This window comes from Nitrosospira briensis (assembly GCF_900115125.1).
GTDB lineage: Bacteria > Pseudomonadota > Gammaproteobacteria > Burkholderiales > Nitrosomonadaceae > Nitrosospira > Nitrosospira briensis_A.
This window is the reverse complement of record NZ_FOVJ01000010.1, coordinates 1-57,671: the sequence shown is the minus strand read 5'-3', so window position 1 is coordinate 57,671 and position 57,671 is coordinate 1. Positions and strand designations below refer to the sequence as shown.

44 protein-coding genes and 3 tRNA genes (1 of these 47 running past the window's edge) are annotated in these 57,671 nt (G+C 54.5%); 12 read left to right on the top strand and 35 right to left on the bottom strand.

The window, feature by feature from the left end:
* Positions 1 to 115, top strand: the 3' end of a protein-coding gene (locus BMZ14_RS13840) for a fructosamine kinase family protein (protein ID WP_074798600.1). The gene continues 770 nt to the left of window position 1, outside the view; the window shows 115 of its 885 coding nt (coding positions 771-885); its start codon lies beyond the left edge, outside the window; it ends in the stop codon at positions 113 to 115.
* A gap of 127 nt (positions 116 to 242) precedes the next feature.
* Here BMZ14_RS13840 and BMZ14_RS13835 read toward each other — a convergent pair whose 3' ends face one another.
* Genes BMZ14_RS13835 through BMZ14_RS13815 form a run of 5 tightly spaced genes read right to left on the bottom strand, consistent with a single transcriptional unit; the run spans position 243 to position 8,677 of the window.
* Positions 243 to 1,850, bottom strand: coding sequence for a peptide chain release factor 3 (locus tag BMZ14_RS13835; protein ID WP_074798598.1), 1,608 nt, complete (start codon positions 1,848 to 1,850; stop codon positions 243 to 245).
* 12 nt (positions 1,851 to 1,862) lie between these two features.
* Positions 1,863 to 3,998 carry an ABC transporter ATP-binding protein gene (locus BMZ14_RS13830; RefSeq protein WP_074798597.1) on the bottom strand — a complete coding sequence of 712 codons (2,136 nt, stop codon included), beginning with the start codon at positions 3,996 to 3,998 and terminating at the stop codon, positions 1,863 to 1,865.
* On the bottom strand, positions 3,995 to 5,503 hold the full coding sequence (locus BMZ14_RS13825; RefSeq protein ID WP_074798596.1) for an ABC transporter permease: 1,509 nt from the start codon (positions 5,501 to 5,503) through the stop codon (positions 3,995 to 3,997). Before BMZ14_RS13825 ends, BMZ14_RS13830 begins: the two co-directional genes overlap by 4 nt.
* A gap of 22 nt (positions 5,504 to 5,525) precedes the next feature.
* Positions 5,526 to 6,503 (bottom strand): ABC transporter permease, encoded by a 978-nt coding sequence (locus tag BMZ14_RS13820; RefSeq protein ID WP_074798594.1) that lies wholly within the window; start codon positions 6,501 to 6,503, stop codon positions 5,526 to 5,528.
* On the bottom strand, positions 6,503 to 8,677 hold the full coding sequence (locus BMZ14_RS13815; protein WP_074798612.1) for an ABC transporter substrate-binding protein: 2,175 nt from the start codon (positions 8,675 to 8,677) through the stop codon (positions 6,503 to 6,505). The genes BMZ14_RS13820 and BMZ14_RS13815 overlap by 1 nt, the downstream gene beginning before the upstream one ends.
* 447 nt (positions 8,678 to 9,124) lie before the next feature.
* On the opposite strand from BMZ14_RS13815, the gene BMZ14_RS13810 reads away from it, so the two are divergent.
* Positions 9,125 to 9,907 (top strand): enoyl-ACP reductase FabI, encoded by a 783-nt coding sequence (locus tag BMZ14_RS13810; RefSeq protein WP_074798593.1) that lies wholly within the window; start codon positions 9,125 to 9,127, stop codon positions 9,905 to 9,907.
* A 29-nt stretch (positions 9,908 to 9,936) separates the two neighbouring features.
* Here the strand turns inward: BMZ14_RS13810 and BMZ14_RS13805 are convergent, their stop codons facing one another.
* From BMZ14_RS13805 to groES, 13 genes are all read right to left on the bottom strand, one after another.
* Positions 9,937 to 11,823, bottom strand: a complete 1,887-nt coding sequence (locus BMZ14_RS13805) for a SurA N-terminal domain-containing protein (RefSeq protein ID WP_074798591.1) — start codon at positions 11,821 to 11,823, stop codon at positions 9,937 to 9,939.
* A 60-nt stretch (positions 11,824 to 11,883) separates the two neighbouring features.
* Positions 11,884 to 11,960 (bottom strand) — tRNA-Asp (locus BMZ14_RS13800).
* A 16-nt stretch (positions 11,961 to 11,976) separates the two neighbouring features.
* A tRNA-Val gene (locus tag BMZ14_RS13795) sits at positions 11,977 to 12,052 on the bottom strand.
* A gap of 12 nt (positions 12,053 to 12,064) precedes the next feature.
* Positions 12,065 to 12,337 carry an HU family DNA-binding protein gene (locus tag BMZ14_RS13790; RefSeq protein WP_074798589.1) on the bottom strand — a complete coding sequence of 91 codons (273 nt, stop codon included), beginning with the start codon at positions 12,335 to 12,337 and terminating at the stop codon, positions 12,065 to 12,067.
* A gap of 206 nt (positions 12,338 to 12,543) precedes the next feature.
* On the bottom strand, positions 12,544 to 14,955 hold the full coding sequence (gene lon / locus BMZ14_RS13785) for an endopeptidase La (RefSeq protein ID WP_074798587.1): 2,412 nt from the start codon (positions 14,953 to 14,955) through the stop codon (positions 12,544 to 12,546).
* A gap of 91 nt (positions 14,956 to 15,046) precedes the next feature.
* On the bottom strand, positions 15,047 to 16,324 hold the full coding sequence (gene clpX / locus BMZ14_RS13780; RefSeq protein WP_074798585.1) for an ATP-dependent Clp protease ATP-binding subunit ClpX: 1,278 nt from the start codon (positions 16,322 to 16,324) through the stop codon (positions 15,047 to 15,049).
* Positions 16,325 to 16,395: 71 nt separating this feature from the next.
* A complete protein-coding gene (gene clpP, locus BMZ14_RS13775) occupies positions 16,396 to 17,040 on the bottom strand; it encodes an ATP-dependent Clp endopeptidase proteolytic subunit ClpP (RefSeq protein ID WP_074798583.1) in 645 nt (214 codons plus the stop codon).
* Between the two features lies 1 nt (position 17,041).
* Positions 17,042 to 18,346 (bottom strand): trigger factor, encoded by a 1,305-nt coding sequence (tig, locus tag BMZ14_RS13770; protein ID WP_074798581.1) that lies wholly within the window; start codon positions 18,344 to 18,346, stop codon positions 17,042 to 17,044.
* 98 nt (positions 18,347 to 18,444) lie between these two features.
* Positions 18,445 to 18,529, bottom strand: a tRNA-Leu gene (locus BMZ14_RS13765).
* A 127-nt stretch (positions 18,530 to 18,656) separates the two neighbouring features.
* Positions 18,657 to 19,403 (bottom strand): YciK family oxidoreductase, encoded by a 747-nt coding sequence (locus tag BMZ14_RS13760; protein ID WP_074798579.1) that lies wholly within the window; start codon positions 19,401 to 19,403, stop codon positions 18,657 to 18,659.
* Between the two features lie 90 nt (positions 19,404 to 19,493).
* Positions 19,494 to 20,339 carry a presqualene diphosphate synthase HpnD gene (gene hpnD / locus BMZ14_RS13755; RefSeq protein ID WP_074798577.1) on the bottom strand — a complete coding sequence of 282 codons (846 nt, stop codon included), beginning with the start codon at positions 20,337 to 20,339 and terminating at the stop codon, positions 19,494 to 19,496.
* Between the two features lie 220 nt (positions 20,340 to 20,559).
* Positions 20,560 to 22,218 carry a chaperonin GroEL gene (gene groL, locus BMZ14_RS13750; RefSeq protein WP_074798576.1) on the bottom strand — a complete coding sequence of 553 codons (1,659 nt, stop codon included), beginning with the start codon at positions 22,216 to 22,218 and terminating at the stop codon, positions 20,560 to 20,562.
* 51 nt (positions 22,219 to 22,269) lie between these two features.
* Positions 22,270 to 22,560: a co-chaperone GroES gene (gene groES, locus BMZ14_RS13745; protein ID WP_074798574.1), complete on the bottom strand. Its 291-nt coding sequence runs from the start codon at positions 22,558 to 22,560 to the stop codon at positions 22,270 to 22,272.
* Between the two features lie 146 nt (positions 22,561 to 22,706).
* Here groES and bioA point away from each other — a divergent pair, with 146 nt between their 5' ends.
* Both bioA and dacB read left to right on the top strand, forming a co-directional pair.
* A complete protein-coding gene (bioA, locus tag BMZ14_RS13740) occupies positions 22,707 to 24,017 on the top strand; it encodes an adenosylmethionine--8-amino-7-oxononanoate transaminase (RefSeq protein WP_074798572.1) in 1,311 nt (436 codons plus the stop codon).
* A gap of 55 nt (positions 24,018 to 24,072) precedes the next feature.
* Positions 24,073 to 25,698 (top strand): D-alanyl-D-alanine carboxypeptidase/D-alanyl-D-alanine endopeptidase, encoded by a 1,626-nt coding sequence (dacB, locus tag BMZ14_RS13735; protein ID WP_256208659.1) that lies wholly within the window; start codon positions 24,073 to 24,075, stop codon positions 25,696 to 25,698.
* A gap of 123 nt (positions 25,699 to 25,821) precedes the next feature.
* On the opposite strand, the gene trpE is transcribed toward dacB, so the two are convergent.
* The 3 genes from trpE to rpe all read right to left on the bottom strand — a co-directional run bounded on the left by trpE (position 25,822) and on the right by rpe (position 28,918).
* Complete coding sequence (gene trpE / locus BMZ14_RS13730) at positions 25,822 to 27,306, bottom strand: anthranilate synthase component I (protein WP_074798571.1); 1,485 nt, start codon at positions 27,304 to 27,306, stop codon at positions 25,822 to 25,824.
* A gap of 150 nt (positions 27,307 to 27,456) precedes the next feature.
* Positions 27,457 to 28,185 carry a phosphoglycolate phosphatase gene (locus BMZ14_RS13725; protein WP_074798568.1) on the bottom strand — a complete coding sequence of 243 codons (729 nt, stop codon included), beginning with the start codon at positions 28,183 to 28,185 and terminating at the stop codon, positions 27,457 to 27,459.
* 49 nt (positions 28,186 to 28,234) lie between these two features.
* Positions 28,235 to 28,918 (bottom strand): ribulose-phosphate 3-epimerase, encoded by a 684-nt coding sequence (gene rpe / locus BMZ14_RS13720; RefSeq protein ID WP_074798566.1) that lies wholly within the window; start codon positions 28,916 to 28,918, stop codon positions 28,235 to 28,237.
* Positions 28,919 to 29,081: 163 nt separating this feature from the next.
* Here rpe and apaG point away from each other — a divergent pair, with 163 nt between their 5' ends.
* The 6 genes from apaG to BMZ14_RS13690 all read left to right on the top strand — a co-directional run bounded on the left by apaG (position 29,082) and on the right by BMZ14_RS13690 (position 36,502).
* On the top strand, positions 29,082 to 29,465 hold the full coding sequence (apaG, locus tag BMZ14_RS13715) for a Co2+/Mg2+ efflux protein ApaG (RefSeq protein ID WP_074798608.1): 384 nt from the start codon (positions 29,082 to 29,084) through the stop codon (positions 29,463 to 29,465).
* A gap of 498 nt (positions 29,466 to 29,963) precedes the next feature.
* Positions 29,964 to 30,206, top strand: coding sequence for a hypothetical protein (locus BMZ14_RS13710; RefSeq protein ID WP_074798563.1), 243 nt, complete (start codon positions 29,964 to 29,966; stop codon positions 30,204 to 30,206).
* Between the two features lie 34 nt (positions 30,207 to 30,240).
* Positions 30,241 to 31,317 (top strand): sulfate ABC transporter substrate-binding protein, encoded by a 1,077-nt coding sequence (locus BMZ14_RS13705; RefSeq protein WP_074798561.1) that lies wholly within the window; start codon positions 30,241 to 30,243, stop codon positions 31,315 to 31,317.
* 428 nt (positions 31,318 to 31,745) lie between these two features.
* A complete protein-coding gene (locus BMZ14_RS13700; protein WP_256208658.1) occupies positions 31,746 to 32,993 on the top strand; it encodes an MFS transporter in 1,248 nt (415 codons plus the stop codon).
* Between the two features lie 332 nt (positions 32,994 to 33,325).
* A complete protein-coding gene (locus tag BMZ14_RS13695; RefSeq protein ID WP_074798557.1) occupies positions 33,326 to 34,330 on the top strand; it encodes a PstS family phosphate ABC transporter substrate-binding protein in 1,005 nt (334 codons plus the stop codon).
* Positions 34,331 to 34,999: 669 nt separating this feature from the next.
* Positions 35,000 to 36,502, top strand: coding sequence for an OprO/OprP family phosphate-selective porin (locus tag BMZ14_RS13690; RefSeq protein WP_074798555.1), 1,503 nt, complete (start codon positions 35,000 to 35,002; stop codon positions 36,500 to 36,502).
* Between the two features lie 360 nt (positions 36,503 to 36,862).
* On the opposite strand, the gene BMZ14_RS13685 is transcribed toward BMZ14_RS13690, so the two are convergent.
* A complete protein-coding gene (locus BMZ14_RS13685; protein ID WP_074798553.1) occupies positions 36,863 to 37,090 on the bottom strand; it encodes a hypothetical protein in 228 nt (75 codons plus the stop codon).
* A gap of 480 nt (positions 37,091 to 37,570) precedes the next feature.
* Between BMZ14_RS13685 and BMZ14_RS13680 the strand changes: the two genes are divergently transcribed.
* A complete protein-coding gene (locus BMZ14_RS13680; RefSeq protein ID WP_256208656.1) occupies positions 37,571 to 38,839 on the top strand; it encodes an alkaline phosphatase PhoX in 1,269 nt (422 codons plus the stop codon).
* A 154-nt stretch (positions 38,840 to 38,993) separates the two neighbouring features.
* Here the strand turns inward: BMZ14_RS13680 and der are convergent, their stop codons facing one another.
* The 12 genes from der to BMZ14_RS13620 form a co-directional block, all read right to left on the bottom strand.
* Entirely contained in the window at positions 38,994 to 40,394 is a 1,401-nt protein-coding gene (gene der / locus BMZ14_RS13675; protein WP_074798552.1) for a ribosome biogenesis GTPase Der, read from the bottom strand.
* Between the two features lie 126 nt (positions 40,395 to 40,520).
* Positions 40,521 to 41,726 carry an outer membrane protein assembly factor BamB gene (gene bamB / locus BMZ14_RS13670; protein WP_074798550.1) on the bottom strand — a complete coding sequence of 402 codons (1,206 nt, stop codon included), beginning with the start codon at positions 41,724 to 41,726 and terminating at the stop codon, positions 40,521 to 40,523.
* Between the two features lie 343 nt (positions 41,727 to 42,069).
* Positions 42,070 to 42,696, bottom strand: coding sequence for a tetratricopeptide repeat protein (locus tag BMZ14_RS13665; RefSeq protein WP_074798549.1), 627 nt, complete (start codon positions 42,694 to 42,696; stop codon positions 42,070 to 42,072).
* Positions 42,697 to 42,709: 13 nt separating this feature from the next.
* Entirely contained in the window at positions 42,710 to 44,002 is a 1,293-nt protein-coding gene (hisS, locus tag BMZ14_RS13660; RefSeq protein ID WP_074798547.1) for a histidine--tRNA ligase, read from the bottom strand.
* The gene (ispG, locus tag BMZ14_RS13655; protein WP_074798546.1) at positions 43,992 to 45,245 is read right to left on the bottom strand and encodes a flavodoxin-dependent (E)-4-hydroxy-3-methylbut-2-enyl-diphosphate synthase; all 1,254 of its coding nucleotides are present in this window, start codon (positions 45,243 to 45,245) and stop codon (positions 43,992 to 43,994) included. Before ispG ends, hisS begins: the two co-directional genes overlap by 11 nt.
* Positions 45,246 to 45,285: 40 nt before the next feature.
* A complete protein-coding gene (locus tag BMZ14_RS13650) occupies positions 45,286 to 46,290 on the bottom strand; it encodes a helix-turn-helix domain-containing protein (RefSeq protein WP_074798544.1) in 1,005 nt (334 codons plus the stop codon).
* Positions 46,291 to 46,398: 108 nt separating this feature from the next.
* Positions 46,399 to 47,496, bottom strand: coding sequence for a dual-specificity RNA methyltransferase RlmN (rlmN, locus tag BMZ14_RS13645; RefSeq protein WP_074798542.1), 1,098 nt, complete (start codon positions 47,494 to 47,496; stop codon positions 46,399 to 46,401).
* A gap of 21 nt (positions 47,497 to 47,517) precedes the next feature.
* A complete protein-coding gene (ndk, locus tag BMZ14_RS13640; protein ID WP_074798540.1) occupies positions 47,518 to 47,943 on the bottom strand; it encodes a nucleoside-diphosphate kinase in 426 nt (141 codons plus the stop codon).
* Between the two features lie 217 nt (positions 47,944 to 48,160).
* Positions 48,161 to 50,248: a M1 family metallopeptidase gene (locus BMZ14_RS13635; protein WP_074798538.1), complete on the bottom strand. Its 2,088-nt coding sequence runs from the start codon at positions 50,246 to 50,248 to the stop codon at positions 48,161 to 48,163.
* Positions 50,249 to 50,265: 17 nt separating this feature from the next.
* Positions 50,266 to 51,510, bottom strand: coding sequence for a ChaN family lipoprotein (locus BMZ14_RS13630; RefSeq protein ID WP_074798537.1), 1,245 nt, complete (start codon positions 51,508 to 51,510; stop codon positions 50,266 to 50,268).
* A 159-nt stretch (positions 51,511 to 51,669) separates the two neighbouring features.
* Positions 51,670 to 55,698, bottom strand: a complete 4,029-nt coding sequence (gene purL, locus BMZ14_RS13625) for a phosphoribosylformylglycinamidine synthase (RefSeq protein ID WP_074798535.1) — start codon at positions 55,696 to 55,698, stop codon at positions 51,670 to 51,672.
* A 169-nt stretch (positions 55,699 to 55,867) separates the two neighbouring features.
* Entirely contained in the window at positions 55,868 to 56,842 is a 975-nt protein-coding gene (locus tag BMZ14_RS13620) for a GlxA family transcriptional regulator (RefSeq protein WP_074798533.1), read from the bottom strand.
* A gap of 100 nt (positions 56,843 to 56,942) precedes the next feature.
* On the opposite strand from BMZ14_RS13620, the gene BMZ14_RS13615 reads away from it, so the two are divergent.
* Positions 56,943 to 57,245 (top strand): putative quinol monooxygenase, encoded by a 303-nt coding sequence (locus BMZ14_RS13615; RefSeq protein ID WP_074798531.1) that lies wholly within the window; start codon positions 56,943 to 56,945, stop codon positions 57,243 to 57,245.
* A gap of 255 nt (positions 57,246 to 57,500) precedes the next feature.
* Here BMZ14_RS13615 and BMZ14_RS13610 read toward each other — a convergent pair.
* Positions 57,501 to 57,671 (bottom strand): methane monooxygenase/ammonia monooxygenase subunit C (locus BMZ14_RS13610; protein WP_218145043.1); only part of this gene is annotated, 171 nt, incomplete at its 5' end.

Genomic DNA, 57,671 nt, shown 5'->3' with positions numbered 1-57,671 from the left:
CCGCAAAACGCTTTACAACCTCTATCACATACTGAACCATCTAAACCTGTTTGGCCGAGGCTATCAGAATCAGGCGGAACAAATGATCGGAAAACTGCTTTCGGAAGTCAAGTAAATGAAGCTGAACCGAGTTCTTGTTTATAAATCCTGATCAGCAGGCTGGGCTTAAGAAGCGCGGCGCATGGGGCGCCTGCGTCTGCTGCCAAGTCGGAATAATGACCACGCATGACGGGAAATCCGCTTCATCCGTCGAGATGGGCCTCGAACACCAGTCCGGCATGTTCCCGCATTCTGTGGAAGCGGATGTTTTTCCAGCTTTCCTCCGCTACGCTCAGTTCCGCTCCATAAGAAGCAAGAAAGGTCGGGGCATCGACCACGTCGTAGGCAATCCGATGCGCGTTAGTGTCTATGAATCGTTTAAGTTCGCGCGGATCGTCGGCAGTTATCCAGCGCGCTAACTGGTACTTGGCAGGTGCAAGCCGGGCCTCGACCCCATATTCATGCTTCAGCCGGTGGGCTACTACCTCAAACTGCAAGGCACCCACGGCGCCCAGGAGCAAGGTGCCGCCCCAGTGCGGCCGGAAAACCTGGATCGCACCCTCTTCGCCCAGCTGAGCGAGCCCCAATTTGAGTTGCTTGCTGCGCATCGGGTCGGCAATCTCGACCGTCTGGAAGATTTCCGGCGCGAAAAACGGCAAACCGGTAAATTGAAGCTGCTCGCCTTCCGTGAGCGTATCTCCCAACTGGAGCGTCCCGTGGTTGGGAATCCCGATAATGTCGCCGGCATAGGCAATGTCTAGCAGGTCGCGCCGCTGCGAGAGAAAAGATACTACCCCGTTGGTTCGGATATCCTTATCGTTACGCCCGACCCTCAGGTTCATGCCGCGCTCAAACCTGCCCGAACAGATTCTCACGAACGCAATACGGTCCCGGTGAGCTGGATTCATATTGGCTTGAATCTTGAATACCACACCAGAAAATTTTGGTTCGGACGGTTGCACCTGGCGTTGCAGCGCGCTGCGCGGTCCTGGCGGCGGAGCGAGATGGATCAGCGCCTCTAGAACCTCACGGACGCCGAAGTTATTGATGGCTGAGCCGAAAAATATCGGGGTCTGCTGGCCGGCCAGAAATGCCGCGTGACTGAATTCGGGTGAAGCGCCGCGTATCAGTTCAACTTCCTGCTGCATGTTTGCCGCATTTTTCGAGAAGCGCTCCGCGATTTCGGGGTTGTTCAGGCCCTCAATCACTTCATCTTCATCATCCAGCCTATCCGAACCCGGACGAAAAACGCGCATGCTATCGCGTCGCAAATCGAATACACCATTGAAGCCGCGACCCATACCCATCGGCCAGGTGAAAGGCACCGCGGCCATGTTCAGCGCCCGTTCGATCTCGTCGATGAGGTCGAGTGGGTCCCGCACTTCGCGGTCCATTTTATTCACGAAAGTGAGGATGGGGGTGTTGCGGGCACGGCACACGTTCAGCAGACGCAAGGTCTGGGCCTCGACGCCATTGGCGGCATCGATCACCATCAGGGCGGCATCCACAGCAGTGAGGACGCGATAGGTATCTTCCGAGAAATCCTGGTGGCCCGGGGTATCCAGAAGATTGATGACGCAGCCCCCGTACTCCATCTGCATTACTGAACTGGCTACCGAAATACCTCGCTGCTTCTCGATCTCCATCCAGTCGGAAGTGGCATGCCGGCTCGCCTTTCGCGCCTTTACACTACCGGCGATATGAATGGCCCCCGCAAACAACAGCAGCTTCTCGGTAAGCGTCGTTTTACCGGCATCCGGGTGGGAAATAATGGCAAATGTACGCCGTCGAGCGACTTCATGACCAACCATGTATATTATTCCTTATGCTTGTGCTTGTGCTTGTGCTTCCACGCACGCCGTGTCTTGCTGCTGCGGATAAAGATAGCAGTGCGCCATATGCATTGAACTGAATGTGCTTGTTCCCGGATAGACTTCGCGGCAGACCGGCATGACGTGGGGGCAGCGGGGGTGAAAGTGGCAGCCCGACGGTGGATTGGCCGGCGAGGGAAGATCACCATGAAGGTGAATGACCTCGCGCTTCGACGCAGGTTCGATTACGGGAACCGCCGACAGCAGGGCCTGAGTGTAGGGATGCCTGGGGCTGGTCAAAACCTCGTCCACTGCTCCACGCTCCACGATCCTCCCCAGATACATTACGGCCACTTCATCAGCAAGATACTCCACGACCGAAATATTGTGAGTGATGAATAGATAGGCTAATCCCAGCGTGTTCTGCAATTCCCTTAACAGATTTAATATCTGGGCCTGCACAGATACGTCCAGGGCACTGGTCGGTTCGTCGCACACGATAAGCTTGGGATTGACCGCGAGGGCGCGCGCGATGGCGATTCGCTGGCGCTGGCCGCCGGAAAACTCGTGCGGATAACGCCACTTGGTTTCTGGCGGCAAGCCGACACTTTCCAGCAGCGTATCCACTTTCTTTCTTCTGGTTCCGGACGCGCGCTCCACACGACCTGCTTCGCTTTCATCTTCGACATTCAGGGCGTTCATTCCCTCTTCGATAACGTCAACGATACGCATCCTCGGATTGAGCGACGAATACGGGTCTTGAAATATGAGCTGGAGTTCCGCGCGCAGCTTTCGTAACCGGCTGCGTTCCAGTCCCACCAGTTCAAGCCCATCGTAGCGCACGCTGCCGCCAGTAGTCGGAATCAGTTGCAGAATGCCCTTGCCAACAGTGGTCTTTCCGCAGCCCGATTCCCCCACCAGCGCCAGCGTCTTGCCTCGGCAAATCTCCAGGGATACGCCATCCACCGCCTTGATGTATCCAGCCACATGTTTTATCAATCCCTTGTGTATGGGAAAGTAAACTTTCAGATCGGTGACAGTCAATAAATTGGAGACTTGAGATTCCGCGTCTGGCGGCCTCACCCCGGAATCGGGCTTATCCGAACTTCCCTTTGCCTGAACCGCGGGATCAAGCCTCTTATCTTCGAATTGTCGCTGCGGAACACGAGACCCCGGATTCTGATTGAAAAGATGGCATCTTACCTGCTGCTCCCCCGCTAACGAGGTCCACCCCGGCGCGACTTCGTGGCATAGTTCCCAGGCATGATCACAACGGTCTGCAAAACGGCACCCGCTGAATTCGCGCGACAGCGGAGGCACATTCCCGCTGATCGCAGCAAGCCGCAAACCCTGTCGGCGTCTGTCTCTTCCAGGCAAGGAGGCAAGCAATTTCCGCGAATAGGGATGCGCGGGGCCACGGAAAAACTCGTCACGTGGCGCTGTCTCTACAATTTCTCCTGCGTACATTATCCCGACCCGATGCGCTATTTCCGCCGCAACGCCCAGATCGTGGGTGATGAGTAGAATCGTCATGCCATCACGTTGCTGCAGGCTACGCATGAGGTCGAGAACCTGGGCTTGAATAGTGACATCCAGGGCAGTGGTTGGCTCATCCGCGATAAGCAGTTCCGGTTCCCCCGCCAGCGCCATGGCTATCATCATCCGCTGCTTCATCCCGCCCGAAAACTGGAACGGGTATTCCTCCATGCGGCGAGACGGGTCCGGAATCCCTACCTGGTCCAGAATTTCCTGTATTCGTTTTCTGGCAACCCCCCCATGCAAGTTGAAATGCCGCTGCAAGACCTCCCCAATCTGGTCCGCCACGGTCATCACAGGATTCAGGCTCAGCATGGGCTCTTGAAAGATCATGCTGATCCTTTTCCCACGAATGCTACGCATGGCGGTTTCCGGCAGCAGAAGCAGATCCTCTTCCCCGAGCCTGACAGAACCGCCTATGATTTCACCCGCATCGGGTAATAATCGCATGACCGAAAGCGCAGTCATGGATTTGCCGCACCCTGATTCGCCCAGCAGGGCGAAGGTCTCACCCCTCATGATTTGCAGCGTAAGCCCATCTACCGCCCGAACCGGCATTGCCTCGGTATGGAGTATGGTTTCGAGATTGTTGATTCGCAGGACGGGGCTCATGACGAGAAGGAATCCTCGGCTCCGGTTGCTGCGGGTTTGGCCACCGGCCCTTCCTTGCGTATTTTTCGACGCAACGCCCCGGTTCTTGCCGACAAGGTTTTCACCCGCGGATCGAACGCATTTTGTACTGCATCGGCAAACAGATTTGCGCTCAATACCAGTGCGAACATGAAGCTGAACGCTGCGAATAAAGCCCACCATACCATGGGTTCGCGCGCCATTTCCAGACGGGCGGCGTTAATCATGGTGCCGAAACTGATCGTGGATGGATCGACGCCTACGCCCACGTAGGAGAGCACGGCTTCTGCAAGGACCAAGCCGCTGAAGTCCATGACGGTAGTAATCAGCACAATGTGCATCACGTTAGGAAGAATGTGGCGGCTGAGAATACGCCAATGGGAAACCCCGAACGCGTGAGCCGCCTGGATATATTCCATTTCCCGCAATTTCAAGGTTTCGCCCCGCAGCAGACGGCATAAACCAGTCCAGCTCGTAACCCCGAGTATGATGCAAAGAAACAGCAGGCGCAGATCGGCACGCATGGCGACCGTATCGAACAACTCGGGGTGAGTCTCCATATATACCTGTGTCATCAATACCGCCGCCGCGATGAGCAGGACACCGGGAATTGAACTCAACGTGGTATACAGGTATTGAATCACATCATCGGCCCACCCTCGAAAGTAACCAGCCGTGATGCCAAGGAGCAGCGCAAAGGGAAGCATCATCAAGGTAGTAAGCGTTCCGATCACGAGCCCGGTGCGTATGCTTTTCAGTGACTGGTAGAAAACGTCCTGCCCCACCTTGTCGGTGCCCAATATATGGTAGTTGCCGCACAAAGTCAGTGCCGCGCCGAACAGCATCAGGATGAGCGCAAGTGTGACTGATATTGTCTTCCATGAAACGGCGGTAGCGCCATGCCGAATTGCGGAGAGCACCGATGGAACCGATTCGCCGCTACGGCGAGCCAATACCAGGCTCAACATGACGACGATAAGGCCCCAGAGGAAGAGACCCAGGCTCGCGCCCGCTATTGCTTTCCCGATAATATCCGCGAAAAGCTGCGCTTCGGGGTCCTTCAGATGCGCTCCGCCGTATTTCAGGCGAGGAAACTCCCGTGTCTGTCCCCCGCCCGGAAGTTCCACTGTTTCCCGGGCGTAAAGATATACGGCGAACGGCGCTGAATATGTCTTTTCGACCTGCGTCCGCAACGGGGTCGCGATCACGTCAAACAGGCTTAGCACCTCCACGCTGTAAGCAGTCTCGGCGGCGCCGCTGCTGTTGTTCTCCACAGCCGGGCGCAGATGCACGGTATCGAGCAAACCGATAATGACAAAAAAAATGAGCACGGTAAGCGACGCCATGCCGCTTGCACTATGGCTGACACGCCGCCAGGGCGCCAGGAGGTGCTCGTTTCGCCGAACGTACCAGGCAAAGACGATCATGGCTGCAACCAGAAAGTAGACGAGTGCATCAGTCCACAGAATCACAGGCTTGAAAGACATCACCGCGCTTCCCGGGATAGCGTCATTCCAGCCTGATCCTTGGGTCAACAAGCGTATAGGAAATATCGGTCAATATCAGGCCGACGATATAGAGTAACGATCCGAGAAAGACCATTGCACGCACTACTGCGAAGTCCTGGGAGTTGATTGCATCGATGGTATAACTGCCCAGGCCGGGAATTCCGAAAAACGATTCTGTAATGAGACTGCCGAGGAACAGCAGCGGAATCACTACTACCGCTCCGGTGAGTATTGGAATCAGGGCGTTTCGCAGCACGTGCCCAAACAGCACGATACTCTCCGGCAAGCCTTTGGCCCGGGCAGTACGAACATAGTCCTTGCCCATTTCTTCCAGAAAAAGGGTTCGATACCAGCGTGTGTTGGCGCCGGCGCCGCTCAGCACGCCGATAATCACCGGGAGGACGAGGAACTTGGCAGCGTCCAGCCCCTGTCCATAACCGGAAATGGGTACCAGATGCCACAATTTGCTGATCAGAAACTGTCCGGCGATAATGTAGAATAAACTGGAGATAGACATCAGGGCGACGCATAGTACCACACCCCAGAAATCCACATAGGTGGCCCGAAAAAATACCATGGTCAATGCAAAGACAATATAAACGCCCAGGCCCAGCAAGAATACGGGCAATGCGATGGCGAGGCTCGGCATCATGCGGGTTCTGATCTCGTAGGCAATATCCCTGCCGTCGTCCGCACGGCCGAAGCGGAAAGCGAACATGGCAACGGACTTTTCAAAAAAAACGGTATTCGTGAATTTCGCGGCCCCATTTTCCGCATCGTTGAATATCAGCGGCTTATCATAGCCGCGCTCCTGTTTCCACTTTGCAATAGCTTCGGGCGTAACCCGTTTGATGCCCAGTTGCATTCGCGCCATGTCGTCAGGCGTATTGACGACAAAGAACAGGGTGAAGGTAATCAGGTTCACGCCGATTAGAATGGGAACCGCGTAAAGCACGCGCCGAATGATGTAGTTGAGCATTACGCGGGCGATCCCCCGGTTTCATGCTTTGGCTCGGTATTCGCTATTCCTGTGCCTCGCTCCCTGCGGCGGTAAATAACGGCGGCTGGAAGCAGCCCGACAATCAGCACGATCAATCCCGCTATCACGGGCCACAGCACCGGCTTATTCCATTCGGCACGCTTCTGTTCCCGCAAACCGGCGTCTATCCGGAAGTATTTGGCGTTGTTGTTGGACATCCGGTTTGGCTTGACATTGCCGTACCATGCATGGTAGAGGCCGTAATCCTTGGGATGGTAGCCCCACAGCCAAGGTGCGTCGTGCCGAAGAATCGTCACCATGCGATCGATGATTTTCTGACGTTCAGGGCTGTTTTCCATATTCTTCATTTGCTCGAACAGCCGGTTATATTCCGGGTTCGAATAATTGGCGGCGTTTTCGCCTTCCTGGCCGACCTTCTGCTGCGGACCATGCAGCAGGAATAAAAAGTTCTCCGGATCCGGATAATCGGCATTCCAGCCCCATTCGAAAATTTGTGCGTTGCCCTTGCGTATCTTGTCCTGAAAGCGGTTGTAATCCGTATTCCGAACCACTAGCTGAATGTTGAGTTTCCGGAACTGCTTGCGCATCCAGTCGAGACTGGATTTGTCCTCCGTTCCGCGCGTGGTGACATCGAAATAAAGCACCAGCGGCGCGCCGGTCCTCGCATCCATACCGTCGGGATAACCCGCTTCCGCCAGCAGTTTTCTGGCTGCTTCGATCGGTTTGCGCCGCGCGCGGCCGTTTACCCAATCGTACACCACGGGATTTATCCCTTCCTTGCCATCCCGGTGACCGGCGATGCCCGGCGCAATCGGTCCCTGTGCAGGAATACCGCGCCCATTGGCGAAAATCGATACGTACTCTTCGTAATCCACCGCGATCGATATAGCCTGGCGCAGTTTTCTGGCAGATTCGCGCCCCCGTTTGCCCGCTCCGCCCACAACCGGGTCCAGCATGTTGAAACCCATGTAATTGGTGGAAGCCGCTACGGCTGTCTCCAATCGTATACCTTGCTCCCGCATCGCTTCAGTGATGGTTGCTTCCCCCTGCCCCGTCAGCTGAACCGCCTGATCGAAACTGTCGGAACCGATGTTCGAGGCATCGTAATAGCCTTGCAGAAACTTGTTCCAGCGGGGAATACTCTCCCTTTCACGGCTGTATACGATTTTGTCAACGAAGGGTAGTGGCTTTCCCGCATCCTTCAACAAGTCGGCCTGCGCATCCTCCGGCATGCCCTCGGACGGATAGCTCTCGCCGTGAAAATTAGGGTTTTGTTCCAGGATCATCACGCGATTGGGGTCATTCTCCGCCAACATATAAGGCCCGGTACCAACGGGATACCAGTCGAGATTGATATTTTTTTCCGCCAATCCTTTCTGGTTATAAAAACGCTCCGCCTCCCAGGGAATAGGTGCGAAAAAAGGCATGGCAAGCCAGTACTTGAACTGGGGATATTTACCCTTGATCTTAATGCGGTAGGTATAGCGATCAACCGCTTCCGCGCCCTCAAGAGGGTAGTTGTTCAAATCCAGATAGGCACCACTTCCCTGCTCCCTGAACTGCGCCTCGTCTACAGCCCTCAGCGTCGCTGCATATTCCTTCAGGCCGCTAATATAATCCGACATCAGTCCAAAAATCGGCGAATGCAGCCGCGGATGTGCCAGCCGCTTGATCTGAAATACATAATCTTCGGCAGTGAGTTCGCGGGAACCCATGTGAGAAAAATCGCCTAGTTTATATATGTCCGCCAAATCCGTCTTTCCCATATCATGGTAAAGAAATCCTCCCTGCTGGTCTCTGGCAAATGCAGGATGAGGCTGAAAGCGGATACCTGGCTTGATCGAGATTTCGTAAATTGTGAAAGCGACCCGCGAAGCATCGGCATCATCGCCCAAACGCGCTCCTTTCTGGTCGAAATGTTGCACCAGCGGCATTTTTTCGGCGGATGACGGAATCAGCTCGTACGGACGCTTCAGGTAATGATATTGCAATGGCGGTTCATAAATCTGTGCTGTAATCAGGATTTCGTTCGAGCTATAGGACTGTACGGGGTCCAGATGCTTGGGGCGCTCGGCAAAAGCGCCGTAGAGAATATTTTTCCCCGCCTCGCTTTCACGATAAGGATTGTTCCACGGGCCGCTACAGGCACACATCAACACCGCGAGCACCAGCGGCAAGTACGAGGGGAATCTGGAAATGGTCGACCCTGCTTCGACTGCCAGAGGATGCACAGGGACGCGGCCGCCGTCTCCTAGTAATGGAGATCTGTTCAAAGGTTCGATTAACACTGACCTCACTGATGCAATAGTGTAGCTTAAATATTGGAGACGGTAGCCGAGCCCGAGGCTCAGGCGATCATTGGTTCTACAAGTAGGGCGGACTTGAAGCTATAATTCTAATCGGCAGTTGTCCGCTTATTTTTTTAGTTCACCGTTATGATCCACAAAGGCTTTTTTTGTATCAGTTGGCCCTCACCTTTTTGATGAGTCGCTACCGCTCATTTTTCAGTTTAATGCCATGAGCAGCAAGGCTTTTTGCATCACTTGACCCTCGTCTTCAGGGCAAGTTCGCTTACTACTCAATATTTCCAAGGATAGGACATGACTCTTCTCGCCGATAAGCGCATTCTCATCGCCGGACTGCTAAGTAATCGCTCTATTGCGTATGGCATTGCGAAAGCTATGCACCGTGAAGGTGCGCAACTGGCTTTTACTTATCAAGGGGAGGCGGTGCGCGAACGAGTCGCAAAAATTGTCAGTGAATTTGATAGCGATTTGCTGTTTCCGTGCGATGTTTCGAACGATGAAGAAATCACGCGGTGTTTCGACGATCTCGGGAAACGTTGGGACAGCCTTGATGGTATCGTTCACTCAATTGCCTTTGCTCCTCGCGAGGCGCTGAACGGGAACTACGTGGAAAGCGTGAATCGGGAAGCTTTTCGCATCGCGCATGACGTCAGTTCCTACAGTTTCACTGCGCTGGCAAAAGCGGGGATGCCGCTGATGCAAGGCAGGAATGGTTCGCTTTTGACACTCTCCTATCTTGGCTCGACCAGGGTCATGCCTAATTACAACGTCATGGGATTGGCTAAAGCAAGTCTTGAGGCGAATGTTCGCTTCATGGCATCCAGTCTTGGGCCCGAGGGGATACGGGTCAATGCAATTTCGGCTGGACCCATCAAAACGCTTGCCGCCGCCGGAATCGGCAATTTCGGAAAGCTGCTGAGCTATACCGAAAAAGTCTCGCCTTTACGACGAAATGTATCAATCATCGAGGTGGGTAATGTCGCCGCTTTTCTATGCAGTGATCTGGCTAGCGGGATTACTGGCGAAATTACTCATGTAGACGCAGGCTTTAATACGGTTGCATTTGACCTCGTTTGATCTGCAAGGAAGCTTGTCCTTGCTTCCTTCTACTTCTCAAGATTTTCATTCTTCACCGACACGTCATACCGCTTTCTGACGCCGGCCAGATAAGATGCAAGTTCCTGCTGGGCGAGTAGCTGCTGTAATTGCTCGGCAAAAGCTTTACGTTCGGCGGGATCCGGCGATGCGGATTCGGTGACGCGCCCGACACGAACCAGGGTAAATCCGCCCCGGGAATTTGCCACTCCGGTGTAGGACGGCAATTCGGTCGCTTCAATTTTAAAAATAGCGCGCAAGATCTCGCCATCAAGACCTTGGGGATCCGTCCGCGAAACTTGCTGAGCGGCACCCCACCTGACTATCCCGTCTTTGCCGGCCTGCAACTGCTCAAGCTTTTCCTTTCCCTCGTTTACAGCCGCCTTGGCCGCTTCCTGCCGGGCTATGAGTCCCGCAATTTTATCCCTCAATGCTGTGACAGGAGGCAGGCTCGCCGGCCTGTGATCCACTACCCTGGCAGCTACCAGGACGTTTGGTGAAACTTCGATCGCCTCGGTATTTCGTTTGTCCTTGATTGCATCATCCGAGAATATTGCCTCCAGCAGTCTTTCATTGCTGAAATACGGAAGCTCGCCCGCATCCCTGGCTATCCACTCGCTCTTCTGCACGGGCAAGTTGAAATTCTCGGCGGCAGGCTGCAGGCTGTCGCTCTGCTCATACACTATATTGCCGAAGCCTTCCGCCATCTCACCAAACATCTTTTCGGCTTTTTGTCTTTTTACTTCCTGCTCAACCTGATTTCTTACTTTATCAAGACTGACCTGCTCTGCGCCCTTTATTCCGGCGAGCTTGATGATATGGAAACCGTGTTCCGTTTCGACCACATCGCTGATCTCATCCAGCTTCATCTGAAAAACTGCGTCTTCGAAAGTCTTGACCATCGAGTTCCGTGGGAAAAAGCCAAGGTCGCCTCCTTTGGCTGCAGACCCTGGATCCTGGGAATGCTCTCTGGCAAGATCCTCGAAGCGCTGGGGAGCCTTTCTGATTTCGTCCGCCAGTTGCTCCGCTTTGGTGCGCGCCGCAGTTTTTTCTGCATCTGAAGCGGTAGCAGGGGCACTGATCAGAATGTGGCTTGCCCGGCGTTCTTCGGCCTGCCCGAACTCGTCCTTGTGCTCGTTGAAATACTTTGTTACTTCCTCGTCGCTGACATGCGACTGATTGATCAGCTCATCCAGTGACAACACCACATATTCGACGCGCACCTGTTCCGGCAGCCGGAATTCAGCCTGATGGGTATCGTAGTACGACTTGATGGCTTCGTCATCGGGTTTGACCTGGGCCAGAAATTGCTCGGGTTGTATCTGAACCACATTGATTTCGCGTTTCTCTTCACCCAGTCGTATGACTCTTTCTGCCACTGAGCTGGAAATGAAACCATTTTCGCTGTAGGGAGCGATAAGTTGCTGACGCATCAGTTCCTGGCGCACGCGTGCTTCAAATGCCTTCGGGCTCAATCCCTGACCGCGCAGCAGCTCCTCGTAACGCTGTTTGGAAAATTTGCCGTTTTCCTGGAACGCGGGAATATTCTGTATCATTTCTATCAGCTGGGAATCCGGCACCATCAATCCCACCCGCGATGCCTCATGCCGCAGTAGCCGCTGCTGAATCAACCCTTCCAGTACTGCCGATCTTACTTCCGGAGAGTCCAGCATTGCGTCGTTGACCACGCCCGCCATGGATGCTCGCAGGCTTTCCTGCTGGTTGCGCAGCGCCTGTGCAAATTCCTCGCGATGAATCTTCTCCCCGGCCGCATGTGCGACGATATCTTCGCCATCGGCGCCTTGATATGACTCGAGGCCCCAGAATACGAAGGGCAACATGGCAAGCCCCAGGATGATCTGGACCACGCGCCTTTTTTTATTAACAAAATCGAACATTAATGGACTAAAAGGAATAAAAAAGGCGAACTTGCGTTCGCCCTGGTTTAGCGCAAAATCTGGCGGAGTGGACGGGACTCGAACCCGCGACCCCCGGCGTGACAGGCCGGTATTCTAACCAACTGAACTACCACTCCAACAATTAATACCTGCTGGTGGGTGCTGACGGGGTCGAACCGCCGACATTCGCCTTGTAAGGGCGACGCTCTACCAACTGAGCTAAGCACCCTATTGAAAAACGCTAGTTTACTGCATCCTTGAGCGCCTTGCCAGCGGTGAATTTCGGAACCTTTGTTTCCTTGATCTTGATAGCTGCGCCGGTGCGCGGATTGCGGCCGGTGCGGGCGGCGCGTTTGCCCACCTTGAAGGTTCCAAATCCGACCAGGGTTACGCTTTGGCCTTTTTTTAGAGCTGCTTTAATCGCCGATAACGCACCGTCCAGCGCATTTCCGGCGGACGCCTTGGAAATGTCCGAAGACTGGGCGATGGCTTCGATGAGTTCAGATTTATTCACGTGATTCCCCTTTCGTTATTGTTAAAAGAGTTACAAAAACCCTGCAATCGGTTTTATATCAAGCCGCTTGTGCTTGGTCAAGCAATTGTGGAAATATTTCGAAAACGCTCCATACACCCTGTTTACGGCTGAAGTTCTCGCGAACATGAAAGTAAATTCGCCTGTAAAAGCGATTCGCGGTCAAGCGATAAAAATGCAAAAATAACTCAGTGCTTGATCAAAGTGCGGGTTGCCTCCCCCTCTACCGCAACAGGGCCGGGAACCGGGGACGCAGCGGCAGGAAGCGCGTCCGGCTTGCGCTCCAATGCCAGGTCCAGCACCTGATCTATCCACTTGACCGGATGAATATCCAGCCGATTTTTAATATTTTCCGGAATCTCCGTCAGGTCCTTGACGTTGTCCTCGGGAATCAGCACCGTTTTTATTCCGCCACGATGCGCTGCAAGAAGTTTCTCCTTGAGCCCGCCGATGGGCAGTACTTCCCCACGCAAGGTGATCTCTCCCGTCATTGCCACGGTCGCGCGAGCCGGAATCCCGGTCAGAGCCGATACCATCGCAATGCAGATCCCGATCCCTGCGCTTGGACCATCCTTCGGCGTCGCACCTTCGGGCAAATGAATATGAATATCATTCTTCTGGTAAAAATCATCAGCGATACCGAGAGCCCTCGAGCGGCTTCGCACCACCGAGAGCGCGGCCTGCACTGACTCCTGCATCACTTCACCCAGTTTTCCGGTTGTGATGGTTTTCCCCTTGCCGGGCAACACTACGGCCTCGATAGTCAACAGTTCCCCGCCAACTTCGGTCCATGCCAGGCCGGTTACCTGCCCTATCTGATTTTTTTCTTCCGCAACGCCATATGTGTAACGCCTCACGCCCAGATACTTATCCAGATTCCGCCCGCTGACGGTAATCTTTTTCTGATCATTTTTCAGCAATAAGGCTTTTACCACTTTCCGGCATATCTTCGAAATTTCCCGTTCCATCGCGCGTACTCCGGCTTCGCGCGTGTAATAGCGCGTGATATCGCGCAAGGCCGATTCCGATACCGCCAATTCATTTTCCTTCAAACCGTGGTTTTTTATCTGTTTGGGCAGCAGGTAGCGCATCGCAATATTAAGCTTTTCATCTTCCGTATAGCCGGATAACCTGATCACCTCCATGCGGTCGAGCAGCGCGGCAGGTATATTCAGTGTGTTCGCGGTGGCGACGAACATGACGTCGGACAAGTCGTACTCAACCTCGATATAATGGTCCACGAAAGAATTGTTCTGCTCCGGATCGAGCACTTCAAGCAACGCGGATGAGGGATCGCCGCGGAAATCCATGCCCATCTTGTCCACTTCATCCAGCAGGAACAAAGGGTTCTTTACACCCACCTTGGTCATGTTCTGCAAGATCTTGCCCGGCATCGAGCCAATGTAAGTACGGCGGTGGCCTCGTACTTCGGCCTCGTCACGGACGCCCCCAAGAGACATTCGCACAAATTTCCGATTCGTGGCCCGGGCAATGGATTGCCCCAATGACGTCTTGCCCACGCCAGGAGGACCCACCAGGCAAAGAATGGGCGCTTTTAACTTATCCACGCGCTGCTGTACGGCGAGATACTCGACAATTCTCTCCTTGACTTTTTCGAGACCATAATGGTCCTGCTCGAGCACAACCTCAGCGGTACTCAGATTTTTGCTGATTTTGCTCTTTTTCTTCCAGGGTAACGCCACCAGCGCGTCAATATAATTTCGCACGACGGTGGCCTCAGCCGACATGGGCGACATCAAGCGCAATTTCTTCAATTCCGCTTCCGCCTTGGAACGAGCTTCCCTGGACATCTGGGCCGACTGTATCTTCTTGTCGATCTCTTCCAGATCAGCGCCGTCCTCACCTTCGCCCAGTTCCTTCTGAATGGCTTTCACCTGTTCATTGAGATAGTAGTCGCGCTGGCTTTTCTCCATCTGCCGCTTGACTCGGCCACGAATGCGTTTTTCAACCTGAAGTATGTCAAGTTCGGTTTCAAGTAGCCCCAACAGGTGTTCCAGACGCTTCGGTACGTCAAAAATTTCCAGTACTTCCTGCTTTTGCTCGAGTTTCAAGGGCAGGTGGGCAGCAATGGTGTCGGCGAGACGCCCCGCTTCATCTATGCCGCTGAGCGAGGTCAATATTTCGGGAGGAATCTTCTTGTTGAGCTTTACATACTGGTCGAACTGCGCGAGCATCGCGCGCCGCATTGCTTCCACCTCATGGTTGTCAACGGCATCCGGGGGCAATAAGGCGGCCTCACCGGAAAAGTACGTGCCGTCATCGGTTACTTTCATAATACGCGCGCGGCGGTTGCCTTCCACCAGAACCTTGACGGTGCCATCCGGCAATTTGAGCATTTGCAGCAGGTTTGCAACAGTGCACACGCCATAGAGGTCTTCCGGCGCCGGTTCGTCCTTGGCTGCGAATTTCTGTGCAACCAGCAGAATACTCTTGTCGGATTCCATGGCGATTTCCAGCGCCTTGATGGATTTGGGCCGCCCGACAAAAAGAGGAATCACCATATGCGGGAAGACGACGACGTCGCGCAATGGCAATAGCGGCAATGAAATCTGATTGGGGTCGTTAAATGGAGAAGACATAATCGGCTCACCTATAAGAAACAAACGAGGGTTATGGGGACGCCGCAGAGAAAATTCAAGGCAACGGACCAGGCAAGGTGCAGAACTCGGACTAACAGCTCTTGGCTATCTTGGGCTTATCCGAATAAATCAGGATGGGTTTGATATCGCCATTGACCGAGCCGTGATCGATCACCACCTTGGCAACATTTTCCAATGATGGGAGATCGAACATCGTATCGAGAAGGGCATTCTCCAGAATGGAGCGCAAGCCACGCGCCCCGGTCTTGCGTGCCAGCGCCTTCTTCGCAATCGCTTTGAGTGCATGCTCACGAAATTCGAGATCGACGCCCCCTTCCATATGAAACATTTTCTGATACTGCTTTATGAGCGCGTTTTTCGGCTCCGTCAAGATTTGAATCAACGCTGACTCGTCCAGCTCTTCCAGGGTGGCAACCACAGGCAGGCGACCGACAAACTCTGGAATGAGCCCATATTTGACCAGATCTTCCGGCTCTACTCCACGCAGTACCGCGCCGACGTCCTTGCGGTTGTCGCGGCTCCTCACATTGGCGCTGAAGCCTATCCCGCCTTTTTCAGATCGTGCGCGTATTACCTTGTCGAGCCCATCAAAGGCGCCACCACAAATAAAGAGAATGTTGGTGGTGTCCACCTGCACGAATTCCTGATTGGGATGTTTTCTTCCTCCCTGGGGAGGCACCGAAGCGACAGTTCCCTCGATCAGCTTCAGCAGAGCCTGCTGCACGCCCTCCCCCGAAACATCCCGCGTAATTGAAGGGTTATCGGCTTTACGCGAAATCTTGTCGATTTCGTCGATATACACGATGCCCTGCTGGGCCTTTTCCGCGTCGTAATTACATTTCTGAAGGAGTTTCTGGATTATATTTTCAACATCCTCACCCACATAGCCTGCTTCGGTCAATGTTGTTGCATCTGCCATGACAAAAGGGACATCAAGCAGGCGCGCCAGCGTCTGGGCAAGCAATGTCTTGCCTGACCCTGTCGGACCGATAAGCAGGATGTTGCTCTTCGCCAGCTCGATATCGTCCGCGTCAGGGGATTTGGCAAGGTTTCTTAGCCGCTTGTAGTGGTTGTATACCGCCACTGAAAGGATTTTCTTCGCCTGCTCCTGACCGATCACGTAGTGATCGAGGATCTGGCGAATTTCATGCGGCACCGGCAGATCGGACTTGGTAAGCTTGGCCGCTTCCGCCCCTTGTATTTCCTCCCGAATGATATCGTTGCAAAGCTCGATACATTCATCGCAAATAAATACAGATGGACCGGCGATGAGCTTCTTTACCTCGTGTTGACTCTTGCCGCAAAAGGAACAATAAAGCAGTTTTTCCCCGCCAGTTTTCTCTGACATAGTTTTATCCCGCATTATCCGAGCTGATGCGCCCGTAGTTAATAGTTAACTCCCGCATGGCTCCTTGTATTTCAACTCGTACTCTCATTCCTGTAGGTTAGCATAGCATCGATCAATCCGTACTCCACGGACTGCTCCGCGCTGAGAAAATTATCCCGGTCGGTATCTCTTTCAATGGTTTCTATGCTTTGACCTGTGTGCTTGGCCAGCAATTCATTCAACCGGCTCTTCAGAAACAGAATCTCTTTGGCGTGTATTTCAATGTCGGAAGCCTGACCCTGGAAGCCGCCCAGCGGTTGATGGATCATAACCCTCGAGTTCGCGAGGCAGAAACGCTTGCCTTTTGCGCCCGCGGTCAGCAGCAGCGATCCCATGCTCGCGGCCTGGCCTATGCAAAGCGTGCTGACGTCGGGCTTGATGTACTGCATGGTATCGTAAATCGCCATTCCGGCAGAAACCAGCCCGCCAGGAGAATTTATATAAAAGTGAACGTCCTTGTCGGCATTTTCCGATTCCAGAAACAAGAGCTGCGCCACGATCAGATTTGCGGAAGCCTCGGTTACGGGACCCACCAGAAATATGACTCTCTCCTTCAGCAAACGGGAGTAAATATCGTAGGCGCGTTCCCCCCTCCCACTAGTTTCGATCACCATGGGGATCAGGCCCAAACCGGTTGGCTCGGGATTACGCTGCTTCCAGTCCAGTTGTTGCATCATGTCATGATCTTCCCATTAACTCATCCAAAGTCATCGCCTTATCCACCACCATGACCTTATCCAATACCCACCTTACCACGTTGTCTTCCAGGGCCGCCGACTCGGCCTCGTTAAGGCGATCCGGTACGGAATAATGCCATTTGATCACTTCGGCCGGATTCTCGTAACTCTGCGCCAGATCCTCCACCACCGCACGCACCTGTTCGGGCTTTGGATGCAGGCCGTGCATCTTGACCAGCTCTCCTAAAATCAGCCCCAGGTTAACCCGGCGTTGCGCCCGCTCCCGCAGCAAATCCTCCGGCAACGGGACATCCCTGGCATTCATTCCGCGCGACGCCAGATCATCTCTAGTGCTCTGCGTCAAGCGCTCCAGCTCAACTTCCACCAAAGCCTTGGGTGCCTGTATGCTGGTCGTATCGAGCAGTGCCTGCATCACCTGTTCCTTAAGTCTCGCACTTACCCGCTTGGACGCTTCGCGTTCGAGATTAGCCTCGATCTCCTTCCGCATTTTTTCGACGTCGCCGTCCGCGACGCCGAGCGATATGGCAAATTCCGAGTCAACGTCCGGCAGCTTCGAACCCTCTACTCCGTTGACCTTCACGTCGAATGTGGCGGTTTTTCCCGCGACCTCCTTTCCATGATAGTCTGCCGGAAAGGTAACTTCAAAGATTTTGCTCTGTCCGGCGATCATACCGGTAAGCGGTTCTTCAAAGTCCTTGAGTAACCTGCCCTCCCCGAGCACCAGGGTGAAATTCTCCGCTTTGCCGCCCGCGAATTCTGCGCCGTCGATAGTACCGTTATAGTCGATATTGATCCGGTCCCCCGGCTGGGCTGGCCGTTCAGCAGGTTCAAACTGAATTCGCTGCTTGCGCAGAACCTCGAGCGTCTTGTCCACATCGCCATCGGTAACGCCGACTATGGGCCGTTCGACCCTGACCCCGCCCAGATCTCCCGGCACCACATCAGGGTAGACCTCAAATGTCGCGCTGAATTCAAACTGGCTGTCATTCTCGGTCGATGGCTTCGGTTCGAAACGTGGATAGCCGGCAATTTTCAGGTTATTCTCGCGCACAGCCTCGCTAAAGTTTTTCTTTAACACGTCGCCTATCACTTCCTGGCGCACCTGCGGGCCGTACTGCTGCATGACGATCTTGAACGGCACCTTGCCGGGCCGAAAACCATGCAATTTTGCCGTGCGCGCCAATCGCTTCAGGCGACTCTCGACTTCCGTCTCGATTTTTTCCTGAGGGATCGAAACGTTAAGGCGGCGTTCCAGCGCACCGAGATCTTCAACATTCGTTTGCATTGCACTTCCTGACTGGTTGATAACAGAGACGCAGGGTTAACGGCCGGGGGAACGCGAGGGCCGTAGATGCAGCTTCGCCCGGACGGCTTACAGTTCCCTGGTGCGAAAGGGGGGACTCGAACCCCCACACCTTTCGGCGCCAGAACCTAAATCTGGTGCGTCTACCAATTCCGCCACTTTCGCAGGCCGCGTTATTCTCATTGATACCCTGGTTAATTATACCTATTTCTCCCGGGGACGGCAGCCATAATAGAACCTCGCGGAAACAGGAGACACCTGCCGGCCCGCATTCTTGGCTCCGGAACTGACTTTAGCATAATATGGTTTTACCGCTCACAGCTTTACTGTCCGGTCCCATCAGGTACAAATAATATGGCATCAGATCCTCTGGTTGGCGCATGCCCTGCTTGACCTCCCCGGGATGCGTCCTGCTTCGTTGTGGCGTATGCACAGGGCCCGGGATCAAAACATTGATGCGCAGATTCGGAAGTATTTCCCATTCCTGCGCCTGAATTTTGACCAAGGCCTCCATTCCCGCCTTGGCCACGGCAAAGCCGTTCCAATATGCAGCCGGAACATGACCGTGGGTATCCGACGTCATTATGACGCTTGCGTCTGGTGAAGCTTTCATCAGCGGCAGACAGGCTCGCGTCAATGCAAATGGTGCGACAAGATTGACGCGCAGCAGCGCCAGCCATTGCTCCAGGGTCTGGGCCTCAAGTGGCGTAAGGCTGAATAGTAATGCAGCATTGTGCAGAATCCCGTCCAATGTGCCCAATTGTAATTTGATGGCTTGTGCCATAGCCGCAAAATCCTTGTCATCGGCCTTTTCCAGATCGAGCGGAAAAATTGCTGGCTGAGCACCGCCTCCCGCCTCGATTTCATCGTAAACGTTCTCCAGTTTCTTGATATTGCGTCCGTGCAAGATCACGGTAGCACCGTGCGCGGCATAGGTCAGCGCTGCCGTGCGGCCCAGGCCCTGCCCCGCGCCGGTTACCAGGATGACACGATTCTTGAGCAAATCCTGGGGCGCGCTATAGTCTTTAAATTCGTTCATGAAGGATAATTTGCGGGGTTGGAAGTCATGGTGAGTAATGCTGGAACGGGGGAAGCGCAGGATGAGGCAGTGCGTAACGGCAAAGACCCTTCACCCCTTCATCCAGGTTCGCCACGCGATCCATAATTTTCGCATGGGTGTAAGGCTGACCCGCTGCCGGAGGACATGGCAGCCGTCATCCCTGATCTCCTTCAGCAGCGCCCGGTAGATCCCCGCCATGATAATCCCGGTCCGCTGGCTTTTTCGGTCCTCTGCAGGCAATGCGGCGAACGCCCGGGTGTAATAACTTTCCGCCCGCTCGATCTGAAACTCCATCAATCGTCTGAAGTTATCGGTTTCTTGTAAATTGAGTATGTCGGCGTTGCTCACTCCAAAGCGGAGGAGCTCGTCCTGGGGAAGATAAATACGGTCGCGTGATGCATCCTCACCTACATCACGAATGATGTTGGTGAGCTGGAACGCAAGTCCCAGATCTTCCGCGTATCTCAGCGTTTCGGGATTACGATAACCGAATATCTCCGCCGAACACAAGCCCACCACGCTTGCCACGTGATAGCAGTAATGACGCAGCGTGTCGAAATCGGCATAGCGATTATAATCAAGGTCCATCTCCATGCCGTTTATGATTTCGTTCAGGCGCTCGGCGGTAAGATTAAAGGGGCGTCCAACATCCGCCAGCGCTTTCGCCACCGGATGACTGGGCTTGTTGCCATGATCCGGGTCAAAGATGGCGGCGACTTCCTGGCGCCACCACGCGAGCTTTGCTCGCGCTACCGTCGCATCGGTGCATTCATCCACTACGTCGTCCACTTCACGGCAAAAGGCGTAGAGTGCGGTAATGGCTCGGCGTTTTTCCAACGGTAGATAGAGAAAGCTGTAATAGAAGCTTGAGCCGCTTTGAACAGCTTTTTCCTGGCAATACTGGTCGGGGGTCATGATGAATAATTGAGGAAAAGAATATGGGTGCGTATCGCGCTGCGCTTACCTGGGAACCTGAAGAATACTTTATTTCGTTTAAACTTCCCATGCTGCCGGGGTGATCATGCAATACAGCGATCCCCCGGATTCTACCGGAGCCGGCTTTACCGCAATAAAAAACCCCACCGGAGCGGGGTTTCTTATGTGCTGCATTTTACGGCTGATACGAGGGTGAACCTTACATATCCATGCCACCCATTCCGCCCATCCCACCCATGCCGCCCATTCCACCACCCATACCGCCACCACCGTTTTCTTCCTTCGGAAGTTCTGCCACCAGAGCGTCGGTGGTCAGCATCAGGCTTGCAACAGATGCAGCGTGTTGGAGGGCGTAACGGGTTACCTTGGTAGGGTCCAATACACCCATTTCGACCATATCGCCGTATTCGCTCGTGGCAGCGTTATAACCGTAGTTGCCCTGGCCTTCCACTACCTTGTTGATGACCACGGAAGGCTCATCGCCGCAGTTAGCCACAATTTGGCGCAGCGGCTCTTCCAATGCTCGCAGAACAATCTTGATGCCTGCATCCTGGTCAGCATTGTCGCCCTTGATGCTGGCCAGCGCAGCACGGCTGCGCAACAACGCAACACCGCCACCAGGAACGATACCTTCTTCTACCGCGGCGCGGGTCGCATGAAGCGCATCTTCAACACGCGCTTTCTTCTCTTTCATTTCGACTTCGGTCGCTGCGCCGACTTTAATCAGCGCCACTCCGCCAGCCAGCTTCGCGACACGTTCCTGCAATTTCTCCTTGTCGTAGTCGCTGCTGGCTTCTTCGATCTGATTGCGGACCTGCTTCACGCGCGATTGGATATTTTGAGGGTCGCCAGCGCCGTCGATGACGGTTGTTTCTTCCTTGCCAATTTCAATGCGCTTGGCTTGGCCCAATTCCTTCAGCGTCGCCTTTTCGAGCGACAAACCGACTTCCTCGGCAATCACCGTGCCGCCAGTAAGAATGGCGATGTCTTCAAGCATTGCCTTACGACGGTCGCCGAACCCTGGTGCTTTCACTGCGCAGGTTTTGAGAATACCACGGATATTGTTTACTACCAGCGTCGCGAGGGCCTCGCCATCCACATCTTCGGCAATAATCAACAGTGGCTTGCCTGCCTTGGCTACCAGTTCCAGTACCGGGAGCAATTCGCGGATATTGGAAATCTTTTTGTCGTGCAGCAGGATAAAGGGGCTTTCCAGCAATGCGATCTGTCTATCCGCATTGTTGATAAAGTAAGGCGACAGGTAACCGCGATCGAATTGCATGCCTTCGACCACTTCCAGCTCGTTTTGCAGACCGGAACCGTCTTCCACCGTGATCACGCCTTCCTTGCCCACTTTTTCCATCGCGTCAGCAATGATCTTGCCGATTTCAGGATCGGAGTTGGCGGAAATGCTTCCTACCTGCGCAATTTCCTTGCCGGTAGTACAGGGTTTGGAAAACTTCTTGAGTTCTTCAACCGTTGCGGTAACGGCTTTGTCTATGCCGCGCTTGAGGTCCATCGGATTCATCCCGGCGGCGACATACTTCATGCCTTCTTTGACGATCGATTGCGCCAGCACGGTGGCGGTGGTTGTACCATCACCCGCCACATCGGAAGTCTTGCTCGCCACTTCCTTTACCATCTGTGCGCCCATGTTCTCGAATTTGTCTTTCAGTTCGATCTCTTTCGCTACCGAAACGCCGTCCTTGGTAATGGTCGGGGCGCCGTATGAACGCTCCAGCACTACGTTGCGGCCCTTCGGTCCGAGGGTGACCTTGACTGCATCGGCCAGTATATTTACGCCATTCACCATTTTGTGGCGGGCGGAATCGCCAAATTTCACTTCTTTCGCTGCCATGATCTCTTTCTCCTAATATCCAGAAAATGTTGTGTAAGGTGCCGTTGGGAACTAACCTTCGATAACGCCCATGATGTCTTCTTCTCGCATCACCAGAAGCTCTTCCCCGGATACCTTCACCGTCTGCCCGGAGTATTTGCCGAACAGAACTTTATCGCCGACTTTCACTTCCAGCGGTCTGACGTTGCCATCGTCGCCGGCCTTGCCCTTGCCTACAGCGACAATTTCGCCTTGATCGGGCTTTTCGGCAGCACTGTCGGGGATGACGATGCCGGATGCGGTCTTGCGTTCTTCTTCCAGCCGCCTGACAATAACGCGGTCGTGTAAGGGACGAATTTGCATATTTCTTCTCCTGTGTTAAAAATTAAAACCATTAAATCTCCTGGAAGGACTCGATCTACAGAACTTCCAGGATTTTTTCAAAAATTATTAGCACTCTCGGCTAACGAGTGCTAATAATAGGGTCTGTGGCAGGGAATTTCAAGTAGATGGTCAATAAATACTTGCTGGAACGCAGCCTGAGGTCAGTCTGGCATCCATGCACGCAGATGAAACAACATGAATTACAGCCTCTCGTTACAATCGCCCGGGGCGAAGGAGTATGGCTTTACGACTTCGACGGCAGGCGCTACCTCGACGCTATCGGATCCTGGTGGGTTAACCTGTTCGGTCATGCCAATCCACAAATCAATGCCGCCATCCGCGACCAGCTCGACAGGCTGGAACACGTCATGCTTGCCGGGTTTACGCATGAGCCGGTGGTGGAACTATCCGAGCGCCTGGGCAAGCTGCTGTCAAACAAGCTTGGTCATTGTTCGTACAGCAGCGACGGCGCATCCGCAGTGGAAATCGCGTTGAAGATGAGTTTTCAGTACTGGTACAACAGCGGTCATCCTGAAAAAAACCGTTTCGTCAGCTTGCAGAACGACTATCACGGTGAAACGCTGGGCGCGCTGTCGGTCACCGACGTGGCGCTGTTCAAGGATATCTATGCTCCACTACTGAGACCCGGCACGCACGTGCTCACTCCGGACTGGCGTTATGCGTCCGAGGGAGAATCTGGCAGGGATTACGCGCTTCGTGCCGCTACTGCACTCGAAACCTATCTACAGGAAAATCATGCAGTGACCGCCGCATTCATTGTGGAGCCGCTCATTCAGGGCGCGGCGGGGATGGGCATGTACCACGCCGATTATCTCAAGCGTGCAAGGGAACTGTGCGACAGGTATCAGGTACATCTGATCGCGGATGAAATCGCAGTCGGTTTTGGCAGAACCGGAACCATGTTTGCCTGCGAGCAGGCGGACATGGTTCCGGATTTTCTATGCCTCGGGAAAGGCCTGACTGCCGGCTACCTTCCCCTTTCCGTGGTGATGACCACGGATGCCGTATTTTCGGCTTTTTATCATGCTGAGACAGCACGCGCTTTTCTGCATTCGCATACCCATGCGGGCAATGCACTTGCGTGCCGGGCTGCGCTCGCGACCCTGGACATTTTCGAACAGGACAACATCATTGACACCAACCGCATCAAGGCAAGCTATCTCAACCATGCAGCTCATCCGATCGCATCTCATCCCAGGGTAAAAAACTTTCGTAACTGCGGAATGATCTGGGCGTTCGAGGTCGAAACATCCGATCCCGATTTTTCCGTAAACTTCTTTCATGCGGCGCTCAAACAGGAATTATCATTACGACCGCTGGGAAACACCGTTTATTTCATGCCGCCTTATATAATTGACGAGCATGAAACCGATTTGCTGGTAGCAGGAACTGTGCGCGCGTTGGACTCGTGCTGAGACGGATTGCTCACGCGAGTGGTATTTTCTGGCATCGTCAAGTAATGTGGTGGACATGCTCGTCGACAGCCTCTACCTGATCAGAATCCCCTATATGCACTTTCGGATGAACGCCAGCATGCTCCAGGCCGGTTGCGAAGCGGTACGAAAGCGGGAGGTTTTCGGTTTTAAACCATTCGGGCGAAAATCTGCCGTTATTCTGGGTGCGGTTCTATATTCTGCACTTGCCTTCTTGCCACTGACCGCGTATTCGCATGTTTTGCCGGCGCCTGTTCGCCAGGCGCTCAAGCAGGCGCGCATTCCCGAATCCGCCACGGGTATCTATGTTCATGAAGTCGGCGCAACCCAGCCCCTGCTGGCCGTGAATGCCGCCACGGCGATGAATCCTGCATCGGTAATGAAGCTTGTCACGACGTTCGCCGGACTGGAACTGTTGGGGCCAGCATATACCTGGAAAACCGAGTTGTACGCCGAAGGCACAATTCGGGGCGACACGCTCCAGGGTAATTTGATAATCAAGGGCTACGGTGATCCCAAGCTGAATCTGGAAAATTTCTGGTTGCTTACGCGGCGCTTGCGCCAGACAGGCCTGCGGGAGATCACCGGTGACCTCGTGCTGGACAGCAGCCACTTCGATCTACCCGTCGGCGACCCGGCCGCGTTCGACGGCAAACCCCACCGCTCTTACAACGTGCTCCCTGAAGCGTTGCTGGTGAATTACCGGACTGTGGCATTGCGTCTGCTTCCTCAACCCGGAAGCAAAACCATCCGGGTTGTCGTCGACCCGCTGCCGTCGTTACTGGACCTCAAGAACGGCCTGACGCTTACCAATGGTCTCTGCAATGAATGGCGGGACGCCCTCGGTACCGATATCCGTACCATTCGTACTGATAATGATGAAAATAGCCGTGTATCGATCATGCTCAACGGCAGTTATTCAATGGATTGCGGCGAAAAAACCTTGTTCCTCAGCGTAAACGATACGGCCAGTTATACCTTCGGGTTGTTCAGGCAGTTGTGGGAAGAACAGGGTGGCAGCTTTCGGGGCAAGGTGCGCGCCGGCAAGGCGCCCGAAGGAATATCGCCACTGGAAATTCACGAATCCCCTCCGCTTTCCGACATCGTTCGCGACATCAATAAATTCAGTAACAACACTGCGGCACGGCAACTATATCTTGCATTGGGCCTGACCAATGGCATGGTTACAGGGGGGGTCAAAGGTGAGGCGATGAGTGCGGCGGATGGTAGAAGCATGCCTCGTGCTACACTCACCAAGTCGGACATGGCCATGCAGCGATGGCTCGCCTCCAGACGGCTGGCTTTCCCCGAACTGATCATGGAAAATGGCTCCGGGCTATCTCGCAATGAGCGCATCAGCAGCCGCCATCTGGGGCAGCTTTTACTCGCGGCGTTTCAGAGCCCGGTCATGCCCGAGTTCATCTCATCGCTGCCGATCGCGGCAGTGGATGGAACGATGAAAAAGCGGTTGAACGGCAGCGCTACCGCGGGGCAGGCACACATCAAAACGGGTTTGCTGGAGGGCGTGAAAACCATGGCGGGATACGTGCTGGACAAATCGGGGAGGCGCGTAGTCGTAGTGTTTTTTGTTAACCATCCCAAAGCGGGAAGCGGCCAGCCTGCAATGGACACACTGCTGGACTGGGTTTATGAAAGGCCGTGACAGGTTGTTGGTGAATAGGCGTAGGTAAGCGACATTACCCGGCCTGGTCTTTAACCGCTCCGCTATCCTGATTGCAATGACAGCCGCAAGCAATGAGATATCAAAACGGGACTTCCAATCCTTCTACTCAAGCTTGCTATCCAATCCGCTTTCCGCTATTTCGGCCGCGCGCAGCAACGCCCTGGCCTTGTTTTGCGTCTCGATCCATTCACTTTGGGGCAGGGAATCGGCGACGATGCCTGCGCCCGCCTGCACGAAAAGCGAACCGTCCTTGATGACCGCGGTCCGTATGGCGATGGCAAGATCCATGTCCCCATTGAAACCCAGGTAGCCGACCGCCCCGGCATAGATTCCACGCCTGGAAACTTCCAGTTCGTCGATAATTTCCATTGCCCGTACCTTGGGCGCGCCACTGACGGTGCCGGCGGGAAAGGTGGCACGCAGTACATCCATCGCGTTCAATCCGGGTTTGAGCTTCCCGTCCACATTTGAAACGATATGCATGACGTGCGAATAGCGCTCGACCTGCATGTTTTCCGTGACCTTCACCGTGCCCGTCTGTGCTACGCGGCCCACGTCGTTGCGCCCCAGGTCCATCAGCATGATGTGCTCAGCGCGTTCTTTCGGATCGTTCAACAGGTCGGTCGCCAGCGCAGCGTCTTCCTGTGAGGTTTTACCGCGGGGACGCGTACCCGCGATAGGACGTACCGTCACGGTTTCTCCTTCCAGGCGTACCAGAATTTCAGGTGATGCGCCTACTACATGAAAGTCGCCGAAGTGATAATAGAACATGTACGGCGAGGGATTGAGACTGCGCAGGGCACGGTACAGCGCCAACGGTGAAGCGCCGTAGGGCTTGCTGGTACGCTGCGACAACACCACCTGCATGATATCGCCATCAAAAATATAACGCTTTGCGCGCTCCACAGCCGCGATGAAACTCAGTTCGCTGAATTCCGAGACACCCTCGCTCGATTCGCATGATGCTTCAACCGGAATTTCCACAGGGTTGCGTAGCTTCGAAAGCAGTTCTTTCAGACGCGCCTTCGCCGAATGATACGCCCCCGCCACGCTTGGATTGGCGTAGACGATGAGATAGAGCTTTCCGGAAAGGTTATCCACCACCGCCAACTCTTCGGACAACAGCAATAGTATGTCCGGCGTATCCAATTTGTCGGGACGGGTGTTGCGGCAGATATGATGGGTCAGCTTGCGCTCGATGTAGCGCACGGTATCGTAGGCAAAGTAGCCGGCGAGTCCCCCGCAAAAACGAGGCAAACCAGGATATGGTGCGGCCTTGAAACGCGATAGATAGGATTCGACGAAAGCTAGCGGGTTTTCTGCTTCGAACTCCTGCCGTTCGTCAGGATTAACGACGTGGATATGGTTACCGCGGGCCTCGACACGGCTTGAGGCGGGCAGGCCGACAAACGAGTAACGTCCGAAGCGCTCGCCACCCTGCACCGACTCCAGCAAGTAGGAATAAGGCTGATTGGCAAGCTTCAGATAAACTGATAAAGGAGTGTCGAGATCAGCAAAGGTCTCTAAAACCAGGGGGATGCGATTGTAGCCCTGTGCCGCCAGCTCGTCGAATTCAGCTTCAGTCATGATTTAACTCCACAAAAAACCGGAAAAAGGAAAGGCAGCAGCGTGTGTCGGCGTGAATCCTTTAGCAGCAGACACACCAACGAGCGAGGCTTCGGCGCCAGGGACGCCGCGCTTTCGCCGCATATCTTCCAATTTCGGTTTTTTCGTGAGTCATGGCGATTTTCGGATCAGTTTAGCCGCTTCGTATAACGTCGCAACAACCGCGTCGCAATCAAGTTCGCGCACGTCCCGTCCTTCGTTGTAGCCATAGGGTACGCAAAAGATGTGACAACCCGCCGCACGGGCGGCCTGCGCATCGTTCAGCGAATCTCCGATCAGCAGCATCTCGCCCGGTTCGATATTGAATTGCTTGCACGCGTGCAGTAGAGGCATGGGATCGGGTTTCTTTTTAGGCAGGGTATCGCCGGAAAGAACAAGATCGAAAAATTCCAGCAAGCCGGTGGCGCGAAGCAGAGGCAGGGTAAAAGCCTCCGCCTTGTTGGTAATGCAGGCCAGGCGGAAACCGCTTTCCCGTAACGCGCCCAGGCCGTCCAGGACACCTGGATACGGCCGTGTGTCCACGCACAGCGTTTTAGCATAATCCCGCTCATATATCGGCATAGCCCTGTCGAACAGTTCCGCTTCGGGTTCACCGTCCATGCTGGCTGTCAGCGAGCGCTTCACCAACTTCTCTACTCCCTTGCCGATGTATGACTGAATCGTTTCGGGTGGAAGCTCAGCGCGGCCCACTTCCCGCAACATCATGTTGGCTGCCGTAGCCAGATCACTTGCTGTATCGAGAAGCGTGCCGTCCAGGTCGATCATCACGGCTTTCACCGATAGGGGATATTTAACTTCAATCGCAGAAGCATCTGCGAGGGGCGAGAGGGTTTCGTTCACTTGGTGTTATTCCTGATAGTCGATAAGATCATATATGCGATATGCTACTTCAGACCCTTGCCAACTCCGCTCGCAGAGCCGCCACAACCGAGTCGTAGCGATGCGGATCGCTGTCCCTGCCTGCGCCATAAATAGCGGAACCGGCAACGAAAGTGTCGGCTCCCGCGCGGGCGATTTCAGCGATGTTATCTACTTTCACGCCACCGTCGATCTCCAGCAGAATATTCTTTCCCGTTTCATCAATACGCTTTCGAACCGATTTGAGTTTTTCCAATGCTTCGGGAATGAACTGCTGTCCGCCAAACCCGGGATTCACGGACATTATCAGCACCAGATCCAGTTTTTCCAGCACATGGTCGAGATAATTCAAAGGCGTCGCAGGGTTGAACACCATGCCGGCCTTGCACCCCTGTTCCTTGATAAGCCCGATAGTGCGATCAATGTGCCTGGAGGCTTCCGGGTGAAAGGAAATGATATTGGCTCCAGCCTTGGCAAAGTCGGGAATAATACGGTCTACCGGTTCAACCATCAGATGGACGTCGATAACCGCATCGGTCAAGGGTCGAATGGCCTCGCATACCAGTGGGCCAATGGTAAGATTGGGCACGTAGTGATTATCCATTACGTCAAAGTGGATAAAATCCGCACCGGAATCGATGACAGCAGTAATTTCCTCCCCCAGTTTGGCAAAGTTTGCGGAAAGAATACTTGGAGCGATGCGATAATTAGCCATGAAGGGCTTCCTTGTGATCAAAAAAACCCGATTTTAACCGCAATTACAGCTTCACGCTAACGGCTTCAACTTGGAAACCCTTATCCTCGATTTTTTTTAAAGCCTGAACTAATTTTTGGATGCCGCCCTTGCCGAGAGGGTGAAAATAGTGTGCAATGCCACCATGCCTGAAGAGAAAAAATACGAAATTGTTGTAAAGGTTCACACGACCTATCTCCCGGAACAATCGGACGAGGCGCTCGATCGTTATGTGTTCGCCTATACCATTGTTCTTTCCAATATCGGAACCGTCCCGGCACAGCTCATCAGCCGTCATTGGATCATTTCGGATGGGAGCGGAGGTATTCAGGAGGTGCGAGGCCTGGGAGTGGTAGGCGAGCAACCGCTGCTAAAGCCCGGCGACAGCTTCGAATATACCAGTGGCACTGCTATTTCCACCCCTGTGGGGTCGATGAAAGGCAGCTATCAGATGGTGGCCGAAGATGGTCTTCGCTTCGATGCGCCCATCCCGGAATTTATCCTGAGCGTACCAAGAATATTGCATTAGGAGTACCTGGCAATCCCACGACGCCCCTCTGGTGGCAAATGTCCACGGGTAGTCCCGCGCGCTCCTTCCTCGAAATATTCGTCAGCTGGCGCAAGCTAGATAGTCATGCCCGCCGACCCGACCAGTTCGTTTTTTCATCTTCGCGATCGTCTGAGCTATCTGAGAGGAAGCCCGTTCTCGAACAGGCTCTCGCCCCCTCTTCCGTTGCCTGACTGGCCTTCCTTTGATTGCTTCGACCGCTGATTAAGGTTTTCCAGCGCAAGTGACTTCGGAGTCCGCTCCTCCTGCATGTAGCTTTCATCCTCGGCTCCAACCGGCTGCGCTGCATAACGACATTAGATGCACAGAGCAGCGCCGGATAGACCAAAAGTGACGAAATCGGCATTGCTTGTCGACAGATCGCACATGTAGGATCAAATCAAGCCGTGAGCCCCTTAAAAATGCTGTAACAAACCCGCAGTAAGATTTGCGAACCGAATCTTCTTGCAGGAGTGAACGATGTTTGAATACGCAGTGTATGTCCGGACTGAAGAAGGCTATATCGAACGCATGAATAATGTTATTTCCAATCTGCCTTACGATTTGCGAGGAACCTATGGTTCGTTATCCCCCTATGTGCACGAAGAAGCGCTTGTCGGTTTTCCTGAATCAGTCGTGCTCTGGAAAAACAGTACAGGGCCCAGCGTAGGGATAGCCCCTATTAACGCTGATAGCAACTCCCCCAAATTATTGGTTGCCTAGAGCAAAGCTGCTTGGCAACTGGAGGAAATTAAAAATGACTCTCAATACTTCCCATTTCGCTGTTGGTATATTTATAGCGCTGGTGAGCCTGGGCGCCGCCTACGCTACCCTGACCAATTTTCCAGGTCGTCCTGCACCCGGTGCCGCGGGGCGGTTACATGAGGATTTGAGTGTTAAGTTTGCCTCTCACTGGAAAACCGTGACGGGCATGGATATCAAGGTGGAGCAAGCGCGGAGCAAGTCCGGAAAGCCCGTGCATATTACGGTCGATGGACTCGATGTTCCCGCCCTTGCGTTGTCCTACGACGTGAGCAAGCTGCATGATAGAAAAAGATTTATCGCCCCAGGTCCCCGCGAACTTTTCGCGCAGGATTCCCGGGTTGGCTCTTATCCTTCACCCTATACGTCCCCGATCGTGTTCCTCGTACGGAAAGGCAACCCAAAGGAACTGAAGGACTGGAGCGATCTGGCACGTCCTGATATAAAACTAGTTACCGCAAACCCGAAAAGCTCTGAAAGCGGTCAGTGGAATTATCTTGCGGCCTGGGAATACGGGATGAGGCAATCTGGCGGCAGTGAACAGGCCGCGCGTGAATTTGTCAGCCAATTATTTGCCAACGCCCAGACCGTGGACTCCAATGGTAAAAAGCCGGGAAACTCGGCTACTGCCTTTGTCTTTCTCAATATAGGCGATGTACTCCTCACATGGGAAAATGAAGCGAACCTGATCGTTCAGAATAGCGGAAACGATAAGTTTGAAATCGTTACCCCGTCCATGTCCATTGTGGCTGAGCCTGTTATAAGCGTAGTGGATGCGGCTGCACATGGGAATGGCGCGCGCGGTGTAGCGGCTTCATACATCGCGTACCTCTATACACCCGAGGCGCAGCATATCGCCGCCAAGCACTATTACCGTCCCCGTGATCCGTCCGTTGCGGGCAAGTATGAGGATCGGTTTCCCCACCTTGAGCTGTTTACGGTTGACGAGGTGTCCGGCGGCTGGCAGAAAGCCCAGCAGATGCATTTTGCCAGGGGCGGTGTGTTTGACCAGATCACCGGTAATGTTGCAGATTCTGTCGCCCTGAAGGTCTCTACCGATGCCGCGTTGTAGATAAGCGCGATGGATAATTTACCCGTCCTCAAGAATTAAAGATTTCGAGCGGCCGCAAGGGTAGTTATCAACAGTTCGTCCACTTTACGTCCACTCTAATTGGGGAAACCTGATTAGCGGGAGTTCCCCGATCCACGGCCACACAAGCACCAGGTCGAGCGCCAGCGGATCACGAGGGCGCCGGCCTCATTTGCAGAAGGGGCCGCCACATCACGTCAGGCTGCGGTACCCTCCAGTCGAATATATCTACTAAGATGACCGCGTTATCGATGCAATGACGGTTTTTCGCACGTCATGCCGTTGAGTATCAGTATCAGCTGCGGAAAACCATAAAAAAAGGTATTTGATGCACAAGGTAGCGCTGAATAAACCCTGAGCGGCTAATTCGGCATTACTTGCAGATAGATTACGAATGGAGGATCAAATCAGTGAAAGCAGGCGTTGGGCGCAGGATGCTTACCCGTTTGCTCATGCCTGTGGGAGTAGCTGAAACCGCTTACCCATTACTGGCAGCTCGAGCATTGCGCGCCTTTGGCGATGGCTATGTTGCTGTGCTTTTGCCGGCTTATCTGCTGGCGCTGGGATTTGATCAACTGGACGTAGGCTTTTTAACCACGGCAACGTTAGCAGGGTCGGCTTTGGCGATGCTCGGGCTCGGTGCAATTGGCTATAGATGGACAAGTCGCCGGCTGCTGCTGTCCGCTGCCTTGTTAATGGCAATTACCGGCTTCAGCTTCGCGAGCGTTACCTCGTTTTGGCCACTATTTGTTGTCGCATTCGTAGGAACCCTTAATCCGGGTTCTGCCGATGTAAGCATATTCTTGCCGCTGGAACATGCCCGCCTGGCAAAAGCGGCCAGCGGCAACGCGCGCACCGCACTGTTCGCTCGTTATTCGCTTATTGGCTCACTGAGCGCCGCCGTTGGTGCCTCGGCAGCCGGCATCCCGTCCTGGCTGGTGCCAGGGTTGGGGCTTTCTTTAATTGATGGCCTGCGCGCAATGTTCGTGCTGTATGGTCTACTGGGCGGATCCGTCTGGCTGCTCTATCGAACTCTGCCGGTGATTAAAGTCCGGAGTGCCCCGTTATCACAGCCGTTGGGTCCGTCACGCGGCATTGTGTTCAAGCTTGCCATGTTATTCAGCATTGATGCGTTTGCTGGGGGATTGTTGGGAAACTCGCTGCTGACGCTCTGGCTCTTCGAGCGGTTTGGACTGTCGCTCGGAGAGGCCGGTACATTCTTCTTCTGCGCCGGACTCCTGTCGGCCGGATCCCAGCTTGCCGCACCGGCCATCGCACAAAGGATCGGGCTGCTCAACACCATGGTCTTCACCCACATTCCTGCCAGTGTGTGCCTCATTTTTGCTGCAATCGCCCCAAATCTCGAGGTCGCACTCGCTCTGCTGCTCGTACGCAGTGCATTATCGCAGATGGATGTCCCTACACGTACTGCCTATGTAATGGCTGTGGTCACCCCGGCGGAGCGCACTGCCGCTGCAAGCTTCACCGCAGTATCCCGCAGCCTTGCTTCTATCGCGGGTCCAACCTTGACTGGTGCTATGCTGGCCAGCGGACTGCTGAGTGCACCTTTGATTGCCTGTGGAGTTTTGAAGATCACCTACGATCTGGCGTTGTTGATATCCTTTCGGCGCCTGAATGTTCCGGCGGATCGAGGCTAGAGAATAGAAAAATCGATTTCGATCATGGTAAAGGCGAGCCTGTCGTTCAAGTCAGGGATGGGAACAAAACCACAAGTTAACAATACCCATCATCGCGTTTCATTACCCATGCATCTTCCGGCCGTGCCGGCTTGAACTCTCCTGTGATTGCCTCGCTCACTCCGCCTCTCATTATGGCCAAGCTCGCCCGTGTCATGAAAACGCCACAAAACGGAAATGATACCGACACATGCGGGCCGTATTCTCCGAATGGTTTCCTATAAAGAGGCAAGAATTAACCAGGGTAGCGACGACGCTGGAAGTGGCACCTTATCCATTTTACGGAGAAAAAAATGCTGAAATTGCGGGGTATTGACTTAATGGCAGTAGTAATTGTGTTGGGTGCGTTGCTTGGAGCTGGCAGTGTTGTGCATGCTGAGCCGGTTGTAAAAATTGATGGCTCCAGCACTGTTTATCCCATTACCGAAGCAGTGGCGGAAGATTTTCAAATAGCCAGGAACGGTGCCATTAAAGTGACAGTTGGTATTTCGGGCACGGGCGGCGGCTTCAAGAAATTTTGCCGCGGTGAAATTGATATCGCCAATGCTTCGCGCCCTATCCTGAAAAAAGAAATGGACGATTGTAAAGCCGTGGGAGTGCAATACGTTGAAATGCCAGTGGCGTACGATGCGTTGACGGTTGTGGTGAATCCAAAAAATGACTGGGTTAAGGTTATCACCGTTGCAGAACTGAAAAAGATTTGGGAGCCCGATGCGCAGGGGAAAATAACCAAGTGGAATCAAGTAAACCCGGGCTGGCCTGATGATCCGATAAGCCTCTACGGTCCCGGAGCGGATTCTGGCACCTTTGACTACTTTACTGAAGCCATCGTCGGAAAGGCCAAATCGAGCCGCGGAGATTTCACTGCTTCCGAAGATGACAACGTGCTTGTACAGGGGGTGGCGAGCAATAAAAACGGGCTCGGGTTTTTTGGTTTCGCTTACTACTTTGAAAATCAGAAAAAGATCAAAGCACTCGCTGTTGATGGAGGCAAAGGCAGTATTATCCCATCCATTAAAACCGTGGAGGATGGAAGCTACCAGCCATTGTCACGCCCGATTTTTATTTACGTGAATGTCAAGGCGGCAGAAAAACCGGGGGTCAAAGAGTTTGTGGAGTTTTATATGAAAAAAGGACCGGCTCTGGTAAGGGAAGTTAAATATTTTCCGCTGCCAGCGCAAGCTTACACCACTAATCTGGAGCATCTGAACAAGAAGAGAGTTGGCACGGTATTTAACGGCCAACCAGAAGTGGGGCTCAAGATCGATGAGCTGCTCAAGCGTGAAGCCAGCCTGTAATACCACGAAAAAGATAAGGTGGCAAAATGCATAAGCACTGCTATTCAAGCCTTTAAATCTTCGGGGGAAGAATAGCGCGGACCGGGAATTGTTGGTAGTTGGCTAAATACAGGCTGTCCAGCAGGTGGTCAGCTTTCAGCTACCGGCAATTCTATCCAAAAGTACGTCCTCCATCTTCAGGGCTTTCCACCCCCATAGTTCCATCTATCATTTCCACAAGTTTTTATCACGGACGGCCCATTTCCTCTTCGCCCCCCCTACCCCAGGTGATTGTTCTCTGCCGGAATGCCAGCGAATGCACCCGATGCTGGTTCGAGCCAGGCCAAGGAGCAAGAAATCTCGTTCATCCGGCTTCTTCACCGTTATCTCCGGAACCGCACCCGAAAACGGGACGGACCAGGCGTTCCACCCATCCTTTTATTGAAACCTTCAGTTGCATGGGAGCCCTTGAAGAGACTGCTCCTTCAATTACTTGTTGCATGGTAAGCCATTATGGAAAACCATCCCATACCCGGAGTGGATCAGCCAAGCCATCGTCGTTCAACTCTGCCCTTGGTACTGTCATAGAACTGTTACAAAAGGTTAATAAGGCGGTCATCTTCTTTCCCTATTCTTGCTCCGGTTTTAGCAATAAACATAACCATAAACATCATAACCGGGAGCATAGCTTTGAAATTTTCGAGACTTATATTGACAGCGGCAGCTGCCCTGGGGGCAAGCGTATCATCAGGGGCTTTTGCGATTGACCTTTATATCGATACCAAAACCAAGCAGATATATGGAGAGCCGGGGACTGACCGGCAACCTATAGGTACTTTTGAAAGAGTCGAACGTGCCTCATCGAACAATCCAGCGCCTGCGCCGGAGGCAGAGAGAGCCGGCCAGCCAGCGTCCGGCGACAGAAGCGCGAGATTAAAAGAAAAGGCGGAGCGGGCTCAGCTCATCGGCAAGGTTGAGTCGATTGAGGAACGTGTCAAGGAAAGCCAAAAGCAACTCAAGCTGGATAAAAACGGCTTGCAATTCGAATCGGCAGACAAGAATTTCAAGTTCAAGATCGGGGGCCGGATCCACACGGATTACAGCCATAGCAGTAATGATAATTTCTTCTTCAGGGACGGCACTCCGGTTCAAGCCAATGATGGGGCAGAGTTGCGCAGGGGGCGACTGGAGTTCTCAGGCACTTTCTTCAAGGACTGGGATTTCAAGAGCCAGATCGACTTTGCTGATAACAGTGTCGGCGTCAAGGATATGTTTATCTCATATAAAGGGCTGGATTTCGCAAAGGTCAACCTCGGCCATCAGAAACAGCCTTTCAGCCGTGAGTTGCAGGAAAGCTCCAACGATCTCATGTTTGTGGAAAGATCATTAATGAATGTGCTTAACGCACCGCTCGTAGATCGGGCGATTGGTCTGAATGTGTCAAACACCGGTAAAAACTGGACTGGACAGGTTGGACTTTATGGCGAGTCGATCGACGCCAATAACAACAGCCTGGATGAAAGCTGGGGAACCAGTTCGCGTGTCACTTTTGCGCCCATTAACGAAAAGGACAGGGTTATCCATTTAGGCGTGGCGGGAAACTATCGTAAACCGAGCGGCAGCGGCCAGTTGTTCGGTCCCTCCAATGGGGTAAGATTCAGGCATGAAACGTCGCATCTGACTAACCTGTTTCCGATCGATTCGGGCACCCTGGGTAATATCGAGGACGTCAAGATGCTTGGCCTGGAGGCCAGTGGCGTATATGGCCCGTTCAGCGCCGGAGGCGAATATACCCATAGCTGGATTGGCCGCAACAATGGCCTGGATTCGCTAAGCTTCAATGGCTGGTATGGCGAAGCGGCATGGACGCTGACTGGGGAATCGCGTAACTACAAGGAAGGAAAATTCTTCAGAATTGAGCCGGCCCGAGACTTCAGTTTTTCGAAGGGCGGATGGGGCGCATGGGAGTTGGCAGCACGTATCGGGGGAGTGGATATGAACGATGGCGCCTTCAGGGCAGGCGAGATGAAAAACTTTACCGCTGCCCTGAACTGGTACGTGAACCACAATGTTCGCTTCATGTTCAACTACGACAAAATCCTGGAAATCAAGGATTCACCGCTGGTGACGGCAAGCGGTGGAAAACCGGATGACCTGCATACCTTTATGTTCCGGAGCCAAATAGCGTTCTGATACCGATTCGCTGAGAAAGTGCGTGATGACGAGTCAACGGCATTAACTTTGTAACGAAAAACGCCTCAAATGTTGCCTCTGCTTGCATAGATCGAGAAATGCCCGCAAAAAAACCCGCTAATCCAGCGGGTTTTTTTGCTTTAAGGATTTGAAAATTTATATCGTATCTTTTCATGAGGACCATTGCGCCGAGGGTGTGCGGTCACTCTCGACCCGTTGAAGCTACGGATGATGCTGTGGGATATTTTGCGATCGCCATGATCCGGAGATCAGGATGGATTAGCTCAGGCTTTGATTACGAGCGAATGTTCCAGGGGGAAATAAAGTAGCTGGAGATCGGTGTGTGCCAATCCAGGTAGCTTACTTCAACCCACCCTGAGCTGGCGGGTTTTGTGTGTCTGAGCGGAGCGCAAAGCCCACGCTGGGGCCTTCGCGGTTTATCCAGAATACGGTGTTCTCGGGAAAGCCGGTAAGTGATTCTTTATGAAAATGGAGCTTTAAAAGATCGTAGGGATAACTGGTAGAGAGATTCCTGACGCGAACGACATGTTCGGCGGAGGTTCTCGTATAGACAGCATAGTTAGGCATGGCGCCCTCCTGGTTGTATTGGAGCGCCCATGTTAACGACGGCGTGTTGCAGTATTTATGCGAAATAATGAAGTTTTATGCCGTGCGGCTTTTTTCGTGCCCATGAAAATCAAACTGCTTTCAAATTTGCGGATCCCTAACCGCAATGCTCGCAGCAACAGTGTCATCGTCCGGTCATATTCTAAAGGTATATTCGACCCCGTGAATCAGTTGAGGGCAAGGCTGAGAGCTGCTGTGCTTTTCAGTTGCGACGGCTGTTCAATTATGAGCTTCCATGCCATGTTTAAACAGAAAATTTCGAGGTTTATTGTTGTAGCGATACTTCTGGTAATGGCTACCACGGCACACGCTACAGTTGCCGATACGCATTTCGCCAAATTTCATGCTAGCCCGGGCAGCGTTGCTGCCGGCTCCCTCCCGGAGAGTTCTCCGTTTACGTTTTCTTCAACGAGTTTCTCGCAGGTCCGGATTGCGGATCGCATGAGCCAGCTCAGGCTTGGCGAACCCAACTCTGGTGGCTGGGACATGATCACCGCTAACGAGACCGGGTTTGACGCCGGCCGCTACCTGTTTATCCCTTTTGAAACTTTGGAAGCGGGAGTACAGCGCATGGATTTAAAAACAGGACTGACCACAACTCTCGTTCAGCCTGGCACTCAAGGCTTCACCAAGGGGGATGCCTCTCGCTGGGCACCTTGGGGCGGCTATCTGACCGCGGAGGAGTCCTGGGAAAAGGGAAGTACTAAAGGACGTTTATTTGAGCTTACCAATCCGACAACTGCTACGGGCGGCAGCGACTCCAATTTCGTCCATCGGTCTATCGTGCCGCGTGTAGCGCATGAAGGGCTTGCCTTTGACAGAGAGAACAACCTGTATTTCGTTGACGAGTTCAACGGCGGCAGTATTTACAAATATGTGCCGGCCCAGAGCACTGCCCCTACGGGTAACGAGTATTTCTCGGCCGGACAGACCTTTGTCCTGCAGATAAACGGGGGGGACAATGCCAATGCAGTCGGGTCTTTTATATGGATCCCGATTACTGACACGGCTGGAGGTCCTATTGATGGGGTATCGGTGATGAATGCCGATGGAACCATTGATGGCCGCGAGACAGCGAAAATGGTGAAAGGTACCGGTTACCAGCGCCCCGAGGATATGGAGATTAAAACCCTGGCCAACGGAGATGAAATGTTGTTTGTGGCCACCACGGCAACCCACCAGGTGTACTCCATTAATCTTGACTCCAATCAGGTAAAGCTCTTTGTCAACCGTGACACCGTTGATAAGTCCACGGGCGTATCAGTAGGCACCGCCTTGGCCAACCCCGATAATCTGGCGATCGATGCGGCGGGAAATATTTATATTGTTGAGGACCAGCCCGCCGGAATGGCGGACATCTGGTTCGCCCGGGATGCCGACAACGACGGCGTAGCTGATTCTGTTGCTCGCTGGGCATCTCTGTCCACCGTCGGGGCGGAGGCTACCGGCCTTTATTTTGACAAGTTTGATAACAATGTAGCCTATGTGAATGTGCAACACCCGGATAGTCTCGTGGACAGTACGATCATGATCTCCGCAATTCCAGAACCGAATCTGGCCTCTGCAATTCCGGAATCCGGGCTGCCGGGACCGGATCCAATCTCCGCAATGCCGGAATCCAACGCTCTGTCCGTGTTACTGTCTGGTATGGGCTTGATGGCCTTGATGGGCTTTATTGTTCTCCGCAGATCTGTAACCAGTATTTCCTGAACCGGAACGGTGGTGTCTCTGTTATTCGTTTGCCCGAGGTCAAGGGCCTGGCTCTTCCTGTTGACACCTTAATGCGAAAAAATTGACTCCCGTGGCGCAGTTGAGCCACCCTTGGAGAAGATGCATTCCCCGGCCCATTCCCTGCTGATTTGCCCTAGCCGTACTTCTTGCGGCCGAATCGGCGCCGGCGATGGGCACGTTTTGCTTCGGCTTCGCTAAGCGGCGCAGGGCTCTTCCCCGCGTACGGATTGCGGCCGGTCTTGAACTCCACCCGTAACGGCGTGCCCTCCAGTTGAAAGGCAGTCCGGAATGTATTTTCGAGATACCGTTGATAGGTTGAGGACACGTGATCGAGAGCGTTGCCATGAATCACGATCAATGGCGGGTTGGAGCCCCCTTGGTGCGCGTAGCGCAGTTTGGGGCGGGATACACCCGCACGCGGGGGTGGCTGCTTCTCGACCGCCGCCATCAGGATGCGCGTGAGCTTGGGGGTGGAAAGCTGGGCCGTGGCGGCCGCATAGGCCGCATCAATTGAAGGCAGCAACCCTTTTATGCCTGTGCCGCGCAACGCCGAGATGTAGTGAAATTTGGCAAAATTCAGTAGAAAAGGCAGTTTCCGGGCTATCTCGCTCTTGATGGTGTCACGCTGATAGTTATCCAGTCCATCCCACTTGTTAATCGCCAGTACCAGCGCCCGTCCCGCCTCCAGGATAAACCCGGCAATATGCGCATCCTGGTCGGAAATCTCGCTGCTCGCATCCAGGACCAGCACTACCACGTTGGCGTCCTCTACCGCTTGCAGGGTTTTCACCACGGAAAACTTCTCTATCGTTTCGAGTACCTTGCCGCGACGGCGCAAGCCTGCAGTATCAATCAGCGTGTATGGGCGGCCGTTGCGTTCGAAATCAATATAAATGCTGTTACGGGTTGTGCCCGGCTGATCAAAGGCGATTACGCGCTCCTCTCCCAACAACGTATTCACCAGCGTTGATTTACCGACGTTCGGGCGTCCTACGATAGCAATTTTGGGATGCTTGTCCTTGGTTTCATCTTCCTCCGGTTGAGGAAAATCGAGTAACGCCAACTCCACCAGTTCATTCACGTTGTCCCCATGCACGGCGGAGACCGCGCATGGGTCGCCCAGCCCCAGTTCGTGAAATTCCGCCGTTACCACTGAGGAGGCCATGCCTTCGGTTTTATTTACCACCAGCAAGATTTTGCGGCCGGTCTTGCGTAGTTGTTCCGCAATGATTTTGTCTTGGGGCGTCAGACCCGTTCTGCCATCAACGATGAATAGCACAAGGTCAGCTTCGTCGATTGCCTGTCGCGTCTGCCTCGCCATCTCGTGCAGTATGCCTTCCGTCACGGTTGGCTCGAAACCACCGGTATCCACTACCAGATAAGGTTTATCCCCCATTCTGCCGTGGCCATAATGACGGTCTCGCGTCAGTCCGGGAATATCTGCGACGATGGCGTCGCGGCTACGCGTCATACGGTTGAAAAGGGTCGATTTGCCGACATTGGGCCGCCCTACCAGTACGAGGGTGGGTTTCATGGTTTCAGCATGTTTTGAGACGAACTCAGCCCTTCTGCACGGAAGGAAAAAGTCGATGTTTGCGTTTTCTGCAGTGATTGACTTACGGATGAATGACTTTTTACCATTGCTCCGCCATAGCCGCCATCATATGCCAAATGCGTAAACTCCACCCTTTCGCGTCTGTACCATAAAACCATTCGGCAGAGGTACGGGGCGGGTAATGATGGCGCTCTCGTCAGTTAAAGATCGAGCGATGATGGCGCCATTGTCATTCCTGATCACGTTCACATAGCCTTGGGAATCTCCCACCGCTACGCGTGCGTCCTGGACGAGCGGCGGGGACAGTTTCAATCCGTTGAGCAAGTCCTGCTTCCATATATTGGTGCCGTCCTTTTTATCGTAGGCCACGATGGCGCCCTGGTTCTCGCTTACGTAAAGGTAATGATCATCCATGGCCAAGCCGGCATTGCTGGATACATCGCGTGTCCAGATCTGGTTACCTGTAGCAATTTCAAAGCAGGCAACACGCCCCTGATAGGCTACAGCGCATACCTGCTGCTCATCCATGACCGGCAAACTGGTGATATCGGCAATCCGCTCCAATTCTGTTGCCCCCCGCGGCCGCGCCACGACAGCTTCCCAGGCCACCTTGCCAGTGAGCAGATTTATGGCTATAAGTTTTCCGCCGGCGAAACCAGCGTAGATTATGTCGTTAGCGATCAAAACGCTGGCAAAGCTGCGCACCGTCAGCGATGGAGTGGCGCCCTGGTAAATCCACTTGCGCTTGCCCGTGGCCGCATCGAGACAGAAGATCCTGCCGTCGCCGGTTCGAACCACTACCATGCCGTTCGACGCCTGCGGCGGACTTAGCACTTCGCTGGATACCAGTGCCGTCCACAAGGGATTACCGCTTTTTTCTTCAAATGCCAGGACTTCGCCTTTGAAAGTCCCGACTAGCAACATACCGTCGCCCCTGCCAATGCCACCCGACAACCGATGCTTGGTATCGATGACGCCGAATGCCTTGCCCGACACGGGATCGAAACGCACCAGGCGGCCATCCGCGCCGGTTGCATAGACCGCGTCGCTTCCCAGCACGGGCACGAATATTGCTGCCTCACCTTCCTCAACGCCGTTCTGCCATAACAAGCGTGTCTCGGGGATCACCGCCAACTGGGCAATCTGCTCCTCGCTCAACTCGACCCCGCCCCCGAACAGATCTGTAATGCCGGAAACGTCGATATCGGAAAGGTCGCGTGCCAGATCGCGCACCATTTCTATGGCACCGGCACATCCCGAGAGGATCAATGACGACATCAGCAGTAAAATATATCGCCGGATGGATCCCATTATGTGGAGGATTCCTCGATTAAATCGTCCATGTGGCACGCGCCTCCCAGGCGCGATCCCATGCCGCGATAACGGGGACTTATTCAAAGATGCCGGTTCGACTACGGGCATGGTTCCAGTTCATGGTAAAGGAGGTTACTGCGAAAAACGGGATGCGTTTTGATGGCCGCTTTCGGTCATGCCAAGTCCTTGAATGGATCGATGTACCCACTCCGGCCTTATCTTCGATAATTTTTCAACTTCCGTCTTGTTCGGCCTTCAATTTACAGGCTCGGATATTTGTTGGGCTTTACCGCTTGAAGGGGTGCAAAGGATACAAAAAGATTCAAGGAGCAAGGGGGGCTCAAAGAGCATCCAGCTTTATTTGAACAATATCGCTGTAGCTGCTTTTCCCGCCCATCTTGCTGAGCGCCACTTGATAAGCAGTTCTCGCCTCGGCAACCTTGCCTGCCGCGGTGAGCACGTCCCCTTTGAGATCGGCGTAGAGGCCATCAAAGGATTCTCCGTGTTTGGCCTCCAACAGACGCAGTGCGTCGTCGTATTTTTTTTCATCCAGCAATATGCTCGCCAGATGCAGGCGTACAAGGTCCTTCAGTTCATCTTCCTTTGAGTTATCCAGCACCCACTGCAAACGGCTTTTTGCATTTTGCAAGTCCCCTGCGCCCAGGCTGGCCCGGGCGGAGATCAAAGCGGCTCGCGACGCATAGCCGCTACCGGAAAAACCTTCCATAAGCAGCTTGGCGGCATCGTTGATTTTCTTGGGATCTTCGCTCGCCTGAACCTGGAGAAGCGAATCGTACAGTTCCGCCGCCTGCTCGACCTGTTGCCTCTGGTAGTAATTCCAGGCTTGCGTGCCACCTATACCGGTAATAAAAGCCGCCACAACAACAATTATCAGGGTGCCATAGGTGTTCCACCACGTTTTAAACTCTTCTATGTTTTCTTGCTCTTCCGGATTATAGGCTGCCATTTAGCTTCTCTAATTAAGAATTTTCTGGTTCGAGTTCTCTAAGGTTCTTTTTAAGCAAATCTGCTGCTTCCATCAGTCCGGCTCTTACCTGCTCCGCTGCTTCTCGCAAAGGTTTGATGCTTATTTCTCCGGCTTGCGCCTCGTCATCTCCAATGATGATGGCAAAGCGAGCCCCACTGGCGTCGGCTTTCCTCATCTGCGCCTTGAAACTGCCCTCACCGCAATGCAAAACCGCCTTGAGTCCCTCGTCTCGCAATTGTCTCGCCATTTTCCACGCGAGATCATGCGCGGCTTCACCCTGATGTATCACATAGGCGTCAGGCACGGGACACGGTATTTCACTGGCGTTTTCCACCATCAGCGCCAGCACGCGCTCCACTCCCAATGCAAAACCGCACGCTGGCGCGGCCTTGCCGCCAATCTGTTCCACCAGTCCGTCATAGCGTCCTCCTGCACATACCGTGCCTTGCGCGCCAAGCTTGTCGGTAGTCCATTCGAATACCGTGCGGTTGTAATAATCCAATCCTCTCACCAACCGGGGATTGATCTCGAAGTTCATTCCCTGGATGCGCAGGATTTGCTGCAGTCGCTCGAAATGCGCCAGCGAATCCTCATCCAGGTCATCCAGCAGGCGTGGTGCGCCGTCAATGATCTCCTTCATCGCGGCATTCTTGCTGTCGAGTATCCGTAGCGGATTGCTGTGCAGTCGCCGCGAAGCGTCTTCATCCAGATCGCCCAGATGCCGCTCCAGATACTGGATCAACCTGGCCCTGTGTACCGCGCGCGATTCCGTATTGCCAAGCGTGCCAATTTCCAGGCGGACACCGGAAATACCCAGCCTTTTCCATAATTCCGCACACATGACTATCAGCTCGGCGTCGATATCGGGACCGGTGTAGCCCAGTGCTTCGGCGCCCACCTGATGGAATTGGCGGTAACGTCCTTTTTGCGGGCGCTCGTGACGAAACATCGGACCTGAATAGTACAACCTTTGCGGTCCGGCGTAGAGCAGATTGTGTTCCAGCGCGGCGCGCACGCAGGAAGCCGTTCCTTCAGGCCGTAAAGTCAAGCTGTCCCCGTTGAGATGATCCAGAAAGGTGTACATCTCTTTTTCGACGATGTCCGTGACGGCGCCAATGGAACGCACAAACAAATCGGTCTGCTCCACGATCGGCATGCGGATGTTACGGTAGCCATAGGCCGCCATCCAGTCACGAACGACCTGTTCGAAAAACTCCCAAAGGTATATCTGATCAGGCAGGATGTCATTCATCCCGCGAATTGCCTGTATTCCTCTAGTGGGCATTGACGGCACTGACGGATTTCTTCGGGTATTTCGTCTGTACGTATTCATCGACGATCTGGCGGAACTCTCCGGCGATATTGTCGCCTTTCAAGGTCACGGACTTCTGCCCGTCGACGTAAACCGGCGCAACCGGCCGCTCCCCGGAGCCCGGCAGGCTGATGCCGATATTGGCATGCTTGCTTTCGCCCGGCCCATTGACCACGCATCCCATCACCGCCAACGTCATATTCTCAACGCCATCGTATTCTTCGCGCCATACCAGCATCTGGCTGCGCACGTAGCCCTGAATGCTTTCCGCCAATTCCTGGAAATAGGTACTGGTGGTGCGACCACAGCCGGGACATGCCGCTACCAATGGCACAAAGGCGCGGAGTCCCGTCGTCTGCAGGATTTCCTGCGCCACGATCACTTCGCGCGAACGGTCGCCGCCCGGCTCGGGGGTCAGTGATATGCGTATGGTGTCGCCGATGCCTTCGAGGAGCAAAACCGACAAGGCGGCGGTGGAGGCGACAATTCCCTTGGAACCCATGCCTGCTTCGGTCAATCCCAGGTGCAGTGCGTAATCGCACTGCGCTGCCAGGTCGCGGTAGACCGAAATCAGGTCCCTTACGCCGCTTACCTTGCAGGACAATATGATACGGTCGCGGCCCAGCCCGATCTCTTCCGCTCTCGCTGCACTCTCCAGGGCGGAGGTAATCAGCGCCTCACGCATTACGTGTGCCGCATCCTTTGGATCGCTCGAGCGCGCGTTCTCATCCATTACCCGCGCCAGCAGTTCCGGATCGAGACTGCCCCAGTTAACGCCTATGCGCACGGGCTTGTTATATTTACATGCCGTTTCGATCAGAATGGAAAATTGCTCGTCGCGTTTCCTGCCATGTCCCACATTACCCGGATTGATACGGTATTTCGCCAGCGCCTTCGCGCAATCAGGAAAGTCGGTTACCAGCTTGTGACCATTGAAATGGAAATCGCCTATCAGGGGCACATCAAGCCCCATGTCATCAAGACGCGACCGGATGCCCGGCACGGCTTGCGCTGCCGCGGCGGTATTAACCGTGATGCGAACCAGTTCCGACCCCGCGCGTGCAAGTTGCGCCACTTGTACCGCAGTGGCAACCTCATTTTCCGTATCCGTGTTGGTCATGGATTGCACCACTACCGGCGCACCGCCGCCAATCTTGATGTCGTCCACGCGAACGCCCACGCTATTTCGTCGTTGGGGAAAAGTATTATCAGACATAGTCATATCAGGTATAAAAAATCTTATGAATGTTGAAGTTCTATTTGAGCGACAGACGTGCCGTTCCGCCGTAAGCATTGGTAAAGGGCGCCAGATCAACCGGCTTGTTATTGTAGACCAGCTTGACTTCTGCCGCGTTACCGATCGTCAGGGAGTACGGGGGCGTGCCGTGTACGACTTGCTCCGTGCCACGAGGATTAATTCGCGAAAGAAGCAATCTGCCCCCACCGTCCCTGATTTCAGTCCATGATTCTCCCTCGAATATCAAATGGACACCGTTCCCTCCGTTATTGACGAATCCAGGGGCAACGGCGATATTTGCAGATTCAGGGTTTGCCGGTCCCGGAGAAACCGAGTTTGCCGGCGGGGGAACAATCTCTGCGGGAGGAACCCGCTGCTCCGAAGGCAAGGGAGCACGTTCCTGAGCAGAAGGCGAAACACTGCTTTTTTGTTCAAGCATTCCCGTGTTCTCAGCAGTTGCCATGCCATCCGCCCGCCCGCCCGGAATTGCGCCGGACGATTGAAATTGCGGCGGCTCCATTGCCGGCTCAGCCTCGATCCCGGCTTCGGACTGCACGCTTGGCTCCTTTTCAACATTCGCCTCATTGCCGCGATAAATTTCATAAATCAGCAGAAACAGCGCCAGAACTGCTGCTGCCGCAATAATCAGGTTACGCCTTCCTGATTTCTGATTCGAAGGAAATGGAATTCCTTCAATCGGATTTGAAATGATCTGAGTCGGCGGAGGTGGAAGGAATTCCTCCAGTTGTTGCAATAATGGGGCCGCATCCATCTGCAGCAGCTTGGCGTAATTGCGTACGAAACCGCGCAGAAATGTTCCGCTCGCCACGTTGTCGTAATCATCCGCCTCCAGTGCAGTAACCTGCCGCACGGACAAACGCAACTGACGCGCGACATCGTCGATACTTAATCCACGCTCCAGTCGTGCTTCCCGTAGCAATTGGCCCACGCGAGGGGGTTTTTTGACCAACGCTGGCGCTGCCTCCTCTTGCCCGTTGATGTCCTTGTTATCAGGAGAATCCATCGCTCGAATCCGTCATCGTGCAGCATCCGGCACCTGCCTCGTAGCCGGAAACCGCGCTACCACGGTACGGCACGAATGCTGCTGAAAAAAAAGCGGCCCGAATGTGCCTCATCGCGCCACTTCCATTGGCACGCGGATTGCCCGCCGGGTTTTATCGTGCACTTTTCCGGCAAGCTGGCCGCAGGCCGCGTCAATATCGTCACCCCGCGTCTTGCGTACCGTGGTGATCAGCTCCGCCTGCATCAACACGTCCCGAAAACGGCATACCGTGTCTGCCGGCGAACGCCTGTAGCCGGAATTGGGGAATGGATTAAATGGAATCAGGTTGAATTTGCAAGGCGTGTCCCGCACCAGGCGCACCAATTCATGGGCATGGGCCACGCTGTCATTGACGCCATCCAGCATGACGTATTCGAACGTGATGAAATCTCGCGGCGCGGATTGAAGATAGCGCTGGCAGGCCGCCAACAATTCCTTTATTGGATACTTCCTGTTAATCGGAACCAGTTGATCCCGCAACGCGTCATTGGGCGCGTGCAAGGATACCGCCAGCGCCACAGGACAGCGCTCGCGCAGCCTGTCCATGGCGGGCACGAGACCCGAGGTACTGACCGTGACCCGACGCCGCGACAACCCATAGGCATTGTCGTCCAGCATCAGATCGAGGGCGGTCACTACATTTTCAAAATTGGCCAACGGCTCACCCATTCCCATCATTACGACATTGGTAACGGCGCGGTCTCGCCCCCGCGCGGGATCGAGCTCTTCCCGCAGCGCTTTGTTCGCCCACCATAACTGACCGATGATCTCGGCTACCGTGAGGTTCCGGTTAAACCCCTGCCTCCCTGTAGAGCAAAAGCTGCATGCCAGCGCACAACCGACCTGGCTGGAAATACACAGCGTCCCCCGGTTGGTTTCAGGGATGAAAACCGTCTCGATGCCGTTACCGGCGCCCACTGACAAGAGCCACTTGCGCGTGCCGTCGGCGGCGGTATGATCGCCGGTAACCTCTGGCGGTTCAATCATGGCCGTAGTCGACAGCTTATCGCGCAACCCTTTCGCCAAATCGCTCATTGCCGTGAAATCCACCTCGCCAGACCGGTGTATCCAACGCAACAATTGCCTGGCGCGAAAAGGCTTCTCGCCGATTTCCACACAGAAACCAGCGAGACCTTTCGCATCGAAATCGAGGAGATTAACGCTCATAGTGTTGAGCCGGGGTCCGTTTTATCGGGAATAAATGTTGAATTCGGGAAAATAATAAGCAATCTCAACCGCTGCGGTTTCAACTGCATCAGAGCCATGCACTGCGTTGGCATCGATGCTGTCTGCGAAATCTGCGCGGATAGTCCCTTTCCCGGCTTGCTTCGGGTCGGTTGCCCCCATCAGTTCCCGGTTTTTTCTGATCGCGTCCTCGCCTTCCAGTACTTGTATCATTACCGGCCCGGAAATCATGAATTTCACCAGATCGTTGAAGAAAGGCCGGTTGCGATGCACTGCGTAAAAACCCTCCGCGTCCGCCTGCGACAGATGTAGCATCCGCGCCGCGATTATTTTCAATCCGTTGCTTTCGAAGCGCGAATAGATTTCTCCGATCACGTTTTTTGCTACCGCATCAGGTTTGATGATAGACAGGGTTCTCTCGACAGCCATTAAATACTCCGTTAAATTAATAAATTAGATACATTTTAACAAAAAAACCCCCTCCGAAGTCGGGAAATCGGAAACCGACTGCAACGGCCTGGACGTATACCTGCGAAACGATACGACAATGGAACCGATGAATAGGTCCCGCGCCGTTGAGGATATGTTTTATGTCTTCCCCGGTTCAGATAGATTTCTTTTCATGCTCCATGCTTCGAACAGCACGTCAATGCAGCTTTACCACCTGGGGGCGCGTTGTCCATGCACCTCGGGCGATCGCCTTTGCGCCGTCGAAAATGACATAGCTCTGGCGGCCGTAGTGTGGCAGCGGACGTGTCAGTGCTACCAGGGATGCCGGATCACGCGCGGATACGACAGCGAGCGTCACGCCATCCGGCCGCATGACCGTCCACGCCTGCGCGGAACCTTTACCCCGCACGACTTCAGGCCGCGCAGGCAATCGGTGGTGCGAAAGCCACGTATCCACCTGCTCCTGCAGGCCGATCACGAGAGTCGGCACAGACGGCGCGCTGTCCGTCCCGGAAACCAGTTTCGGCGCGCGGTGTTGAAGTTTCGCCGCAAGCGTTTCGGCGGCCTCGCGCAAGTCTCCGCTTTCCGGAAGCAAAACGGTGACGGCTGCTTTGTCTACCATCACCTGCCGCAGGATCGGGGGCGCCTCGTCGGGCATCAGGCGGCGGAACAACTGGAGATTCGGATCCAGAACCACTTCCAGTGGCCGTGCGGCCACGTCGAGCGTGAATACCCGGCGCCCGCTCTCAAGGTCAAGCGTATGGAGTTCCTCGCTCTCGCCAGTACGTACCGCGACAGGCACGCGCAACCGGTATGGCGGGTCGGTCTGTTCAAGCGTGACGGTAAGACGATGCTGGCCCGACTCCGGCTTCACGTGCGCCGCGTCCGCGATGCGTACAACCGGCGCGCCTGCCTGAGAGAGCCACTGGTCGAAGAAAACGCTGAGATCCTGTCCGGAAGCGGCTTCGAATGAGCGCTGTAAATCAGCCCATGATGCGATGCGAAAGCGCTGTTCGCGCCAAAACGTCTGGAGCGCGCGATCGAAGGTTTCACGCCCGAGCAAATCTCGCAGCATGAAGAAAATCATTGCCGCCTTGTTGTACCCAACGATTTGCGTCGCTCCGTGCGTACGCGAGGTAAAGGTGGAAAGGGGCGCATCCTGGCCAGGGGACAACGCGGCAAAGTCGCGCAGCCAACCGCGCCGCATCTCGCGGGCCGCTTCAGGGCTTTCACGCTCCTTGTAAGCGTAGTCCGCCATGAAGGTGGTAAGCCCCTCCGACCAGTTGCCTCTGCCATAGTCGGGGTATACGCCGTTTCCCCACCAGTTATGCAGCACCTCATGGCCGAGCGAGGTGGACCGGATAAACGGCAGCCGCAGCACATCTATCCCCAGATAGGTGAGCGTCGGCATGCCAAAGCCTGTCGGCGTCGGGCTCGATACGACGCTGAACTCGGAAAATGGATAGGCGCCGATCCAGGATTCGTAGAGCTCGACATACTCCTTTACCGAATCGAGGTAGGCAGGGGCGAGATCGCCAATCTGCGGGTGGAAATAGGTCCGCAACTGAATCGGCTTGCCGCCCGCGCTGCGCATGGTTCGTGTCTCGACAGTGTAAGGGCCGGCCATGAGATCGATGCCACCGGTGGGGGAAGGAAATTCAAAACGGGCATGATATCCCTCGTTTGACTCGGATTCCTCTATTAACCGGCCGGGGACGATGCCGCGCTGCCCCGCCGGCAGCTCGATATTCAAGCGATAACTGGCAAGTTTTCCCGCAATGTACGGGTACCAGCCGCTTGAATCAGGCAGGAAAGTGCCCGCCTCTCCACTTGCAGGCTCGTCGCGTCCGAGCGTCTGGGGATGATCGAGCGAGATATCCAGCGCGGAAAGCTCTCCGCCCCATCGAACCTCGATACGGCGCGGAATTTTCTGACCACCCGAAATCCCCCAGACCCGCATCTTTCCCATGCTTGCGGCCGGCCCCAGGGATGTGCCGTCCACCCGCGCGTGCATAACCCCGAAACGGCGTCCCAGCATCAGGGTCAACTCGTCAGGCGTGTTCACCGTGATAACGCTGCGCCCTTCTATGCTGCGCGCCACCGGGTCAATCCGCACGGTAATATCGTAGTGAACCTCGGCGGTGTCCGCCGCTTCGCTGGAAGCGGCAAATGCGCTGGTTGAGGTAGTTAAAGTGATCGAGGTTAAAGTAAAAATCGGGACCAGGATGTATGCAATGCCACTCCAGATATTCAATATGCGCAACCCTGCCATCAACTTCATCATCCACCTCATCATTAGTATCACTTCGGCATCGCCGGAAACTTGGCGATGATCTCGATCGTATCGCCGCCCCGTTTAAGCTTGAGCGGCAACCATGTACCTGGCGCCTGGCGCTTCACTATTTCGACGATATCCTCGAGCCGTCTGACCGAAAAACCCGCGGCTTCGCTGATTATGTCGCTGTCGCGGATCCCCGATTTATCCGCGATGCTCCCCTTCTCCACCTGAAGCACGCGAGCGCCACCGTCCTCCGCCAATTCAAAGCGGATACCAAGACGCTGCCGTGGCGCGTCATGCCCCACGAACGATAACGATGCCGTACCAAATACCGCATCCGCCAATCCTGCGATCATCTGTCCGCAAGACGTGCCGCTATTCCACGGCAGAAGAGTGCCCACGTCGCTTACGCCGAGGGCCTTCAACTGATGGGGGACCCCATATCCATGCTTGATGTGGCCCGAACCCATGATTCCAACGACAAGAGGACGTCCTGGCCTGCTCAGCGCGGCATTTATCGCCTGCGCCATTGCCCCGTCCCAGAGCTGCTGGCCCTCGACAAAACGCAGAAAATCCGGATCGTCGCGCCCCGGATTTTTCTTTTTGCCGGCACGCTCGTGCTCACCGTAGATGGGCAGCAGGTAACCAAGATAGGCAGCGCTCGGCGCAGAAGGAGGCAGCACGCCTTCACGTTCATTTTCGGGAACGGCGCCGAAACCCTTCGCCGCAACCGAGCGTCTCAACCGCGTATCGATATTCAGCGCCACCATCGGCACGCGGTTCATGCGCGCAAAATGAAACAGCGGCAGATAGAGACGCGCATCGGTGCTCCAGACAGCGTTCCAGTCGGACGCGGCTAGAAATTGCGACTCGGTCAGTTCGCCCGCCACCCACTGATCGAGCGCCTTCTGCACGCGGCGCGGAAACATTTCGAAACCGATTACCATGTCTGGATGCTCGGCGTGCAACGCTGCCAGCGTCTGCAATTGCCACCGGTGGTGCTCGGTGTTATCGTGCATTTCACCAAGCAGCACCACCGAACGCTTGGCGGCGGCCGCAATGACATCAGTCACGGATATCTCTCCCTTGCCGGGCACGGTCCAGCTTCCGGCTGGCGCACAGTTCGCGCTTCCCCTTTCCTTGTTCTGGCTGTCGGCGGCCGCCTTCGTCTGCGCCAACGCGTTGTTGAGGGAAACGCTGGAAACAAATAAGGCAAAGACGAGAAGCACTCTCAAGGGGGCAAAGAACGCATTCCAAAAAATTTTCAAACCGCATACTCCTTCATCATGAACAGGCGAACTCTCTCAACTCCTCCACCCAATCTCCCTGGCTTCGCAAGGCGAAAATTCCCTGGCTCAAGCAACCTCGAGACATCTCGATCAGAACATGCTCCACGGACACTTACCGCTTACAGTCGCGCCCTTCGCTCATCCCATCCATTTACGCGCGTTCCTGAACATCCGCATCCAGGGCGCGTCCTCCGCCCATCCCGGATGCCACGAGTTCTGCACCGCCCGGACTCCGCGCTCGGGGTGGGGCATGAGGATGGTGAAACGCCCGTCCGTTGTCGTCACACCGGCAATGCCCTGAGGAGAACCGCTGGGATTGAGTGGGTAAACATCGGTGGGTTCGCCCCGATTATCCACAAAACGCATCGCAACCAGGGACGAGATCATGGAGGCGCCACCCTCATCGGCAAATTCCGCACAGCCCTCGCCATGCGCCACCGCAATCGGCATACTGCTCCCGCCCATACCATCAAAAAACAGTGACGGACTTTGCGGCACTTCCACCATGACAAAGCGGGCCTCGAACTGCTCAGATTTGTTTCGCACAAATTTTGGCCACCGGGCTGTTCCGGGAATGATTTCCCGCAGATTGCTCATCATCTGGCAGCCATTGCATACGCCCAGAGCAAAGGTGTCCTTCTGCGCGAAAAAAGCTTCAAACTCGTCCCGGGCGCGAGCGTTATACAGGATGGAACTGGCCCAACCCTCCCCGGCGCCCAGCACGTCACCATATGAAAATCCGCCGCACGCGGCGAAGCCCTTGTAATCTCTAAGGGAAACCCGCCCCGCAATGATATCGCTCATGTGCACATCGGTCGCGGCAAATCCGGCCCGATCGAAGGCCGCAGCCATCTCGACATGACCATTTACGCCTTGTTCGCGCAAAATCGCGATTCGTGGCCGGGTGCCTGCCTGGATGTAGGGCGCCGCAATGTCATGCTCCACGTCGAAACTCAGTTGCGCGTATAGACCGGGATCACGAACATCGAGTATGCGATCGTACTCCTGTTGCGCGCATTCCGGGTTGTCGCGCAGCTTTTGCATCCGGTAAGTGGTGTCCGACCAGGCGCGATGCAAGTCAACGCGCTTTTCAGAAAATATCGCCTTATTGTTGCGCAGAAACCTGATTTCATCTCCGTCATTAACGTTGCCAATGACAAAACTCAGGTCACGCAAACCTTCTTCCGACAACACAGCCAGCACATCCCGGCGATCGCCAGTCTTTATCTGGATCACTGCGCCCAGTTCTTCGTTAAACAGAACAGACAGGATGCGCTCCAGGAATCTTCCGCCCAGTGCTTCCGGTTGGCGTTCGCTGCCATCGATATCGGTCGCGAGCGCATCGAAACACAACTGATCCAGGTTGATGCTTAAGCCTGCGTGTCCCGCAAAAGCCATCTCGCACAATACCGCAAACAAACCGCCGTCGGAGCGGTCATGATACGCGGCTATCCTGTTTTCACGGTTCAGGCGCTGTATGGCTGAAAAGAAACCCTTAAGTATATCCGCTCCTTCCAGACTCTCTAAATCCGGCGCGTCATCGCCTACCTGTTTATAAACCTGCGCCAGCGCCGAACCGCCCAGACGGTTCCTGCCTTCCCCCAGGTCGATCAGAATCAGTTCTGTCTCCCCATGATCGACGCGCAACTGCGGTGTCAGCGTTTTGCGCACATCTGTCACTCTCGCAAACGCGGAAACGATCAGCGACAAGGGAGCAATCACTTCTTTTTCTTCCCCCTGGCCTTCCTGGGCAGTATCCGATGCCCACACGGTTTTCATCGACATCGAGTCTTTGCCCACCGGAATGCTGATTCCCAACCGTGGACATAATTCCATGCCTACCGCGTGTACCGCATCGAACAGGGCGGCGTCTTCGCCCGGGTGCCCCGCCGCGGCCATCCAGTTTGCGGAAAGCTTGATCTCACCGATGTTTTCAATCAGCGCCGCCGCGATATTGGTAACGGCCTCGCCCACCGCCATCCGTGCCGAAGCAGCGGGATCAACCAGCGCCACAGGCGTGCGCTCGCCGACCGCGAAGGCTTCGCCCAGGTACGTGCGATAACCCATCAATGTTACCGCAACATCCGCAACGGGAACCTGCCACGGTCCCACCATCTGGTCACGTGCGGTCATTCCCCCAACGCTTCGGTCACCGATGCTGATGAGAAAAGTCTTGTCCGCCACCGTGGGCAACCGAAGCACACGATATGCTGCTTCCCGGAGATTTACTCCCGGCGCATCAAAAGACTTGAGCTGTTTTTTAATGCGTGTCACATCACGCGTCATTTTCGGCGGTTTGCCCAGCAATACGGAAAGATCCATATCCACCGGCCGGTTGCCGAAGAGGGAATCAGTTACGACGAGTTGCTCCTGTGCCGCCGCTGTCCCCACCACCGCGAACGGGCAGCGTTCGCGCTCGCAAATTGCCAGGAATAATTCCAGCGACTCGGGTCTGATTGCGAGCACATACCGTTCCTGCGCCTCATTGCTCCAGATCTGCATCGGCGACATGCCGGGCTCCTCGGAGGGAATAGCGCGTAAATCGAGACAGCCCCCCCGTCCCGAACCGTGCAACAACTCCGGTAGCGCATTGGATAAGCCGCCCGCGCCAACGTCATGAATTGAAAGGATAGGGTTAGGCTCACCACGTCTTTCCATCTGCCAGCAGTTGTCGATAACCTCCTGCGCACGCCGCTCCATTTCCGGATTGCCGCGCTGAACCGAGTCGAAGTCAAGGCTCTCCGCATTTTTTCCCGTATCCATGCTGGACGCCGCGCCGCCGCCCAGACCGATCAACATGCCTGGTCCGCCCAACTGGATCAACAGCGCTCCGGCCGGAAACTCTTCCTTAAAGGAATGACGTTCCGCAATATGGCCGATGCCGCCGGCCAGCATGATAGGTTTGTGGTAACCGCGCATCTCGCCGCCGACGTGCTCCTCGAAGGTACGGAAATACCCTGCGAGATTAGGCCGGCCGAACTCATTGTTGAATGCGGCACCCCCGATGGGGCCTTCCAGCATGATCTGCAAAGCCGACGCGGTGCGCGCCGGCTTGCCGTATGAATGACCCGGTTCCATTTCCGGACAGGCCTCCCAGGGCTGAATAAATCCGGGAATACTCAAATTGGAAACCGAGAAGCCGCTGAGTCCAGCCCTGGGCTTGGCGCCGCGGCCTGTGGCGCCTTCGTCCCGAATCTCCCCTCCCACGCCGGTAGCGGCGCCCGGAAAAGGCGAAATCGCGGTAGGATGATTGTGCGTTTCCACTTTCATCAGGATATGCGTCTGCTCCTCGGCATAGCCATACGCATTATCCTTGCCGGGGTAGAAGCGGGCAATCGCGGCGCCCTCCATCACAGCCGAATTATCCGCGTACGCTACCACCGTACCTTGCGGATTCTGCTCGTGAGTATTGCGTATCATTGAAAATAACGACTTCGTCCGGGGCTCGCCATCTATTACCCAGTCCGCATTGAAGATCTTGTGGCGGCAATGCTCTGAATTCGCCTGCGCGAACATCATCAATTCCACGTCCATGGGATTACGCGCGATGCGCATGAAATAAGCGGCGAAATAGTCGATTTCATCAGATGACAATGCGAGTCCCATCTCGCTATTTGCCTTTTCCAGTGCTTCTTTTCCACGGGTTAGCACATCAACGGTTTTCAGCGGTTGCGGAGGGAAATGCCTGAACAGTTGTTCCGCGTCATCGAAAGAGCCAAATACCGCCTCGGTCATGCGGTCGTGTATCAGCGCGAGCCGTGCATCCCCGGTTCCGGTTTCGGGAGACAATCTGGCGGAATCTTCGCTTCCTGGCCAAATGTAAAAAGCCACGCCGCGCTCCACCCGTTCCACCGCTCCCAACCCGCAATTGTGGACAATATCAGTGGCTTTGGTAGACCATGGAGATATGGTGCCGGGACGGGGCACGACCAGCAACAATTCGCCTTTGGCATGCTCAGCCTGCTGGACTGCCCGTTCCTTCGGCGCACACTTGAGCAGCCTCTCAAGAATGGCAACCTCGCCGGCCTTCAGATCGCGCCCGGTCGCGCAAAAATACCAGTATTCCGCATGAATGCCGGAGACTTGCGGAACGGCGACTCTCAGGGCGTTCCTCAGTTTTTCAAGACGGAAAGGGGAGAGGGCGTTGCCGCCCTGAAGTCGAAGCATAAACTATCTATTCATTCGACAATGGAAAACACATCATTTTACACTAGAAGACATGCTACCCCACGGCCCGCTGATGTTTGATGATCGCCAGCATGAATAGACTGAAACCGAACATGTCAGCCCGTCAACTGGTTGATGAATTATATGAGGCAGGCAAGTTTGATTCGCCTTACGGCTGCCCCCAGGGCGGTATCCGAAGTGCGCTGACAGGACGTCCGGTTTTGCGTCGAAGAAGCGAGCGCAATGTTGCGCCATCTGCATAACCAACCTGAGCGGCGATCGAATCGACGTTATCGCTGCTTGTTCTCAGAAGATGGATCGCGCGCTCCACACGAAGATCCTGAAAATAAGAAAGTGGAGACTTGCCTACCACTGCTTGCAAGCGGCGTGAAAGTGTTCTCTCACTTGAGCCAGTCGCAATTGCGGCGTCGCCAAGGGAGAAAGGCTTTCCCAATCGACATCGCGCCCAGAGCTCGAACCTTTGAACCAGCGTATCCGCGTGTGACAGGTGATCAGGTATTGCGAAAACCGCCTGCGAACTCCGCGGTTCAATCAACAGAAATCGCGCGGTCAACTCCGCGAGCGTTGGACTGCTGCGGCGTATAAGCCACAGTGCCAGATCAATATGGGCCAGTGCAGCGCCGGCAGTGACAAATCCGGATGAGCTTATAACCATGCGGGACTCTTCAAGCCGCACACCGGGATAACGTTCGCGGAACAATGGAGCCAGCCACCATGACGTGGTAGCACTTCGCCCTTCAAGGAGTGAAGTGTCTGCAAGAACAAACGTCCCGGTACACGCGGCGCCAACCAGAGTACCGGCCCCCGCCAATTCGCGCAGCAGAGAGCCAGCATCACGTACATCTTTTCGCTTGAGCGCCAACTCCAGTGTTTCGGGCATTTTTGCCCCTAACGCCGGAATCAATACTACGTCTGGAGATTCGCTTCGTGAGGTGGCTACTATCGGCACGGTAAATCCGTGGCTCGTGCGGATTCTCCTGCGCATACCGATAACAGTCACGGTGAAGCGCGTCGAAAGAGCATCAACGGAACTCGCAAGATCATTTGCGATATTCAATGTATCGAGGAGTGTCGATAGTCCGGTGTCAAAAACCTCATCGAGTGCGAGTATGTGGATACGCATGGCGATAATTATATCAAATCTGTCAATCTTGCCACTAGGCAAAAGGTGTTTTGATGACTAGAGTTGAGTCTCGATTGATCAACTTAAAAAGGAAATCAAAATGGTAACAGTGGCGCTGTTTGTAAGATTACAAGCCAAACCGGGGAGAGAAGCTGACGTAGAGAATTTTTTAAGGCAAGGATTAACTATGGCGAGTCAGGAAACTACTACTCCAATCTGGTTTGCCCTGCGTCTCGGCCCGTCTACTTTCGGTATTTTTGACGCATTTGTCGATGAGGCAGGACGATCAGCACATTTGTCCGGCCCGATTGCCGAAGCCCTGATGGCCAACGCTGCGGATCTGTTGGCTGAGCCCCCGCAAATTGAACATGTAGATGTCCTTGGCGTTAAGCTCCCGAGCTGACCGCAATCGCTGGCATTTGAGGTTAAGGTTTCTGCGAAGCGCGAATATCGCTATGTTCGAGCTGTCATAAGCGGAACTGATGGTGCGGCGGCGCCAGTTGCTTCCCGCACCCTTCCAAAAACACGTTTCTTTATGGTGTACTTAGAGTGTGTCGTGTAAAGACACTCTTTCGGGTTTACCTTAATCGGCGACAAAAAACCCCATCCCCCACTAGGAAAAGGGATGGGGTTGTACAACGACCGTTACCGTCTGGACTTAGACGACGTCATCCAGAATCGCCCTGCTTTGGTTGTTCCACTGCACGTCCAGCAGATTGGAGAAGCGGGCAATAATCTGCACCGCGACACCGCCAGCAAACAGGGCAGCCCATGCCAATACCACGAAGCCCCAATGCAATGGCGCGCTGAAGAGTTCTTCCATGAACCA

Bases quoted from the DNA above. Each gene is read 5' to 3' on its own strand.
- BMZ14_RS13835 (WP_074798598.1), bottom strand. From the start codon at position 1,850: ATGGTTGGTCATGAAGTCGCTCGACGGCGTACATTTGCCATTATTTCC.
- BMZ14_RS13830 (WP_074798597.1), bottom strand. From the start codon at position 3,998: ATGAGCCCCGTCCTGCGAATCAACAATCTCGAAACCATACTCCATACC.
- BMZ14_RS13825 (WP_074798596.1), bottom strand. From the start codon at position 5,503: ATGTCTTTCAAGCCTGTGATTCTGTGGACTGATGCACTCGTCTACTTT.
- BMZ14_RS13820 (WP_074798594.1), bottom strand. From the start codon at position 6,503: ATGCTCAACTACATCATTCGGCGCGTGCTTTACGCGGTTCCCATTCTA.
- BMZ14_RS13815 (WP_074798612.1), bottom strand. From the start codon at position 8,677: ATGTGTGCCTGTAGCGGCCCGTGGAACAATCCTTATCGTGAAAGCGAG.
- BMZ14_RS13810 (WP_074798593.1), top strand. From the start codon at position 9,125: ATGACTCTTCTCGCCGATAAGCGCATTCTCATCGCCGGACTGCTAAGT.
- BMZ14_RS13805 (WP_074798591.1), bottom strand. From the start codon at position 11,823: ATGTTCGATTTTGTTAATAAAAAAAGGCGCGTGGTCCAGATCATCCTG.
- lon (WP_074798587.1), bottom strand. From the start codon at position 14,955: ATGTCTTCTCCATTTAACGACCCCAATCAGATTTCATTGCCGCTATTG.
- clpX (WP_074798585.1), bottom strand. From the start codon at position 16,324: ATGTCAGAGAAAACTGGCGGGGAAAAACTGCTTTATTGTTCCTTTTGC.
- clpP (WP_074798583.1), bottom strand. From the start codon at position 17,040: ATGATGCAACAACTGGACTGGAAGCAGCGTAATCCCGAGCCAACCGGT.
- tig (WP_074798581.1), bottom strand. From the start codon at position 18,346: ATGCAAACGAATGTTGAAGATCTCGGTGCGCTGGAACGCCGCCTTAAC.
- BMZ14_RS13760 (WP_074798579.1), bottom strand. From the start codon at position 19,403: ATGAACGAATTTAAAGACTATAGCGCGCCCCAGGATTTGCTCAAGAAT.
- hpnD (WP_074798577.1), bottom strand. From the start codon at position 20,339: ATGACCCCCGACCAGTATTGCCAGGAAAAAGCTGTTCAAAGCGGCTCA.
- groL (WP_074798576.1), bottom strand. From the start codon at position 22,218: ATGGCAGCGAAAGAAGTGAAATTTGGCGATTCCGCCCGCCACAAAATG.
- groES (WP_074798574.1), bottom strand. From the start codon at position 22,560: ATGCAAATTCGTCCCTTACACGACCGCGTTATTGTCAGGCGGCTGGAA.
- bioA (WP_074798572.1), top strand. From the start codon at position 22,707: ATGGTCAATAAATACTTGCTGGAACGCAGCCTGAGGTCAGTCTGGCAT.
- dacB (WP_256208659.1), top strand. From the start codon at position 24,073: ATGCTCGTCGACAGCCTCTACCTGATCAGAATCCCCTATATGCACTTT.
- trpE (WP_074798571.1), bottom strand. From the start codon at position 27,306: ATGACTGAAGCTGAATTCGACGAGCTGGCGGCACAGGGCTACAATCGC.
- rpe (WP_074798566.1), bottom strand. From the start codon at position 28,918: ATGGCTAATTATCGCATCGCTCCAAGTATTCTTTCCGCAAACTTTGCC.
- apaG (WP_074798608.1), top strand. From the start codon at position 29,082: ATGCCTGAAGAGAAAAAATACGAAATTGTTGTAAAGGTTCACACGACC.
- BMZ14_RS13710 (WP_074798563.1), top strand. From the start codon at position 29,964: ATGTTTGAATACGCAGTGTATGTCCGGACTGAAGAAGGCTATATCGAA.
- BMZ14_RS13705 (WP_074798561.1), top strand. From the start codon at position 30,241: ATGACTCTCAATACTTCCCATTTCGCTGTTGGTATATTTATAGCGCTG.
- BMZ14_RS13695 (WP_074798557.1), top strand. From the start codon at position 33,326: ATGCTGAAATTGCGGGGTATTGACTTAATGGCAGTAGTAATTGTGTTG.
- BMZ14_RS13685 (WP_074798553.1), bottom strand. From the start codon at position 37,090: ATGCCTAACTATGCTGTCTATACGAGAACCTCCGCCGAACATGTCGTT.
- BMZ14_RS13680 (WP_256208656.1), top strand. From the start codon at position 37,571: ATGAGCCAGCTCAGGCTTGGCGAACCCAACTCTGGTGGCTGGGACATG.
- der (WP_074798552.1), bottom strand. From the start codon at position 40,394: ATGAAACCCACCCTCGTACTGGTAGGGCGGCCCAATGTCGGCAAATCG.
- bamB (WP_074798550.1), bottom strand. From the start codon at position 41,726: ATGGGATCCATCCGGCGATATATTTTACTGCTGATGTCGTCATTGATC.
- BMZ14_RS13665 (WP_074798549.1), bottom strand. From the start codon at position 42,696: ATGGCAGCCTATAATCCGGAAGAGCAAGAAAACATAGAAGAGTTTAAA.
- hisS (WP_074798547.1), bottom strand. From the start codon at position 44,002: ATGCCCACTAGAGGAATACAGGCAATTCGCGGGATGAATGACATCCTG.
- ispG (WP_074798546.1), bottom strand. From the start codon at position 45,245: ATGTCTGATAATACTTTTCCCCAACGACGAAATAGCGTGGGCGTTCGC.
- BMZ14_RS13650 (WP_074798544.1), bottom strand. From the start codon at position 46,290: ATGGATTCTCCTGATAACAAGGACATCAACGGGCAAGAGGAGGCAGCG.
- rlmN (WP_074798542.1), bottom strand. From the start codon at position 47,496: ATGAGCGTTAATCTCCTCGATTTCGATGCGAAAGGTCTCGCTGGTTTC.
- ndk (WP_074798540.1), bottom strand. From the start codon at position 47,943: ATGGCTGTCGAGAGAACCCTGTCTATCATCAAACCTGATGCGGTAGCA.
- BMZ14_RS13635 (WP_074798538.1), bottom strand. From the start codon at position 50,248: ATGATGAAGTTGATGGCAGGGTTGCGCATATTGAATATCTGGAGTGGC.
- purL (WP_074798535.1), bottom strand. From the start codon at position 55,698: ATGCTTCGACTTCAGGGCGGCAACGCCCTCTCCCCTTTCCGTCTTGAA.
- BMZ14_RS13620 (WP_074798533.1), bottom strand. From the start codon at position 56,842: ATGCGTATCCACATACTCGCACTCGATGAGGTTTTTGACACCGGACTA.
- BMZ14_RS13615 (WP_074798531.1), top strand. From the start codon at position 56,943: ATGGTAACAGTGGCGCTGTTTGTAAGATTACAAGCCAAACCGGGGAGA.